48 protein-coding genes, 1 tRNA gene and 2 pseudogenes (2 of these 51 cut by a window edge) are annotated in these 57,671 nt (G+C 30.9%); 26 read left to right on the top strand and 25 right to left on the bottom strand.

Annotated features, from left to right (window positions below):
* Positions 1 to 567, bottom strand: partial view of a tyrosine--tRNA ligase gene (gene tyrS, locus CF66_RS01445; protein WP_034411306.1) — the 5' end (the start) only. Its footprint begins 621 nt before the window's first position; the window shows 567 of its 1,188 coding nt (coding positions 1-567); it begins with the start codon at positions 565 to 567; its stop codon lies beyond the left edge, outside the window.
* A gap of 113 nt (positions 568 to 680) precedes the next feature.
* Here tyrS and shyC point away from each other — a divergent pair, with 113 nt between their 5' ends.
* The 4 genes from shyC to CF66_RS01425 all read left to right on the top strand — a co-directional run bounded on the left by shyC (position 681) and on the right by CF66_RS01425 (position 6,942).
* Complete coding sequence (shyC, locus tag CF66_RS01440) at positions 681 to 1,991, top strand: peptidoglycan DD-endopeptidase ShyC (RefSeq protein ID WP_034411304.1); 1,311 nt, start codon at positions 681 to 683, stop codon at positions 1,989 to 1,991.
* A gap of 194 nt (positions 1,992 to 2,185) precedes the next feature.
* Positions 2,186 to 4,120 carry a PrkA family serine protein kinase gene (locus CF66_RS01435; RefSeq protein WP_016503590.1) on the top strand — a complete coding sequence of 645 codons (1,935 nt, stop codon included), beginning with the start codon at positions 2,186 to 2,188 and terminating at the stop codon, positions 4,118 to 4,120.
* A 35-nt stretch (positions 4,121 to 4,155) separates the two neighbouring features.
* Positions 4,156 to 5,418, top strand: coding sequence for a YeaH/YhbH family protein (locus CF66_RS01430; protein WP_016503591.1), 1,263 nt, complete (start codon positions 4,156 to 4,158; stop codon positions 5,416 to 5,418).
* 21 nt (positions 5,419 to 5,439) lie between these two features.
* Entirely contained in the window at positions 5,440 to 6,942 is a 1,503-nt protein-coding gene (locus tag CF66_RS01425; protein WP_016503592.1) for a SpoVR family protein, read from the top strand.
* A 74-nt stretch (positions 6,943 to 7,016) separates the two neighbouring features.
* Here CF66_RS01425 and kdsB read toward each other — a convergent pair whose 3' ends face one another.
* From kdsB to cpdA, 5 genes are all read right to left on the bottom strand, one after another.
* Positions 7,017 to 7,766 carry a 3-deoxy-manno-octulosonate cytidylyltransferase gene (kdsB, locus tag CF66_RS01420; protein WP_016503593.1) on the bottom strand — a complete coding sequence of 250 codons (750 nt, stop codon included), beginning with the start codon at positions 7,764 to 7,766 and terminating at the stop codon, positions 7,017 to 7,019.
* On the bottom strand, positions 7,766 to 7,945 hold the full coding sequence (locus CF66_RS01415; protein WP_034411301.1) for a Trm112 family protein: 180 nt from the start codon (positions 7,943 to 7,945) through the stop codon (positions 7,766 to 7,768). The genes kdsB and CF66_RS01415 overlap by 1 nt, the downstream gene beginning before the upstream one ends.
* Positions 7,926 to 8,936 carry a tetraacyldisaccharide 4'-kinase gene (gene lpxK, locus CF66_RS01410; RefSeq protein ID WP_016503594.1) on the bottom strand — a complete coding sequence of 337 codons (1,011 nt, stop codon included), beginning with the start codon at positions 8,934 to 8,936 and terminating at the stop codon, positions 7,926 to 7,928. Before lpxK ends, CF66_RS01415 begins: the two co-directional genes overlap by 20 nt.
* A gap of 3 nt (positions 8,937 to 8,939) precedes the next feature.
* Positions 8,940 to 10,718: a lipid A ABC transporter ATP-binding protein/permease MsbA gene (gene msbA / locus CF66_RS01405; protein ID WP_187649142.1), complete on the bottom strand. Its 1,779-nt coding sequence runs from the start codon at positions 10,716 to 10,718 to the stop codon at positions 8,940 to 8,942.
* A 174-nt stretch (positions 10,719 to 10,892) separates the two neighbouring features.
* The gene (gene cpdA / locus CF66_RS01400) at positions 10,893 to 11,714 is read right to left on the bottom strand and encodes a 3',5'-cyclic-AMP phosphodiesterase (protein WP_034411477.1); all 822 of its coding nucleotides are present in this window, start codon (positions 11,712 to 11,714) and stop codon (positions 10,893 to 10,895) included.
* Between the two features lie 434 nt (positions 11,715 to 12,148).
* Here cpdA and CF66_RS01395 point away from each other — a divergent pair, with 434 nt between their 5' ends.
* The gene (locus CF66_RS01395) at positions 12,149 to 13,444 is read left to right on the top strand and encodes a TolC family outer membrane protein (protein ID WP_034411299.1); all 1,296 of its coding nucleotides are present in this window, start codon (positions 12,149 to 12,151) and stop codon (positions 13,442 to 13,444) included.
* Between the two features lie 14 nt (positions 13,445 to 13,458).
* On the opposite strand, the gene hldE is transcribed toward CF66_RS01395, so the two are convergent.
* From hldE to aroK, 7 genes are all read right to left on the bottom strand, one after another.
* Complete coding sequence (gene hldE, locus CF66_RS01390; protein ID WP_016503598.1) at positions 13,459 to 14,889, bottom strand: bifunctional D-glycero-beta-D-manno-heptose-7-phosphate kinase/D-glycero-beta-D-manno-heptose 1-phosphate adenylyltransferase HldE; 1,431 nt, start codon at positions 14,887 to 14,889, stop codon at positions 13,459 to 13,461.
* Positions 14,890 to 15,174: 285 nt separating this feature from the next.
* Positions 15,175 to 15,867 (bottom strand): ribulose-phosphate 3-epimerase, encoded by a 693-nt coding sequence (gene rpe / locus CF66_RS01385; RefSeq protein ID WP_016503599.1) that lies wholly within the window; start codon positions 15,865 to 15,867, stop codon positions 15,175 to 15,177.
* 83 nt (positions 15,868 to 15,950) lie between these two features.
* Positions 15,951 to 16,796: a Dam family site-specific DNA-(adenine-N6)-methyltransferase gene (locus CF66_RS01380; protein WP_016503600.1), complete on the bottom strand. Its 846-nt coding sequence runs from the start codon at positions 16,794 to 16,796 to the stop codon at positions 15,951 to 15,953.
* A gap of 79 nt (positions 16,797 to 16,875) precedes the next feature.
* The gene (locus tag CF66_RS01375; protein ID WP_242633027.1) at positions 16,876 to 17,709 is read right to left on the bottom strand and encodes an SPOR domain-containing protein; all 834 of its coding nucleotides are present in this window, start codon (positions 17,707 to 17,709) and stop codon (positions 16,876 to 16,878) included.
* Positions 17,710 to 17,720: 11 nt separating this feature from the next.
* Complete coding sequence (locus CF66_RS01370; RefSeq protein WP_052541655.1) at positions 17,721 to 18,143, bottom strand: ATP-binding protein; 423 nt, start codon at positions 18,141 to 18,143, stop codon at positions 17,721 to 17,723.
* A gap of 71 nt (positions 18,144 to 18,214) precedes the next feature.
* A complete protein-coding gene (gene aroB / locus CF66_RS01365) occupies positions 18,215 to 19,303 on the bottom strand; it encodes a 3-dehydroquinate synthase (RefSeq protein ID WP_016503602.1) in 1,089 nt (362 codons plus the stop codon).
* Between the two features lie 30 nt (positions 19,304 to 19,333).
* Positions 19,334 to 19,852 carry a shikimate kinase AroK gene (aroK, locus tag CF66_RS01360; RefSeq protein WP_016503603.1) on the bottom strand — a complete coding sequence of 173 codons (519 nt, stop codon included), beginning with the start codon at positions 19,850 to 19,852 and terminating at the stop codon, positions 19,334 to 19,336.
* A 901-nt stretch (positions 19,853 to 20,753) separates the two neighbouring features.
* Between aroK and CF66_RS01355 the strand changes: the two are divergent.
* Positions 20,754 to 21,249 (top strand): annotated as a pseudogene (locus tag CF66_RS01355) (DUF2062 domain-containing protein).
* Between the two features lie 45 nt (positions 21,250 to 21,294).
* Here the strand turns inward: CF66_RS01355 and lolE are convergent.
* From lolE to CF66_RS01340, 3 genes are read right to left on the bottom strand one after another with little or no spacing between them, the layout of a single operon-like run.
* A complete protein-coding gene (gene lolE, locus CF66_RS01350; protein WP_277812811.1) occupies positions 21,295 to 22,545 on the bottom strand; it encodes a lipoprotein-releasing ABC transporter permease subunit LolE in 1,251 nt (416 codons plus the stop codon).
* Between the two features lie 17 nt (positions 22,546 to 22,562).
* Positions 22,563 to 23,237 (bottom strand): lipoprotein-releasing ABC transporter ATP-binding protein LolD, encoded by a 675-nt coding sequence (gene lolD, locus CF66_RS01345; RefSeq protein ID WP_016503606.1) that lies wholly within the window; start codon positions 23,235 to 23,237, stop codon positions 22,563 to 22,565.
* Positions 23,230 to 24,432 carry an FtsX-like permease family protein gene (locus tag CF66_RS01340; protein ID WP_034411296.1) on the bottom strand — a complete coding sequence of 401 codons (1,203 nt, stop codon included), beginning with the start codon at positions 24,430 to 24,432 and terminating at the stop codon, positions 23,230 to 23,232. Before CF66_RS01340 ends, lolD begins: the two co-directional genes overlap by 8 nt.
* A 205-nt stretch (positions 24,433 to 24,637) precedes the next feature.
* Here CF66_RS01340 and CF66_RS01335 point away from each other — a divergent pair, with 205 nt between their 5' ends.
* The 3 genes from CF66_RS01335 (at position 24,638) to CF66_RS01325 (ending at position 29,446) form a co-directional block, all read left to right on the top strand.
* A complete protein-coding gene (locus CF66_RS01335; protein WP_016503608.1) occupies positions 24,638 to 25,207 on the top strand; it encodes a hypothetical protein in 570 nt (189 codons plus the stop codon).
* A 15-nt stretch (positions 25,208 to 25,222) separates the two neighbouring features.
* On the top strand, positions 25,223 to 28,684 hold the full coding sequence (gene mfd, locus CF66_RS01330; protein WP_016503609.1) for a transcription-repair coupling factor: 3,462 nt from the start codon (positions 25,223 to 25,225) through the stop codon (positions 28,682 to 28,684).
* A gap of 78 nt (positions 28,685 to 28,762) precedes the next feature.
* Positions 28,763 to 29,446 (top strand): peptidoglycan binding protein CsiV, encoded by a 684-nt coding sequence (locus CF66_RS01325; RefSeq protein WP_034411295.1) that lies wholly within the window; start codon positions 28,763 to 28,765, stop codon positions 29,444 to 29,446.
* Between the two features lie 69 nt (positions 29,447 to 29,515).
* Here CF66_RS01325 and recR read toward each other — a convergent pair whose 3' ends face one another.
* The 5 genes from recR to CF66_RS01300 form a co-directional block, all read right to left on the bottom strand.
* On the bottom strand, positions 29,516 to 30,115 hold the full coding sequence (recR, locus tag CF66_RS01320; protein ID WP_016503611.1) for a recombination mediator RecR: 600 nt from the start codon (positions 30,113 to 30,115) through the stop codon (positions 29,516 to 29,518).
* Between the two features lie 103 nt (positions 30,116 to 30,218).
* Complete coding sequence (locus CF66_RS01315) at positions 30,219 to 30,647, bottom strand: DNA polymerase III subunit gamma/tau C-terminal domain-containing protein (RefSeq protein ID WP_278184545.1); 429 nt, start codon at positions 30,645 to 30,647, stop codon at positions 30,219 to 30,221.
* Between the two features lie 68 nt (positions 30,648 to 30,715).
* Positions 30,716 to 32,047, bottom strand: coding sequence for a DNA polymerase III subunit gamma/tau (dnaX, locus tag CF66_RS01310; RefSeq protein WP_016503612.1), 1,332 nt, complete (start codon positions 32,045 to 32,047; stop codon positions 30,716 to 30,718).
* A 33-nt stretch (positions 32,048 to 32,080) separates the two neighbouring features.
* Entirely contained in the window at positions 32,081 to 32,617 is a 537-nt protein-coding gene (gene apt, locus CF66_RS01305) for an adenine phosphoribosyltransferase (protein ID WP_016503613.1), read from the bottom strand.
* Positions 32,618 to 32,814: 197 nt separating this feature from the next.
* Complete coding sequence (locus CF66_RS01300) at positions 32,815 to 34,161, bottom strand: magnesium transporter (RefSeq protein WP_016503614.1); 1,347 nt, start codon at positions 34,159 to 34,161, stop codon at positions 32,815 to 32,817.
* A 343-nt stretch (positions 34,162 to 34,504) separates the two neighbouring features.
* Here CF66_RS01300 and CF66_RS01295 point away from each other — a divergent pair, with 343 nt between their 5' ends.
* Positions 34,505 to 34,948: a dCMP deaminase family protein gene (locus CF66_RS01295; protein ID WP_016503615.1), complete on the top strand. Its 444-nt coding sequence runs from the start codon at positions 34,505 to 34,507 to the stop codon at positions 34,946 to 34,948.
* Between the two features lie 41 nt (positions 34,949 to 34,989).
* On the opposite strand, the gene CF66_RS01290 is transcribed toward CF66_RS01295, so the two are convergent.
* Complete coding sequence (locus tag CF66_RS01290) at positions 34,990 to 35,520, bottom strand: nicotinate-nicotinamide nucleotide adenylyltransferase (RefSeq protein WP_034411290.1); 531 nt, start codon at positions 35,518 to 35,520, stop codon at positions 34,990 to 34,992.
* A 129-nt stretch (positions 35,521 to 35,649) separates the two neighbouring features.
* Between CF66_RS01290 and nadE the strand changes: the two genes are divergently transcribed.
* Positions 35,650 to 36,480: an NAD(+) synthase gene (nadE, locus tag CF66_RS01285; protein WP_034411471.1), complete on the top strand. Its 831-nt coding sequence runs from the start codon at positions 35,650 to 35,652 to the stop codon at positions 36,478 to 36,480.
* A gap of 38 nt (positions 36,481 to 36,518) precedes the next feature.
* Here the strand turns inward: nadE and pykF are convergent, their stop codons facing one another.
* Positions 36,519 to 37,931, bottom strand: a complete 1,413-nt coding sequence (gene pykF / locus CF66_RS01280; RefSeq protein WP_016503618.1) for a pyruvate kinase PykF — start codon at positions 37,929 to 37,931, stop codon at positions 36,519 to 36,521.
* A 572-nt stretch (positions 37,932 to 38,503) separates the two neighbouring features.
* Here pykF and glmS point away from each other — a divergent pair.
* Positions 38,504 to 40,342 carry a glutamine--fructose-6-phosphate transaminase (isomerizing) gene (gene glmS / locus CF66_RS01275; protein WP_034411288.1) on the top strand — a complete coding sequence of 613 codons (1,839 nt, stop codon included), beginning with the start codon at positions 38,504 to 38,506 and terminating at the stop codon, positions 40,340 to 40,342.
* Positions 40,343 to 40,540: 198 nt separating this feature from the next.
* Here glmS and birA read toward each other — a convergent pair whose 3' ends face one another.
* Positions 40,541 to 41,485, bottom strand: a complete 945-nt coding sequence (gene birA / locus CF66_RS01270; protein WP_034411286.1) for a bifunctional biotin--[acetyl-CoA-carboxylase] ligase/biotin operon repressor BirA — start codon at positions 41,483 to 41,485, stop codon at positions 40,541 to 40,543.
* A pseudogene (murB, locus tag CF66_RS01265) lies at positions 41,472 to 42,520 on the bottom strand (UDP-N-acetylmuramate dehydrogenase). The gene birA and the pseudogene murB overlap by 14 nt, the downstream one beginning before the upstream one ends.
* Positions 42,521 to 42,840: 320 nt before the next feature.
* On the opposite strand from murB, the gene pssA reads away from it, so the two are divergent.
* The 14 genes from pssA to CF66_RS01195 form a co-directional block, all read left to right on the top strand.
* Positions 42,841 to 44,181 carry a CDP-diacylglycerol--serine O-phosphatidyltransferase gene (pssA, locus tag CF66_RS01260; protein ID WP_016503622.1) on the top strand — a complete coding sequence of 447 codons (1,341 nt, stop codon included), beginning with the start codon at positions 42,841 to 42,843 and terminating at the stop codon, positions 44,179 to 44,181.
* Positions 44,182 to 44,718: 537 nt separating this feature from the next.
* Complete coding sequence (gene greA, locus CF66_RS01255) at positions 44,719 to 45,192, top strand: transcription elongation factor GreA (RefSeq protein ID WP_016503623.1); 474 nt, start codon at positions 44,719 to 44,721, stop codon at positions 45,190 to 45,192.
* A 326-nt stretch (positions 45,193 to 45,518) separates the two neighbouring features.
* Positions 45,519 to 46,163, top strand: coding sequence for a 23S rRNA (uridine(2552)-2'-O)-methyltransferase RlmE (gene rlmE, locus CF66_RS01250; protein ID WP_034411469.1), 645 nt, complete (start codon positions 45,519 to 45,521; stop codon positions 46,161 to 46,163).
* A 93-nt stretch (positions 46,164 to 46,256) separates the two neighbouring features.
* Complete coding sequence (gene ftsH, locus CF66_RS01245) at positions 46,257 to 48,146, top strand: ATP-dependent zinc metalloprotease FtsH (protein WP_016503625.1); 1,890 nt, start codon at positions 46,257 to 46,259, stop codon at positions 48,144 to 48,146.
* Between the two features lie 78 nt (positions 48,147 to 48,224).
* Positions 48,225 to 49,058 (top strand): dihydropteroate synthase, encoded by an 834-nt coding sequence (gene folP / locus CF66_RS01240; RefSeq protein ID WP_034411284.1) that lies wholly within the window; start codon positions 48,225 to 48,227, stop codon positions 49,056 to 49,058.
* Between the two features lie 16 nt (positions 49,059 to 49,074).
* Positions 49,075 to 50,424, top strand: a complete 1,350-nt coding sequence (gene glmM, locus CF66_RS01235; protein ID WP_034411282.1) for a phosphoglucosamine mutase — start codon at positions 49,075 to 49,077, stop codon at positions 50,422 to 50,424.
* A gap of 188 nt (positions 50,425 to 50,612) precedes the next feature.
* The gene (secG, locus tag CF66_RS01230; RefSeq protein ID WP_016503628.1) at positions 50,613 to 50,951 is read left to right on the top strand and encodes a preprotein translocase subunit SecG; all 339 of its coding nucleotides are present in this window, start codon (positions 50,613 to 50,615) and stop codon (positions 50,949 to 50,951) included.
* A gap of 22 nt (positions 50,952 to 50,973) precedes the next feature.
* Positions 50,974 to 51,057, top strand: a tRNA-Leu gene (locus tag CF66_RS01225).
* 229 nt (positions 51,058 to 51,286) lie between these two features.
* Positions 51,287 to 51,748, top strand: a complete 462-nt coding sequence (rimP, locus tag CF66_RS01220; RefSeq protein ID WP_016503629.1) for a ribosome maturation factor RimP — start codon at positions 51,287 to 51,289, stop codon at positions 51,746 to 51,748.
* A gap of 30 nt (positions 51,749 to 51,778) precedes the next feature.
* Positions 51,779 to 53,266 (top strand): transcription termination factor NusA, encoded by a 1,488-nt coding sequence (nusA, locus tag CF66_RS01215; RefSeq protein WP_016503630.1) that lies wholly within the window; start codon positions 51,779 to 51,781, stop codon positions 53,264 to 53,266.
* Between the two features lie 24 nt (positions 53,267 to 53,290).
* The gene (gene infB, locus CF66_RS01210; RefSeq protein ID WP_016503631.1) at positions 53,291 to 55,882 is read left to right on the top strand and encodes a translation initiation factor IF-2; all 2,592 of its coding nucleotides are present in this window, start codon (positions 53,291 to 53,293) and stop codon (positions 55,880 to 55,882) included.
* A gap of 18 nt (positions 55,883 to 55,900) precedes the next feature.
* Entirely contained in the window at positions 55,901 to 56,302 is a 402-nt protein-coding gene (gene rbfA, locus CF66_RS01205) for a 30S ribosome-binding factor RbfA (RefSeq protein ID WP_016503632.1), read from the top strand.
* Positions 56,299 to 57,240 (top strand): tRNA pseudouridine(55) synthase TruB, encoded by a 942-nt coding sequence (truB, locus tag CF66_RS01200; protein ID WP_034411279.1) that lies wholly within the window; start codon positions 56,299 to 56,301, stop codon positions 57,238 to 57,240. Before rbfA ends, truB begins: the two co-directional genes overlap by 4 nt.
* A gap of 197 nt (positions 57,241 to 57,437) precedes the next feature.
* Positions 57,438 to 57,671, top strand: partial view of an aminodeoxychorismate/anthranilate synthase component II gene (locus CF66_RS01195; RefSeq protein WP_034411465.1) — the start only. It continues 342 nt past the right edge of the window; only the first 234 of its 576 coding nucleotides appear in the window; the start codon lies at positions 57,438 to 57,440; its stop codon lies beyond the right edge, outside the window.

Here is a 57,671-nt window from a genome sequence, read left to right as displayed (position 1 = left end):
TATGCCTCCTAACTCAATATCACTATGTAAAATTACTGAATCATAACCTTGTAATAATGGATATATAAATTCATGAATAAAAATCGGTTTGGCGCTCATATAGCGACTTTTAAAATCATCCCGCTCAAGCATACGTGCAACTGTATGTTTGGATGCTAAAAGAATGATTCCTTCAGAATCTAACTTTGATAACCAGCTAGAATTAAAAAAAACATCTGTTTTTTTAGGGTCCAAAATCTTAAAAATTTGTTCCTTATAAGTGGTAGAATTTTTTAATATATCTGTCTTATTCAATCTAGGACGCATGCAATTCTTTCCTGAAGGATCACCAATCATTGCAGTAAAGTCACCAACTAAAAATTTTACTTTATGACCTAAATTTTGAAAAATACGTAATTTGTTTAAAATAACAACATGACCTAAATGAATATCTGGTGCCGTAGGATCAAAGCCTAATTTAATATAGAGAGGGCGTCTCTCTCTTAACTTAATCAGTAATTCTTCTTCAGAAATTAATTCTTCTACACCACGATTAATTTCAGCTAACACTAACTCAATATCCACAATTTACATTCACTCTCATAACTAATAATTAATCATTCTACTTTAATAGCGCTATTTTTCAAAACAGGTTAGACTCATAGACATCGATATTTCAAATTTACGGAATCCAATTCAGCATGTTAACTATTCTAACTCAAATTTCATCAACTTATCGAAGCTTTATTGTATTTGCTACTGGATTAATAATCATCAGTATTTTTCTTCCTAATTATAAAAAACTGCAACAAGAGAAAAAACACTATCAAATTGGACATCATTACCCTTTATATATCAGCAATAAAGAACTTCATTCTAGTTATAATAACTCAGATCTATCCCAGTCAATTAAGCGTTGGAATAAACATACTGTAGGTTATGGTGAAAACAGTGCAATTTTATTTCAACGGCTTGGTTTATCTTCTCGACTACTATATCAACTAGCAAATACGAATGATGATATTAAATCTCAATTAACCAAATTAAAACCAGGCGATATATTAGAGTTTGGTTTTGATGAAAATCAAACTTTAGCTGAATTAAGGCGATCAGTGAGTCCTATTAAAACATTTATTATTTATAAAACTGATTCTGGTTTTGACTCTAAATTTGAAGAAAAAGAGCTAAATTTTGAATATAACTATGTAGAAGCTAAAATCACTTCTAATTTTTGGAATGCTGCTATTAATGCTGGTTTAACAGCAAATCAGATTATGGAAATTGCAGAAATCTTTGGTTGGGATATTGATTTTTCCCTTGATATTCGAATTGGTGATCAATTTAAAGTACTTTATCAAGAACAAGTAGTTGAAGGTGAAATTATTGGACGAGGTAAAATCGTAACAGCTATATTTACTAACCAAGGACGTACATTTACTGCAATTTTAGATGATAAAACTAATAATTATTACGATCAAAATGGTCATGCGATGAAAAAAGCTTTTTTACGTTCTCCTGTAGATTTTCGTCGTGTTTCATCAAACTTTAATCCTCGCCGGTTACACCCAATAACAGGAAAAATACAACCGCATCGAGGTACAGACTACGCTGCACCAATTGGTACTCCTGTTTGGGCTGCAGGAGATGGTATAGTCCAAAAATCAAGCTACAATAAGTTTAACGGGAATTATGTCTTTATTCGCCATAATCAACATTACGTAACTAAATATTTACACCTAGAAAAACGGATGGTAAAAGTTGGTCAGCGTGTTAAACAAGGTCAAACAATCGGAACTGTAGGTGCAACAGGCCGTGTAACAGGGCCGCATTTACACTATGAGTTTTTGTTTAATGGGGTACATAAAAATGCTCGCACTGTTGAACTACCAAAATCTAACCCTTTAACTGGAGAAGAAAAAACAAACTTTATTACTAACGCAAAAATCTATTTAATACAACTGAATCACTACAGGAATGCACTTTATGAAAACAATGTTAGTAGGAATTCTTAGATAAATTAAATCAGTAATACGCATACTGTGCTTACTTTAAGTATATCAATGTAGCAAATAGTTAAGATTTCTACTATTACTTTAAATAAGATTTAAGCAGATTCATCTTGTTAGAATCATCTCTAGCTTCAAACAAGTTTAGTATTTTGTATTCTAAATGAATTTAATGCATCAGTTTTAATAGGAAATTTTACATGAGTATTTTAAATCATTTTCAAAAACGTTATGAAATTGCTAAACATGAGGAATTATCGTTACAAGATTTTTTAGAACTATGTAAAAATGACAAAAGCGCTTATGCTAATGCTGCTGAACGTTTGCTTATGGCTATCGGCAAACCTAATCTGGTAGATACTACGAAAAATCCTCAGTTAAGTCGAATTTTTTCAAATCGAATTATATCAAAATACGAAACATTTGAAGACTTCCACGGTATGGAAGACGCTATTGAACAAATTGTTTCCTATTTAAAGCATTCTGCTCAAGGATTAGAAGAACGCAAACAAATTCTTTATCTATTAGGTCCTGTTGGTGGAGGCAAATCTTCACTAGCTGAAAAACTAAAAATATTAATGCAAAAAATCCCTATTTATGTTCTTTCCGCTAATGGTAAACAAAGCCCTGTTAATGAAACGCCTTTATGTTTATTTGATATTAATCAAGATGGGCAATTACTTAAAAAAGAGTATGGTATTGAAAATCGTTATCTATCCTCGATTATGTCACCATGGGCTGTAAAACGTTTGCATGAGTTTTCTGGTGATATTTCTAAATTTAAAGTAGTTAAAACTTATCCTTCAATTCTTAACCAAATTGCTATAGCTAAAACTGAACCTGGAGATGAAAATAATCAAGATATCTCATCTTTAGTTGGAAAGGTAGATATACGTCAACTTGAATATTTCTCTCAAAATGATCCTGACTCTTATAGTTACTCTGGTGCACTTTGCAAAGCTAACCAAGGATTGATGGAATTTGTAGAAATGTTTAAAGCACCAATTAAAGTTCTACATCCATTATTAACAGCAACTCAAGAAGGTAATTTTAATAGCACTGAAGGACTATCTGCTTTGCCATTTGACGGAATAATCCTTGCTCATTCAAATGAATCTGAATGGAAAAATTTTCGAAATAATAAAAAAAATGAGGCATTTTTAGATCGCATCTACATAGTTAAGGTGCCTTACTGCTTACGTATTTCTGAAGAAGCAAAAATCTATCAAAAACTTCTTAACCATTCAGCTTTATCTAAAGCACCATGTTCACCAAATACGCTTGATCTGCTCGCTCAATTTAGTATTTTATCAAGACTTAAGCAGCCGAAGAACTCTTCGTTATTTTCAAAGATGCGTGTTTACAATGGCGAGACCTTAAAAGATACAGATCCCAAAGCTAAAAGTTATCAAGAATACCGCTATTATGCTGGTATTGATGAAGGAATGTCAGGTTTATCAACTCGTTTTGCATTTAAAATTTTATCTCGTGTATTTAATTTTGATCAAAGTGAAGTTGCAGCAAATCCTGTACACTTATTCTATGTTATTGAACAACAAGTTGAACGTGAACAATTTCCTCAAGAACAAACAGAAAAATACCTAGAATATTTAAAAGGATATTTAGTCCCACGTTACATTGAATTTATTGGTAAAGAAATTCAAACTGCCTATTTAGAATCTTATTCTGAATATGGACAAAATATTTTTGATCGCTATGTTATTTATGCTGATTTCTGGATTCAAGATCAAGAGTATCGTGATCCTGAAACTGGCCAATTATTTGATCGATCATCATTAAATAGTGAATTAGAAAAAATTGAAAAACCTGCAGGAATCAGTAATCCAAAAGATTTCCGTAATGAAATTGTGAATTTTGTCTTGCGTGCTAAAGCCCATAATAATGGACTTAATCCAATCTGGACTAGCTATGAAAAACTTCGTACTGTGATTGAAAAAAAAATGTTCTCTAATACAGAAGAATTACTCCCAGTAATTTCATTTAACACAAAAACTTCTTCTGAAGATCAAAAGAAACATGATGATTTTGTTGCTCGTATGATGAAAAAAGGCTATACGGAAAAGCAAGTAAGATTATTATCTGAGTGGTATTTACGTGTACGTAAATCTTCTTAGATATAGATAATAAATATACTGCTTAGAGGAAATTCATGGTACAAATTATTGATAGACGACTTAATACAAAAAACAAAAGCGCAATCAATCGTCAACGTTTTTTACGTCGTCATAAAAAACAAATTAAAGAGTCACTAAACGAAGCAGTTAATCGTAGGTCCATAACTAATATTGATTCTTGTGAAAATATTTCAATTCCTCACAGAGATATTACAGAACCTATCTTTCAACAAGGACAAGGGGGTATACAAGAAAAAGTTAATCCTGGTAATGATAAATTTGTTTTTGGTGATAAAATTCAACGACCTAAAAACCAATCCAATCAAGAGAACAATAATAATTTATCTAATAAGAAAAAAGATCAATTCGTTTTTCAGATATCCAAAGATGAATATCTTGACCTACTATTTAACAATTTAGAACTACCTAATCTAGAAGAGAAACCAAACAATAAAATCAATAAATGGGAAATACGTAGATCTGGATTTCAAACTTCAGGAATTCCTTTTAATATAGCTATTACTCATTCTCTAAAACAATCATTTGCTCGCAGAATTGCTATGACTGCAAGCAAAAAAAATAAAATTAAAAAACTAAAAAATGAACTTGATAGGATAAAAAAATCAGGTAGTAAACGCCAAACTCTAAAGGAGAAGAGTCTAAAAAAAGAAATTAGTTTATTACAAAATAAAATTAAAAAAATTCCATTTATCGATACGCTTGATCTTCGTTTCAAACATTATGAAAAACAACCTGTTTTATCCAGTCAAGCCGTAATTTTCTGCTTGATGGATGTCTCTGGATCTATGAATCAAATTACAAAAGATATTGCTAAACGCTTCTATTTATTATTATACTTGTTCTTGACTCGTACCTATGAAAGTGTCGAATTGGTATTTATTCGACATCATACGCAAGCAAAAGAAGTAGATGAATATGATTTTTTCTACTCACAAGAAACTGGTGGTACTATTGTATCTAGTGCTTTAAAACTTATGATGACAATCCTACAAGATCAAGACCGTTACCCAGAAAAAGAGTGGAATATATATGCTGCGCAAGTATCTGATGGAGATAATTGGGCTGAAGATTCTCCTAGATGTAAAGAACTGTTAATAAAAAAAATCCTACCAAGATGCCAATATTACTCCTATATTGAAATTACCAAACGTTCCTATCAAACTTTATGGAATGAATATAAAAAGCTTGAACGAATAACTAGTAATTTTTCGATGAAAAACATCAAAAATATAGATGATGTTTTTCCTACATTTAGAGAATTATTCCAAAAAAAATAATCTAGAAGAAAGAAAGATAGAATGAACATAAAAAACAAAACGTTACCAGATTTTCCAGACTGGACGTTTGATTCACTTAGACGTTATCATAAAGAAATAAAAAGAGTAGCTAAACACTATCACCTTGATACTTATCCTAATCAAATTGAAATTATTACCTCTGAACAGATGATGGATACTTATTCAAGTATTGGAATGCCAATTAACTATCATCATTGGTCTTTTGGAAAAAGATTTATTCAAATAGAACAAGAATACGTACATGGAAAAATGGGATTAGCTTATGAAATTGTTATCAATTCAAATCCTTGTATAGCATATTTATTAGAAGAAAATACTGCAGCTATGCAAGCATTAATTATAGCGCATGCATGTTATGGACATAATTCTTTCTTTAAGGGAAATTACCTTTTCCAAACTTGGACTGATGCAAGTTCTATTATTGATTATTTTTTATTTGCGAAAAACTACATTACTAAATGCGAAGAGAAATATGGAGTACAACAAGTTGAAAGCTTATTAGATTCATGTCATGCACTAATGAATTATGGTGTTGATCGTTATAAACGACCAGAAAAAATTTCTATTTCAGAAGAAAAAATTCGCCAAGAAGAACGTACAGCATATCTACAATCACAAATAAACGAGCTTTGGCGAACATTGCCAAAAGTTAAAAATCAGAATAAGGAAATTAAGATTAAATTCCCTAGTGAACCTCAAGAAAATATTCTCTATTTCATTGAAAAACATGCTCCACTTCTTGAGCCATGGCAACGAGAAATAGTACGTATTGTTAGAAAGATCAGCCAATATTTCTATCCACAAAAACAAACTCAAGTAATGAATGAAGGTTGGGCTACTTTCTGGCATTATATAATAATAAATCACCTTTATGATGAAGGCTTACTATCAGACAAATTTCTTTTAGAGTTTTTATATAACCATACTAGTGTGATAGCACAACCTCCCTATAATAGTCATAAATTTACTGGTATTAATCCTTACTCCCTTGGGTTTGCTATGTTTTCTGATATCAAGCGAATTTGCGAAAAACCAACCAATGAGGATAGAGAATGGTTTCCTGATCTAGCTGAATCTAATTGGCTGGATGCAGTTCACTTTGCAATGCATCACTTTAAGGATGAAAGCTTTATTAACCAGTATCTATCACCAAAACTAATTCGTGATTTCAAACTATTTTCAATATTAGATAATGATAGAAATGATTTTATCATAGTAAGTGCAATTCACGATGAACTTGGATATACTACGATTCGTGAAAAGTTAGCCGCACAATATAATTTAAGCTATTTAGAACCTAATATTCAAGTGTTTAATGCTGATATAAAGGGTAATCGATCATTAACATTACAACATATTCCACACAATAAAAACCAACTAGATAAAAATTATACTGAAGTGCTTAAACATATTTACAGGTTATGGGGATTTAAGATTATTTTAGAGGAAGTTGATGAGAATGGAAATAACCGATTGTTTGCCAGTTGTCCTAACAGCTTGTAATTTTACAAAAAAAAACTTCTATTAACATATCACTCAACTAAAAATTATAATTGTTCACTATTACATTCTATTTATTACTTAAGCATTTCTCGTATAGTTTTAAGATCTTCAAAAGTATCAATCCCACCAAAAATTGGAATATCTTTAGCAATATTTACATAAATTTTCTCTCCATACCAAAGCACACGCAATTGCTCTAAAGATTCAATATGTTCTAAAATTGTTGATTTCCAGTTCATGTAAGTATTAATAAAACTAGCTTTATAAGCATAGATACCAATATGACGCATTAAAGGATAAGTTATCTTTTTGTCCTTTTTAGAAAAATTTACCTTGTCCCAAGGGATAGGAGCTCGACTAAAATAAATTGCATAACCATCTTTGTTCATTAACACTTTAACTACATTTGAATTGAAAACTTCATTCTTATTTACAATTTCAACTGCAAGTGTAGCCATTGACGCATCAGTTGAAGAAAGACTATTAGCAACCTGAGTAATAATTGAAGGAGGGATCAAAGGTTCATCACATTGGACATTTATAACCGTATGATTATCAGAAAGTCTAAGCATGTTAACTACCTCAGCTAAACGTTCCGTCCCTGACTGATGTTTAGATGAAGTCATACATACTTTACCACCAAATAAGTTCACAACGCGAGCTATGCGTTGATCATCAGTCGCAATAATAACCTTGCTAGCACCTGACTGCATAGCACTATCATATACCCAACGCACCATCGGTTTACCTAAAATATCAATAATTGGTTTCCCAGGTAACCGAGTTGAGTAATAACGGGCAGGAATAATTACAGTAAAAGTCATTAGAACTCTTCTTCCATAAATATAATTCGTGCTTCAGATTCTAATAATACAGGGATACTATCCTTAATTGGATATGCTAAACGATCTAATTTACATATTAATTCCTGATTTTTTTTCTTAAAAATAAGTTTTCCTTTACAAACTGGACAGGCTATTATTTCAAGTAGTCGATGATCCATAAAACTCTACTACCTCGCTTATCTTATTTATAATACGCTGTTCATCTTTTATATCAAAATTGGCTGATACTGGTAAGTACCACCAATGCTCCTTAGCAAAACATCTACACTTTATAGCATCTTTTTCTGTCATTATTAAATTAGTTCCTTGAGAAGAAATTAAATCTAATTCTTTTACTTGAAAAGTTTTATGATCAGAAAAACTCTTCGTAGCAACTAAATGAGCACCAAGTTCCTTTAAAGTATGAAAAAATCTAGCTGGATAGCCAATACCAGCAAAAGCAACCAGCTTCCCTAACTCAGCAACCGAAACTTTTTTACCTGTTTTCAGGTTAATAGCTAAACTTGGTTTAAGTTTCATAGAGATCTCATTTTCTAAAACTCGACCGCCATTACTTATAATAAAATCAACCTTAGATAATCGAGTAACAGGTTCTCTTAATGGACCTAAGGGTATTAGCCTATTATTACCAAATCGTCGTATACTATCTACGATAGAAATTTCAATATCTCTTTCTAAAGCGTAATGTTGAAGGCCATCATCAGAAATAATTACATCAATATCTAACGATAGCAATACCTTTACAGCATCATTTCGAATTGGCGAAACAACTACTATAGCACCTGTACGTTCCTGAATTAATTTTGGCTCATCACCACAAAACTGCACTAAAGTTGTTTTTTCTACAATCAATGGATATTTTAAGGCGTTACCTCCATACCCACGAGAAACAACACCAGGTTTAAAACCTCGCTTTTTAAGAATATTGACTAGCCATATAACAAAAGGTGTTTTCCCTGTTCCCCCTACAATAATATTTCCTACTACAATAACTGCTACAGGTGGACGATAACTCTTTTTTATACTACTTCTGTATAAAAAAATTCGAATAATAATAACCAAGTAAAAAAAAACACTAAAAAACCATAAAATAGGCCAAAGTAAATACTTTAACGGATGATTTTGTTTAAACCAAATATGTTCAATCATATGCTATTCACCAAATTGAATTTTATATAACTGTGCATATAAACCATCTGTTTTCATTAATTCTAAATGAAATCCACTTTGAATGATCTTACCCTCGTCAATAACTAAAATTTCATCAGCATTTTCAATGGTTGATAGGCGATGTGCAATTATTAAAACTGTTTTTTCTTTTTGTAATTTATCTAATGTAACTTGAATTATTCGCTCTGATTCTGTATCAAGTGCTGAAGTAGCTTCATCAAAAATAAGTACAGGAGTATCACGTAATAAAGCTCGAGCAATCGCAATACGTTGACGTTGACCGCCAGATAGACTAACGCCATTTTCACCAATAATCGTATCTAAACCCTGATCCATACTATCAATAAAGTCCATAGAATTAGCTAACTTTGCTGCATATTTAATTTCTTCACGAGTGAATTTTTTATTTGATGCATAGGCAATATTATTAGCGATAGTATCATTAAATAAATAAATATTTTGTGATACTAAAGCAAAATGACTTCGTAAGTTAGCTAATTTATAATCACGAATATCATGTCCATCTAAATAAATAGAACCAGAATCAACATCATAGAAGCGAGTTAGGAGATTTATAATAGTACTTTTACCAGAACCAGAACGTCCAACAAGAGCTACTTTTTTCCCTTTAGGAATAGAAAAGTTAATATTAAATAATGCTGGCTTACTTTTTCCTTGATAAGTAAAAGTTACATTTTTTACCTCAATATTTCCTAAAACTGTATTTGATACATGCGTACCATTGTCTTGCTCAGTTTTTAGATCTATTAACTCAAATAAAGTCTGGCTGGCAGCCATGCCACGTTGGAATTCTGAAGTTACATTAGTTAATGCTTTTATTGGCCTCATCAAACAAAACATAGCTGAAAAAACCACTGTAAATGTACCAGATGTCAATTCTGAACGAATAGAATCAATGCTTGCTAAAAATAATATGGATACCAAAGCAATAGAAGCAATTACTTGAATGATAGGATTCGCAATAGCCTGAGCCGCTACCAATTTCATTGTCTGTTGACGCATTTGATTATTAACATTATTGAAACGTTTACGTTCAACTGTTTGACCACCATAAGACAAAACAACCTTGTGCCCTTTTAACATTTGTTCTACAGAAGACGTTACATGCCCCATAGCAGTTTGCATATTTTTAGAAATTTTACGAAAACGTTCAGAAACAAAACTAATACTCCAAGCAACTGGAGGAACAACAATAAACAATACTAGGGATAACTCCCAACTATTCCAAAACATCAATACTAATAAAGCAATAATACTAGCACCTTCTCTAATAAGACTAACTAATGCATGGCTAGTGGCACTAGCTACTTGCTCTGAATCATAAGTAATTCTAGAAAGCAAATCACCAGTTGATTCTTTATCGAAAAAAACTACTGGCATATGCATGAACTGATGAAAAATTTTTCTACGAATTTCCATAACAACATTTCCTGATACCCAACTTAAACAGTAAGTTGAAACAAAACTGCTGAATCCACGAATAAGCATCATTGCAAAAATTATTATAGGTAACTTTTTTAAGAAATCAGACTTAGCATAGCCAAAACCTTCATCTAATAAAGGTTTAAGTAAAGAGAGCATATATGTATCTGAAATAGCATTAACTAATAATGCTACTATAGCAACTACTAAACCTAGCTTATAGAAGCGAATATATTTCCAAAGACGTTCAAAAATTTGCCAAGTTGTTTTCTTTTGATCAGATGATATAGATGTATTTGATTTTTTAAGTATAAACATTCCCATGATTCTACTACCTTTCATCTCCTACAACATTTTCTTACACATCAAAGTAATTGTCATCTTACTTTTCTAATTTGTTTTAAAATACTTCTATTCGAATAATTTAAATAGAAGTAATTACTGCTTTTAAAGCAACTTAACTATCTGAAAATAAAAAATGATTGTTATTAATTAGTAACCATTAGTATTTAAATCAGGTAAAAAATAAGTGCTCATTAAACGATGGACCTGAGTTGAAATAGAACCATCATCATACAGTTCTATTTCTCTCCAACCTGGAGACAACCGATCTAATGCAAAATGCTTTGAATTTGGTTTAAATTGTATGCATGTTGAAGGAGCTGATAGTACACGTATATTTTGAATATCTCGGTCTATATTCTGATGAACATGCCCACACAAAATAGCTTTAACATTACTGTACTTACGGAGTATTTGCCAAAATTCTATACTATCTTTGAGAGCATGACGATCAAGCCAATCACTGCCAACTAATATAGGATGATGATGAAGAAGAATTAAAGTATGATGATGATGATATTCTCTTAATATGCTATCTAATAACAACATTTGCTGTTTACTTAAATGGCCATAAGAAACACCAAACACTTGAGAATCTAAGATAATAATCTGCCAATTTTCACTTAAGAAAGCGTGCTCTAGATTAAAAATCTTTTTTGGCCGAAAAAAACCTGCCATACTAGGTTTATAATCATGATTACCAGCTAACCAAAAACATGGCTGTTTTAAAACAGAAATGCTATCAACAAAATGTTGATAAGACTCCTCACTATGATCTTGAGAAATATCACCAGTTGCTACAATAACATCAAACTGAAACTTTTTTTCTATAATAGCACCTAAAACAGCCTGAAAACTATCTAATGTAATCACATTTAGAAGACTTCCATCTTCGGGTGCAAACAAATGAGTATCTGTAATTTGCAACAGCTTTATGCTAGAACTATTTGTTAAATTTAATGATAATCTCAAAACCAAAGATTCAATTACTCAAGTGAACATAAAATTAATAAATAATTTACTGATAAGGTAACAGGATAAAATATCAAAAATAAAAGAACTCCATGAAATTATTATAGTTATAATTACTAAAAAAATATTCTAAATACTAATCTAACTAACATTGAATCTTGATACAATACAAACAACTTTATTTCATTAGAAAATCAAGTCTGATCTTGATAATTTGTCTACATTAAAGCATTCTATTAAAAATTAGCTAATTTTTAATAGAATGCCTCATATTAGAGAGAATATAATCTATACTTCTATAATATATAGCTTTATATTTTATACATAAATTTTATATTTTTTAGCATAAAAATATATTTTCTCTATTGCCATCCAGTTAAATTAAAATTTAAGATAGAAAGGCTCAACCCCCTTCAGAAGAAGCCGGAGAAAAAATGAGCAAATCAACTCTACTACTTATCAGTGTAATCTTAACAAGCTTAAGCAATTTAGTACATTCTAAAGATCTCTTGGAAATTTATAACGAAGCAAAAGAGAATGATCCTAAATTATTTAGTGCATTAGCACAACGCGATTCTGCCTTGGAAGCCATAACCTCTAGTAGAAGTGTTTTTTTACCGGAAATTTTTTTATCTAGTAATTACTCTAGGAACTCCTATAGTAAGCACATCCGTAGCAATAATATTAAGCTTTCTCAATCACTTTTCAAATATTCAAATTTTACTGCTCTAGATATAGCAAAAAAAATAGCTATCAAAAAAAAATATGCTTATAAAGCTGCTCAACAAGCTTTAATGATTCGCACTGCAGAAGCATATTTTTCAGTGCTTCGCGCTCAAGAAAACCTGAAGTTAATTCATTCAAAAAAAACAATATTTAACCATCAATTAAAACAAGCAAGAGACCAATTTAAAGCAGGAAATGCTTCAATTACTGAAATTCAAAACGTGCAAGCTAAATATGATATTATACTTGCAGATGAAATAATCTCTAAAAATAATCTAGCAAATCAATATGAAATGCTAAGCGAAATTACAAATCAAAAGAATAATAACAATATAAAAGTTTTAGATAATAAAAATTTCTCAGCAAACAAAATTATGACTTCAATAGATGAACTAATTAATCAAGCAAAACAGAACAACCTGAATCTATTAATGGCACAAATTGATAAAGATATAGCACGAGATAAGATTGCACTGATAAAATATGAAAATCTTCCATCAGCACAATTAGATTTTGACTATCTTCTTGATGGATCAGAAATACCCTCACCTGTTGGTAAGCAATTGGATTTCAATCTTACTTTACACTTAAAAGTGCCTTTATTCTCTGGTGGATATATCGCATCAAAAACAAAACAAGCAGAATATGACTATATCATAGCAAGCAAAAACTTAGAACTAAAAAACCGAAAATTAGTAACACATATTCGTAAACTTTACAATGATATTACTGCTTCAATTTATTCATTGAATGCTTATGAGCAAATGATAATTTCAACCACTTCTGCTCTTGAAGCAACAAAAACTGGATTTAACATAGGAACACACAACATAATTGATGTATTAGACTCTATTCATCTTTTATATGATGCAAATAAGAACTTATCCAACGCTCGTTATGACTATATCTTAAACGTCCTCCGAATGCGCGAAATAACTGGTTCTTTAAATGAAAAAAATATTTTACATATCAATAAAAAGCTTACAGTAAAAAAACAGATATAAATTCTGCTTATCTATCAAGAGATAGAACTTTGAATCGCATTGATAATTTGAGAACTTGAATGACCATTTTCAAAATCAAGGACTTTCACTGATCCCCCAGCTGCAATAACCTCTTTAGCACCTGCTATCTCTTCTAATTTATAGTCTCCACCTTTTACTAATAAACTTGGCAAAACTTCAGAAATAAGAAGTTTAGGAGTATCTTCATCAAATGAAACCACCCAATCTACAGCGCCTAAACCAGCCAGTACGGCCATACGATGCTCAACCGAATTAATAGGACGACCTAATCCTTTTAAACCTCTTACTGATTCATCACTATTTACAGCAACAACCAAACGATCACCTAATTCAGATGCACGATTTAGATAAGATACATGGCCTGCATGCAAAATATCAAAACAACCATTCGTCATTACAACTTTTTCACCTTTCATTCTTGACTGATTTACAAATTGAATAAGCATAGACTTTGTAATTATACCAGATTTAAATTTCTGGTTACCATTAATCACTTCTGCTAGCCTAACAGCTGATAAAGTTGATGTTCCCAATTTACCGACAACAACACCAGCTGCTGCATTAGCAAGAATGCAAGATTTTTCTATAGATTGACCAGAAGCCACTGAACTTGCTAATACTGCAATCACTGTGTCACCAGCACCAGTTACATCATATACCTCTTTTGCTAATGTAGGTAGATGTAATGCTTTATTTCCAGGACGAATCAATGTCATTCCATATTCACTGCGTGTTACCAATAAAGCTTTAAAACTATATTGCTTCATCAAAGATAAACCTTTTTTTACCAGATCTTCTTCCGATTTTATTTTACCAACAACTGAGCTAAACTCTGCCATATTCGGTGTTAATAAAGTTGCACCACGATAACGTTCAAAATCAACACCTTTTGGATCTACAAATATCGGAATATTCTTATCCTGTGCTTTCTTAATAAATTGTTGAACGTGATCTAAAGTACCTTTATCATAGTCAGATAAAACCATCGAATTTACTTTAGATAATGCTTGTTTCATACGAGATAGAATCAATTGTGCATTAATATCGTTAAACCTATTTTCAAAGTCCAAACGAATTAATTGTTGACTACGACTCAACACGCGTAATTTAGTAATAGTGGGATAATTAGGCAAGGTTACAAAATCGCAAGTAATTTTTAAAGACATTAATATTTTAGTTAACACCCTTGCTGGTTCATCCATTCCTGTTAAACCAATAATATGAGCATTTCCACCAAGTGAAGCAATATTCATCGCAACATTTGCTGCACCACCTGGGCGTTCCTCATTATGCTCTACTTTAATTACAGGCACAGGTGCTTCTGGTGAAATACGATTTGTTGGACCATACCAATACCTATCCAACATCACATCACCAATTACTAAAACATTAGATTGAGCATAATTTGGAATAACTAATTTCATTGTATATATCTCCAATTATTCTATAACTTTTTTGTATATAACGTATGCTATAAAATTATTCTAATTATCTATACTGTATATAAAAAATTTTAAGTAATAATATATTAAAATCATTTGGCATGAAAATTAACAAGATTATTATAAATTACTATTTTACATACCCTGATAATTCTACTTTAATTAAAGTAGAACATATCAAAAAACTACATATGTAGTGACTAAATATTGCGTCCTATGTATAGCATGTTAAACATAAAAATCTTTAAAAATATTTTAGCAAAGAGACTAGATGTTTTTTAACAGTGAAGTGTTAGCTTTTAAGATCTCTGTACGCATTTCATCAATGACTTGTTTGTAATTATGATGGCTAAAAATAGAAGAACCGGCAACAAACATATTCGCTCCTGCTTCGGCAATACTACGAATATTCTCCAGATTTACTCCACCATCAACTGCTAACCGAATGTCATAACCAAATTCATTAATCAATTGATGAATTGCTTTTACTTTATCTAAAGTACTTGGAATAAATGATTGGCCTCCAAATCCAGGATTAACTGACATTAAAAGAATAAGATCAATTTTATCCATAATATAATTTAAACAAGATATTGGTGTTGCTGGATTTAATACTACACCAGCTTGACAATTATGTACTTTGATAAGATCTAGTGTACGATTAACATGCTCAGAAGCTTCAATGTGAAAAGCGATCATGGATGCTCCAGCTTGAGCAAAATCTGGAATAATACGATCAACTGGTTTCACCATAAGATGTATATCAATTGGCGCAGTAATACCATAATTACGTAATGAATCACAAATAGGCACCCCAAAAGTTAAATTAGGTACATAGTGATTATCCATTACATCAAAGTGAATAATATCAGCTCCAGCTGATATTACTTTTTCTACATCTTCACCAAGACGAGCAAAATCAGCAGATAAAATTGATGGAGCAATAAAAAATTTCTTCACATTTGACCCCCAGTTAAAGTTATAACTTATAAAAATAATTGCTACATCAAACTTATAGTATTCTTTTAGAATACTCCTAAATTTTAAATCCTATTCTGGATAGAAAAATTTGCTTTTGGGTGAAATAATGCTAATAATTCATTAACTTTATTACGCTTAGAACCATTACGGCTAATAGTACGTCTTACTTCTACAACACTTAAATTTGCTCCATCGTACAAACGACGTGTAAACCTAGTATCATGATTAGAAATGAGCACAGGAATACCACGCTCAAATGCTGCTTTTTCTGCTACATAGGCTAATAAAGTCTGATCAATTAAAGAAAAGCCATTTTTCATATAAGAAGTAAAATTAGAAGTTTTAGAAAGAGGCACATACGGTGGATCACAATAAACTACACAACCTTTACGAGTACGCTTAAATGTTTCTTTATAATTTTCACAGACAAATGTTGCTTTTAAAGCTTTTTCAGCAAAAAATTCTAATTCAGCTTCTGGAAAGTAAGTTTTTTTATAGGATCCAAAAGGAACATTAAACGCTCCTTTTTTATTGTAACGACATAACCCATTAAAACCAAAACGATTCATATATAAAAATGCTAACGAACGATACATAACATCATTGGTATTGTTAAATTGAAAACGAATATCTAAATATGCTTTCTTGCAATTATTCTTTTCTTTAAACCAACGCTTAGCTTCTAAAATATAATTTTCTGGCTGTTCTTTAAGAAGATTATAAAGATTAATTAAGTCTGGATTAATATCAGCTAAAAGATATCGATCATAATCTGTATTAAGAAAAATTGAACCAGCACCAACAAAAGGTTCTACAAACTTCTTAGCAGGAGGAAGATAACGTTGAATATCTTCTACTAAACTATACTTACCGCCAGCCCATTTTAAAAAAGCACGATGCTTCTTCATTTATTTGCTCTATTCTATCTACTATAAAACTAAAAAACAAAATCACGAGGGATAACATATTTTTACTAAAATCACTATATTATTTAGGAAAATCAATTTCCTTATGTACCTGAGTCATTGATTTTGCCCAAGGTCTAAGTATCTTTAGCGTGTTTGGTAATATTTCTGCAGCATCACGTGCCATTTGAATAGTAGGGTAATTTTCGTAAGTTATAATATACCACCTGATTCCATTTCGAACTGTGGAGTAAACTCTAACCTTTCCTTGTAAATTATATTGTTTAATAAATTTTTGTACTTTAAATACTGAATTGAGTGCAGCTAATTGTAATGTATAACTGCTTGGTAAAAATGCTTTTAATTCTGAAGAAAAAATAGGAAGAATAATATTTTTCTCATAATAAATAGTTTGCTTATTCTCAACTTCCTGAATTATTTCCACTTGTCGAGCAGAATCAATATGATTTACATCAGATGCATTTTTAATATTTATTCTATCTTTTAAAAAGATATCAAAAAAATAAGAAAAAATCATTCCATTTTGTTTTTCTAGTGATACTAAAACATTCTCATATTTAAATTCATTTAATGACCAATATATAACACTAAAAATTAATAAAAATAAAACAATAACTTTGGATGATAAAATAACGAGATGAGGAACGACCTTCTGGTTTACCATTTTAAAATGTTTTAAATCTATAATATAACCTGGAAATAACTTGATATTTTTATAGGCCTCCAATACTTCTTTTTTCATATCCTTTTTAATAAAGGGAACAACAAATAATTTAAAAAAACAATCGGCTTCATCCTGAAAAAAAGCATCTACTTCTAATTCAATTGGTTTATTCTCTTGATCACAATTTAAATAAGGTAACAAACATTCAATACTATTTACTTTAGCAAACAAAACAACATTGATTATCCAATGCTTTTTTTTTTTGCTATTAGTACTAAATTCCAAAGTTCAGAAATAAAATGAACACTCAACAAATGTGCATCATCAACAACAATGATCAAATCGCAAGAACTTTCATTCAAAATATGATTTAAACTAGTAGATAAAGAATCTTTCGGATCAAAAACAGGAGCTGACATAACTTGATTAAGGATAGTAGAGCGACGTTGTTCATCATCTTGACTAGAATGACAAATTAAAAATGATTGGTTTTTGTCATTTACCCAAGCCTCTAAGTAGCGAATAGCTAACCAAGATTTACCTGAACCTAATTCACCAGACACTGTTACTAAATTAGAACTAAGACTTACTAATAATTGCAACCGTTCAAGTAACTTAGTCTGAGAATCTAATTCTAGTACATGTGAATAATGTTCCATACTCATAGATGGATCCTTACAGACAGATATCAAATATCAATAACCTATAAACTTTACTATCTATGATAAATAAAAAATCACAACATTCGACAATACTCAACAGCTTGTCTTATCACTGGCTTTGAAATTCCTTTAACTATCTTAACTGTACCAATACTGGTAGGTAATACTAGTCTTAACTGACCACTGAGCACCTTTTTATCTCGAAGAATATACTTCATCAAATCAAGAAAAGATATGCTTGAAGGAATATATACTGGTAATCTAGCTTTTCTTAGCAAAGAAATAATTCTTTCAACTTCTTTTTCAGAAATTAATCCTTGTAATTGAGCTATTTTCGATGCCACAACTATACCAGAAGATACAGCTTCACCATGTAACCAAATTCCGTATCCTAATGCAGATTCAATAGCATGACCAAATGTATGACCTAAATTTAAAAAGGCACGAATATCAGATTCTTTTTCATCTTGAGAAACTAATTGAGCCTTAATTCTACAACAACATGAAATAGTATATTTAAGCGCAATTTTATCAAAATAGTATAATCTATCAAGATGAGATTCTAACCAACTAAAGAAATGCTGATCACAAATTATGCTATATTTAATTACCTCCGCAATGCCAGAAGTAAATTCTCGTAAAGATAATGTTAATAAACATTCAGTATCAATTATAACTGCTTTAGGTTGATAAAAAACACCAATCATATTTTTACCTAATGAATGATTTACTGCTGTTTTACCACCTATTGAAGAGTCTACTTGAGCAAGCAAAGTAGTTGGCATTTGTATAAAATCTACCCCACGACAGTAACAAGCAGCAGAAAAACCAACTAAATCACCTATTACACCCCCACCTAAAGCAATTATGATCATATCACGATCATAATTACCTTCTAACAAATACTTGATAATCTTATTAAACGTATACAAGTTTTTATATTGTTCACCACTTTTCAACTTTAATAATGAAACATCACAACCAAATAATGCTAATAGAGTTAATAATTTATCTGAATATAAAAGAGCGACTTTATAATCACTAATAATCACAACTCTTTTTTTCTTTTTTAAAAAAGAAAGTTCCTCTGAATTACTAAATAATCCAGAACCAATTAAAATCGGATAACTGTTTTTATTTAAACAAACCCAAATTTTCTCCAAAATATTGACCTTTTTATTGGGAACAAAATATCAACGCTCCTCTAATATTTTTATAATCTGATTAGCTACTACCTTTGCACTCTGATTATCAGTACTGACTGTATAATCTGCTACTTCCTCATACAATGTATTGCATTGTATAGCTAGAAACTCAAGCACTTCTCGTGGATCTTTTGTTTGCAATAAAGGACGCTTCTTATCACGATTTGTACGTGCAAGCTGTTTTTCAATTGCTGTTTCTAAATATACGACAATTCCGCGAGCGGATAATCGATTTCGATTTTCTTTACTTTTAACAGAACCACCACCTGTTGCCAGTACAATCCCTTGTAGTTTAGTAAGATCATTGATAATTGATTCTTCACGCTTTCGAAAGCCCTTTTCTCCTTCAACATCAAAAACCCATGCGACATCAGCACCAGTACGCTCCTCAATAACTACATCTGAATCTAAAAATTCCATATGTAACTGTTGGGAAAGGTGTCGACCAATTGTACTTTTGCCAGCCCCCATAGGACCAACAAGAAAAATATTGCGTTTTTCAGCCATGTTTTAGCAGTATTACAAAATGTATTAATTGACAAAACCACTGCAAGCTCACATATATAACGTATGGCCTTACAGCACCAAATCTACACAGATACTTATTTATCTATAAAAAAATATAAAACCATTCAATTATTTTAGAGTTAATAAAAATGCATCTTTATATACTTTATATCATTAGTTCAGTTATGTGAATCCTATGTAAACATGCATTATATCATTTTTTTCTAAAAAAATTAGTTCATTTATGTGGAAGAAAAATGAAAACAAATTAAACTATCTTTGAATACGATGAATAAAAAGTAGATATATTTAGTGTCACATATGATGTTCCTTTCTTTAAGAAAAAACATAGATAAGCAATTTTTTCTTTCAAAATGAATATATATGCTAAGCTGAATACCAAAAATTTTGGCATTCTACCTATTCATATATTTTTACTTTGAACATCTAATCTAATCCAACCTTATCTTTTTGAAATGAGATCTTGTTTAAAAAAATCAAAACCAATTCTGTCTAAAATAACATAATTACTGACATACTCAATGATATACTACATAAATTAAAAGATTAATATTCCTTATTAATCTTGCTTTAAATCTATACGTTAAAGTTTTAATAAAATATTCAACTACTTACTCCTATCTGTAAAAATCACGCAAATTATAAATATAAAAAACAGGGAAAAGTAATAAAGTAATGATGAACCGTTATATTATAAAATAAGTAACTATTGTACTTATCTTATATAATTAAGCTAATATTGACATTACTCAATACATTTTATTTATAAATAATAAACATATCTTTTTTAAAGAACATAATAACTGTTTTCAATTAACCTAAAAATACGAAGTGCTTTCTAAACTGATTTAAAAGAAATTTAAAATATGAAAAAAAAAACATTAAGCATTTTATTGAAAAACATAATATTTCTCAAACAGAAAAGTTTATTAAAGATCTTTGGTAAAATTATTCTAAAACCTAATTTATGGTATTTTAATCGTCATTCAACAGCTGGAGCGTTTGCTATTGGGTTACTCGTTGCTTTTATACCTTTTCCAAGCCAGATGATTGTGTCTGCAGGATTAGCAATTTTATGTAGCGTTAATTTACCTCTTGCAGTAGCTTTGGTTTGGATTACTAATCCAATTACAATGCCATTTTTATTTTACTTTGCTTATAAAGTGGGGGCTTTTATTATGAATATTCCCTCTAAAACATTCTACTTTGAATTTTCTTGGGAGTTTATTTTAAACCAGATAAATATTATCGTTCCTCCACTATTGTTAGGATGCATGATATGTGGAATTTTTTCGGCCTTCACTAGCTATTTAATCATTACAGCATGCTGGCGTTATTCAGTAATACGTAACTGGAACAAAAGGAAATTGCGCTAAAGGTATTTAATTATATTTATTAAGAAACCATATAATGATATGAACTCATTTAGAATTAAGTATAGAGGCTGGTTTTAATTTACTTGCTTTAATTGCAGGCAACCAAGTTGCTAATAAACTTAAAACAATAGTGATAAAAAAGATTAAAGCTACATCAAAAAAATTAACCTTAGATGGAAGAAAATTAATAAAATAAATATTTCTAGATAAGAAATTATGATGAACTAATAATTCAATCTTTTTAATGATAGAAGTTAAGTTCATTGAAATTATGACTCCTATAATTCCACCTATGGAACTGCCAGAAAGACTCAAAATAATTCCTTTATAAACAAAAATTTTCTTTATAAATACATCATCAGCACCAATACTTCTTAAAATTGCGATATCCTTTGAGCATCCTTTTACTGTCATCATTAATGCAGAAACAATATTAAAACTAGCTAAACACATAACTAAAACCATAATCAAATAAACAATTGTTCTAATTAATTGAATATCACGATATAAAAAACCAAATTTTTTTTGCCAACTACTTGAATACAAGTAATTGCTTAAATTAATATTTACTTCAGAAATAATCTTCTCAGCATTTAATACATCATTTACTTTAACAGCAATACCAGTAACACTATCTCCTAACTGAGTGTATTTCTGAGCATCTTTTAGCGGAATTAATGCTAAATTATGATCTAACTGACCATGCAACTCTAATAATCCAGCTATTTTAAGACGAATTTTTTTAGGTGCTGGTAATTTATTAAGTTCATTGCTACCAGTAGTAGTAACCATTAAAGTTACATAATCTCCTTTTTTTGCATGAATAGAATCAGCTACTCCTTTACCTAAAATAATTTGTTGAGAATCAGAATGAAATGTTTGCCATACTTGAGAATCAATAAAATCAGAAAAGCTAGAAAAATTTTCTTCAAGAGAAGGAATAATGCCACGAACTTCAATGGCCTTTGTATATAACCCTTTGTTAACTAAAGCCATCAACCTGATGTAAGGAGCAACTGAATCAATACTTGTATTACATTGTTTTATTTGCTTCATTAATAGCTGCCAGTTTGAAACAGGTTTTTGAATACCCTCAAATTCACCATGAGGAATTATAGATAAAACTCGATTTTTCAATTCATATTGAAACCCATTCATTACAGAAAGAACCATAATCATAGATGAAACACTAATTGCAATACCGATAATAGAAGCCAAAGCTATAAACGAAACCATTGTATTACGATTTCTAATCGTGCTAAAAAACATAGCAACTAAAAATCTAGAAGAAATAATGAACACTTAAAAAAACCTTAATATAGCAATATGCCATCTTGCATTTTCATTTGTCTCTCCATATTCATCGCTAACTCAATGTCATGTGTTACTACTAAAAATGCTATACCAGATTCTTTATTCAGTTCAAGTATTAAATTATATACTCCCAAAGCTGTTTTTTGATCTAAATTTCCTGTTGGTTCATCAGCTAATACTAAATCCGGTTTATTAACTAATGCTCTAGCTATTGCTACTCTTTGACGCTCTCCACCAGAAAGTTCAGATGGTCGATGTTCAAGACGATGACCCAAAGCGATTTGATCTAAAAGTGCTTTAGCTTCCTTTATTGCTATTGATACTTTCTTTCCAGCAATTAAGAGAGGCATCGCAACATTCTCTAATACAGAAAAGTCCATTAAAAGATGATGGAATTGATAAATAAAACCTAGATGCTTATTACGAATTTTTGCTTGTTGATTAGGATGTAATGCCATCATATCATAATCTAGAAAAAGCACTTTTCCAGTTGTTGCTTCATCTAAAGCTCCTAATATATGAAGAAGTGTACTCTTTCCAGAACCTGATGCACCAATAATTGATACTAGTTCTCCAGAATCCATCTCAAAATTTATACCCTTAAGCACTTCAGTATCAAGAGTTCCTTCATGGTATGTTTTACATATATTTTCACATTTAAGAAAATTACACATGTCTTAAAACCTCAATTGGTTTAATAAATGATGCTCGATAGGAAGGGAATATAGCTACAAACATACTAAGAGCTATTGTTAGCAAAATGATTATCACAATTTGTTTAAGATCAATAATAATCGGTAATTGCCTAAGAATAAGAAAAAATTCAATATCTATATTTCTTAAAATGAATTTTAAATTACTTAGGAAAAATATTCCTAATAAACTACCAATAATAGATCCTATAAAACCAATACTCATACCTCGAATTATAAAAATAGTAAAGATTTGACTGCCAATCATACCTTGAGTCTTTAAAATAGCTACTTCTGTTTGTTTTTCCATAAGAACTATAATAAGCACAGAAATAACATTAAATGAAGCGACTAGAATAATTAAACTTAACATCAAGCTCATTATGTTCCTTTCCATACGAACAGCTTGAAATAATTCACCACGTTGATCACGCCAGTCATTCCATTTCCAACCTTTTGGTAAAGGTTTTGATGATAAATCAGCTACTACAAAAGGATCAGTAAAAAATAATCTCCATCCTGAAATATTCTCTGCTTCATATTGCAATAACCGTCCAGCATCTGCAATATTAGTTACTATTAATTGTTCATCAACATCAGAACCTGTACTAAAAATACCAGCAACTGTAAAATTACGATGAGCTGGAATTAAACCAAATGGAGTATATTTTCCTACACTTGTAACGGTTAAACGCACTTTATCACCTAAAAATACATTTAAAGAACGAGCTAAAATATCACCCAGGAATAAACGATAACTACCTGATTGAAGAGACGCGAGATCATCCCCAATAATCAAATGTTCTTCAATTGGATCATAACTATTAGGGTCTACTCCAATAATATAGCCAGAAGATAACTGAGAAATACTTTGAATTATTACTTCACTATGAATTAATGGTTCTACTCTGTTGGATATTGCTGTAATAAATTTTGGAGCAATATCAAGCATAGATGTTTGATCCTCTTTATAAGAAATAACAGCTTGTGGAAGTACACCTAAAACTCTATTCTTAAGATTAGTTTCAAAACCACTCATGATTGATAAAACCATAACAAGCGCCATGACACCTACTGTGATACCTATAACAGACATGTAAGTAGTAAACTGACTGAACTTACCTCCAGCTTCTTTAAGATGACGAAAACTTATAAAAATTGAAATTGGATAAAACATATTTTATAACAATATAATTATCTACTACTTTGAAAAATATACAGCCATCTCATACTCTTATTTGTCCATTTAAAAAAATAAAGAAAACATGATGATAGCAGTAATATTATGCTAATTAGCGTATCTATATTAACGATATATTATATGTATAGTTATTTTACCAAAAAATACAAATACTATTTAACCTAATAAAAAAGGGAACCATATGTTAGAACAAGACTTTTTTACCGTTAATCATAAAATGACTGCTAATGTTGAACCGATGGATAATCAGTTTTCTCTTCCTTCTCAGGAACAATTTGAACTTGAAATACCTGCTCCATTTATTATTGCTAATAAATTTAGTAAACTCGATAGATTCAATGATAATGCTCTGCTAGAACTTAAAAATAATAAATTAAACCATGTCATTCAATTACTTGACAATCAAAATTCTAAATTGAACTTATTGCTATCTTTTGCACTATCACAGCATAATAATATGAAGTATAGTCAGTCCACTTTATCGTTTGGAGCTAGTAAATTTTCGTATGGCAGTTCAAATAAATTATCAATAAATACTATAGTACGAGTAAAATTATTTCTAGAATATCCACCTTCAGCAGTCTATTGCTATGGGAAAGTCATATGCTGTAAAAAAGCAGAGAAAATCTGGATAATCACAGTAAAATACAATTTATTAAAAGAGTGTGACCAAGACCTATTGATTAAAGCCGCCCTTTATCAGCAAAAAAAAATATTGCGTCAACGTTCACGTTCTATGAATAGAGAATAAGTAGCAAATATAATTATGGATGAATTAACTTTTCTTTTCCTTACCAACTCAGAAAAAGTTGGAGATAAAAAATACATTGGAAATTTACATGGTGCAACTTTAGCCATTGCTTTAGCTGAACTTGATAGACGACATAACAATCACACTCTTCTAGCTGTACCAGATTCAAAAACTGGACTTCAACTTCTTCAAGAAATAAAATCATTCACTTCTGAAAAAATCACTTTCTTTCCAAACTGGGAAACACTTCCTTATGATAATTTTTCACCAAACCGAGATGTTATATCATGTAGAATTAAACGTTTATATCAACTTCTAAATCAAACTAAAGGCATTACTATCGCATCAATTAGTACTTTGCTACAAAAAATAGTACCTAGAGAACACCTATTAAAAAACATTTTAACAATAAAAATTGGAGATATATTACCTTTTCAAAAATTCATTCTCCAATTAGAAAGATCTGGATACTTTCATACCAATCAAATTGTTGAACCTGGAGAATATTCCACTCGTGGTTCAACTACAGATTTATTCCCTATAGGAAGCTCACAAACTTATCGTATTAATTTTTTTAAAAATACAATAAGAAGTATCTACATCTTAAATCCTAACAATCAGTATTTAATTAAAAGCATTAGTGAACTTTTACTACTTCCTTCACATGAGTTTTCAAATACAAAATCAGCTATTACAAATTTTCTTTCCAGTTGGCAAAAGCGTTTTAAAAGTAGCAGTAATCCAGAATCTATTTATTTCCAAGTTTCTAAAGGTATTTGGCCTGCAGGTATTGAATATTGGCAACCTTTATTTTTTAAACAAACAGAAACATTGTTTGATTATATCTCTAAACACAGTCAATTAATTACTATAGATAATATTGAACCTGCGATTGATACTTTTATAAATAATGCAAATTATCGCTATGAACAAGGAAAAAATCACTCACTACGTCCACTACTAGTACCAAATGAACTATGGTTAAAAAAAGATGAAATATTTGGTAAATTTAAACAATTTCCTCACACAATATTATCAACAAAACTAATTCAAAAAAAGCCAGGACGAACTAATGCATTGATTAAAAAACTTCCAATATTAACCATAAAACCTAAAGATAATGATTTATTAATTGCATTACAGCAATTTAGTGAATATTTTTCTGGAAAAATTATTTTTTCTGTAGAATCAGAAGGCCGTAAAGAAGCATTGCTTGAATTACTTCAGCAAATTAAAATTTTTCCCATTAAAACCAAAAATCTTTATACTGCCATTAAAAACAACAATAAACATAGCTTAATTTTAGGATATTCCGAACATGGTTTTATCCATACCAAGCAAAAATTAGCTTTTATTTGTGAAGCTGATCTTCTTGGAATGAAAACAATTCACAGAAGAAAAAAAATTCCTAACAGTAAAATTGCTAACTATAACTCTAATATTTATCATTCTGAAGAACTAAAAGTAGGCCAATATGTTGTTCATATAGATCATGGAATTGGTCGATATATTGGGCTAAAAACCCTAGAAACATTTGGTATTCCTAGTGAATTTGTAACTTTAGAATATCAAAATAATGCCAGACTTTATCTTCCAATTTCATCATTAAATCTCATTAGCTATTATTCAACTAGCATTCAAGGGAAAGCTCAATTACATAAGCTTGGAGGAGAAACCTGGATTAAAGAACGAAAAAAAAATTTTAAGAAAATCAGAGAGATAGCGTATGAATTGCTGAATATATACGCTAAACGAAAGTTAAAATTAGGTTATAAATTTTCTTTAAATCAAGAGCCATACTTAAGATTTAAATCTGCCTTTCCTTTTGAGGAAACACATGATCAGAATGAAGCTATCAATGCTGTATTATCTGATATGTGTCAATCTAAAGCCATGGATAGATTAGTATGCGGAGATGTAGGATTTGGAAAAACTGAAGTAGCTATGCGTGCAGCATTCATCAGTACAAATAATAATAAACAAGTGGCTGTTCTAGTTCCAACTACTCTATTAGCACAGCAACATTTTGAAAATTTCCGAAACCGCTTTTCTAATGTACCAATCCGTATTGAAGTACTATCTCGTTTTAAATCAATTAAAGAACAAAAACTAATTATAAAAGATATAGCTAGTGGAAAAATTAACATCGTTATTGGAACACATAAATTACTATCAAATAATATTAAATTTAAAGATCCAGGTTTACTAATTGTCGATGAAGAACATCGCTTTGGTGTACTACAAAAAGAAAAAGTCAAAACCATACAAAATAATATTGATATACTAACTCTTACAGCCACACCAATCCCAAGAACATTAAACATGGCCATTAATGGTCTTAGAGACCTTTCTATTATTGCAACACCACCGGCTTGTCGAAGAATGGTTAAAACTTTTGTTATTCAAAAAAAAGACGATTTGATCCGTGATGCCATATTGCGAGAAATTATGCGTGGAGGACAAGTATATTTTTTACATAACCAAGTTGAAACTATTAATAAAATTGCCAGTAATTTAGTAAAATTAATTCCAGAAGCTTCTATGACAATAGCTCATGGTCAGATGAATGAACGTGAATTAGAAAAAGTAATGACTAATTTTTATCACCAACGATTTAATGTGCTAGTATGCACTACTATTATTGAAACTGGAATTGACATACCAACAGCTAATACTATCATCATAGATAGAGCTGATAATTTAGGTTTAGCACAATTGCATCAATTGCGAGGACGTGTTGGGCGTTCACACCATCAGGCTTATGCTTATTTTTTAATACCAGAAAAAAAAGAAATGACAAAGGATGCTACTAAACGTCTTTCTGCTATAGAATCATTAGAAGATTTGGGAGCTGGTTTTGCTCTAGCTAACCATGACTTAGAAATTCGCGGTATGGGAGAATTACTTGGTAATGAACAAAGTGGTCAAATTCAATCCGTTGGTTTTGTTTTATATATGAGAATGCTTAAAAAAGCGATTGAAGACTTAAAAACTGGTACAGAACTATCACTTGAATCTTTATTTAATACACAAGCTGAAATTGATATAAAACTACCAGTACTTTTACCAGAAGAATATATCCCTGATGCAAATACACGTCTATCTATATATAAACAGGTAACTAGTGCTTATAATCAAAATGAATTAAGAGAATTAAAAATCATGCTAACTGATCGTTTTGGTGTATTGCCAGACCCAGTGAAAAATTTATTATCAATCTCTGCACTTAAAATTGAGGCAACCTTATTAAAAATTAAACTGATTCATGCAAATGAAAAAGAAGGACATATTGATTTTAAATCTGATACTAACATCAATCCAAAATCTTTAGCTTCACTATTACAATCACAACCACAACAATTTATAATGGTAAGCCCTACTAAACTTAAATTTAAAATACCATCACCAGATAAACGAATTCAATTTATCGCTAACATACTAAAAAATCTTCAGAAAGATTTATTGCATACCATGTAATTTTTTTATATTTTCAAATGAAAGAAAATAAGAATGCCATAGTAAATAATGTAATTAATTATTAATTGAGTACTACCATTGAAAAAAATTTTAATCTTATTACTTTTATCATTTTCTTTACCTACAATAGCAAAAAGACAGTTTGATATAGAAATAGTTATTTTTAAACGAATAATCGATGTTAAAAATACTGGTGAATCTTGGCCAAATACACTACCAAAAATTAATCTAAATCATGCAAGAAGCTTTGAAGATAAAGAATATCAAATTAAAAAAGGGATTAAAATATTACCATCTGCTGAATATAAATTAACTGATAAGTCCTTACAATCATTAAAAGAACATCAAGATTTTGAAATACTCTTACATAAAGCTTGGCGACAAAACGATGATAACAGGGAATATTCACCTATATTTCATATTCAAGCTGGAAAAAACTACTCAAAGGAACTAAATCAAGATATTATTACAAATAAAGAAAATATATCTCAACCAATTTATGAACTAAACGGAAAATTACAAATTTATGTCCAGCATTACTTATATTTAGAAATAGAGCTTAACCTTAATAAACTTCATACTGTTAATCAGAAGATAGATCTCAGCTTTTTTAATCCTAATTTTAAAGATAAAAACAAACAATTTATTAAAAGCTATCGGATGAATCAAAAGCGACAAATACGTAGCTCTGAAACACATTACCTAGATCATCCTCTCATGGGTATTATAATCCAAATAAATCGTGTAAATGAAGAAGAATAGCACTATAAAACTTCAAAATAAAAGATTAATCGTAATTCAATTAAATGAGTTTTCTACAATTGAAATGCTTTACATTTTTTTTCGACCAAGTAATGAATGTGATAGTGTCATACCATCTACTAATTCGAGCTCTCCTCCAATAGGAACACCATGAGCGATACGACTTGCTAAAACTTTATGAGCATAACATAATTCAGCAATATAATAAGCAGTAGCTTCTCCTTCAACTGTTGGATTTGTTGCTAAAATAACCTCAGTAATATTCCCTTTATATAAATGAGATTCAAATAGATCTAAACCAATATCATTTGGCCCAATACCGTCTAAAGGAGATAAATGACCCATCAAAACAAAATAACGACCAGAAAACTGGCCAGTAGCTTCTATAGCTGTAATATCAGAAAAGCTTTCGACAACACAAAGTTGACCATTTTCTTGACGCTTAATATTAAGACAAATATGACAAACCTCTTTTTCAGTTAAAGTGCGGCACTCCTTACAATTGCCTATTTTAGTCATTGCTTGCTTTAAAACTTCTGCTAACTTTAGACCTCCCTTTCTATTTCGTTGTAATAAATGAAAAGCCATACGTTGTGCTGATTTTTGACCTACTCCAGGTAAACAACATAAAGATTCTACTAAAGATTCTAATACACGACTAGTAAACATAAATCGATGTTATCCAATCCAGATATTAATATTCAAATTAAGAATATTTTTAAAATTAATTCATATATTAATTGCTTTATAAGGTTATATATTATCTTTATTATTAGATAGGTTGCACACTATCTCTAATTATCTTTGCTGAAAAATGTTTCTTAAAAACTTTAAGTTTAAAATCATTTTCCAAACTGATAAAAGCCTGTTGTAATTTATTTTGATAAAGCCTTTCTCTCAATTCTAACGGTGTTTCTCCATATTCGCCAATTTCTACTGATAAATCGCATTTCTTTCTAAACGCCAAATTTAACGCTTGGTTTAATTCTTGACAAACTTCATTAGTTTTTAAGAAAGATTGTTTAGAACGTAAAATTAACAAAATAGAATTAGATTTTTTTTTATACGATGAATTTAAAGAAAATTCTTTTGCAGACTTAGATATTTTTAATGTCTGAATCAGAGCAGACCACGGATCCATTTTAGAAGACTCTATTATTAATTTTTCCAGCATTTCTGAAGTTTTAACGTGAGTAGATATTTTTGAAGAAAATTCATTTTTTTTATACGATGAATGTATTTGAGTTTCATATTTATTATGAATTAATCTTAAATTGTTTTTTTTTTACTTATATCTAAATTTTGATAGCTAGTTTTTAAATCTTTTCGATTGGAACGTAACTGATCACGTAAAGTACGTGATTTTTTAGTTCTATAGTCTACTTCATTAATATTAGTTATAGAGGAAAGTTTATTTTTTTCAGATTTAGATAATGAATCTTTTTTTCTTCCTGATAAAGAAGAAGATTGATTTGCAAGTTTTGTACTAGTACTAATAGGTTTTATAATATCATGAGATATTGGCTTAAATGACATCATCCGTAAAAGCACCATTTCTAAACCGATACGCTCAGTTGGTGAATAAGGTAAATCCTCACGGCCTTTAATAACAATTTGATAATAAAGTTGCACCGTTTGAGGGGATAAAGATTTTCCAAGTAAAATAATTCTCTTTGAATCTTTCTGAGTTCTATTTAACGTAGAAGGTAAAGCTTGATACATCGCAATACGATGTAATTGTGACGCTAATTGCTTCAATAAAGCATCCCATTGGATACCTGTCTTATCTAAAGAACAAATATTTTTAATTAAAATTTTAGATTCATTAGCACTGAGTGCTTCTAGCAAAGAAATAGCTTTTGATGCATCTAAAATACCTAGCATATTGGTAACTGTTTCAGAATTAATCTGTCCATTACTCAATACAATGGCTTGATCAGTTAAACTTAAAGCATCACGCATACTCCCATCAGCAGCATGAGCAATCATATCCAAAGCCTGATTTTCGTATGTAATATGTTCTCTTGATAAAATATAATTTAGCTGACTATAAAGATTATCAACACTAATTGGTTTCAAATGAAAATGCAAGCAACGTGATAAAACCGTTATAGGAAGTTTAGAGGAATCTGTAGTTGCTAACAAAAATTTAACGTACCCTGGGGGCTCTTCTAATGTTTTCAAAAAAGCATTAAAACTATGTCTAGATAGCATATGAACTTCATCAATTATATAAACCTTAAAACGACTGCGTGCTGGCTTATATTGTACGTTATCTAATAAATCACGAATATCTTCAACCTTAGTTCGTGAAGCCGCATCTATTTCTAATAAATCGACAAAACGACCTTCATCTATCTCTTTACAGGTAGAACAAACACCACAAGGTAAAGCGGTTAAACCAACCTCGCAGTTAAGTCCCTTAGCGAATAAACGAGCGATAGTCGTTTTACCAATTCCACGAGTACCACTAAATAGATATGAATGATGTAACCGATCTTTAGATAAAGAATTCTCTAAAGCAATCATCACATGTTTTTGACCTACTACTTGTTTAAATTTTCTTGGACGCCACTTTCTCGCTAAAGCAAGATAACTCATATAAAATTCCAGTTAAATAAAAATCAATATCAATTAGAATACACAAATGCTATAAACATTCAAACCTAAGTTTTCTAAACGTTTGAATCCACCAATTTTAGGCAAATTAATAACAAATGCAGCATATTCTACGATACCACCCAATCTTCGAATTAATTTAGTAGCAGCTTCAATGGTTCCACCAGTTGCTAATAAATCATCAACTATCAAAACATTATCACCTGAAATAATTGCATCAGTATGGATTTCAATCATATTCATACCGTATTCAAATTTATAAGATTGCTGAACAGTTTGACGAGGTAATTTACCTGATTTACGAACAAGAACTAAGCTTAAACCTAACTCCAAAGCTAAAGGAGCACCAAACAGGAAACCACGTGCTTCAGTAGCAACAATTTTATTAAAATTCATGTTCTTATGCTGTTCTACTAATAATTGAACTGTAGCTTTATAAGCCTTAGGATCTTCGATTAAGGTGGTTATATCCCGGAATAAAATACCTGATTTTGGATAATCTGGAATATTCTTAATACGAGATTTAATTAAAGATATAGATTCAGCTGTCATAATCCTAAAACATTTAATAAAACTACAAAATAACTAACAGCGATGATTCTATCATAAACAACAATATTTAAGATAGTAGCATAGGAGCTACACGCAGATGATGCTAAGCAATGATTCAAATTAAGTTAACCTATAAAAAATGTAGAATCGTAAATTTAATTTACGAAGCGCAAAAAGATTTTAGATCAATGTCAATTTCACAATAAAATTAAAGATGCAGTACCGAGAAATGCAAAAAAACCAACAATATCACAAGTAGTTGTTAATACCATTGAACCAGCCAATGCGGGGTCTAAATTAAATTTACGAAGCACAATAGGAATAAGGACACCGCAAAGTACAGATGAAGACATATTCACTACGATAGCAAACAAAGTAATACCTCCCAACAATATAGATTGAGAATATAACGCAGAAATTCCTCCTGCGATAGAAGCCCAAAACAAACCATTAATAACACCAATACTTAATTCATTTTTTAATAATACTAATCGATTGCCTGGAACAATTTGATTAAGAGCCATAGCCCTTACTACCATGGTTAATGTTTGGCTACCCGAAACACCTCCCATCGAAGCTACAACAGGCATCATTACAGCAAGTACTACCACTTGTTCGATAACATCATCAAATAAACTAATAGTGCTAGCCACTAACATTGCTGCAAGTAAATTTACACCTAACCAAACACTACGTTTTTTTACACTTTTCAGTACAGGAGCAAACAAATCTGCTCCTTTATTTACACCAGTACCAGCTACTAAACGGGTTTCATAAATTTGACGCTGGGTATTCAAAGCAAATTGCCAATTAACTTCACCAATCAAAATTTGATTATCATCTATCATAGGTAAAGCAGGCAATGAATTATACTCTAAAGCTTCAATAGCTTCCTGTAAGCTTAATTTGCCATGAAGAGTAGTGATATTACTAATAGCTAAGTCCATTAAACTTACATCGTCTTCATTAAGAAAAATCTCACAGCAATTTATAACTCCTTTAAATTGTTTACGATGATTAATTAAATATACCTGACGTCGAATATCATAATTGTAACGATGCATTAATAGTCTTGCTTTCTCTACATTAATATTAAATGGTAGAGTAGCAACTTTTCGTTCGGCCCAACGACCTAATTCATCTTCTTCAAACTGACTAGCTTGATCATATAACTCTAATTCAGTTTGTTCAATTAATCGAATTGCCTCGTTAATAATTTCTTCAGGTAATGAATCCGCCCATTCAATAAGAGAAAGATTATCAAGTTTAGCAAGAGTTAATTTCAGTTCAATTTTTGAAAGTGAATCAATAATTGAAAACCGAACATCACTGCGCATTTCTGTTAGAACTTCAATATGTAATTCCAATGGAAGAGCACGCCATAAACGAATACGAACTTCGATTGGAAAAGCTTCTAAGATTAAAGCAATAGAACCAGACTCTAATCCCTCTTCTATAAAAGTATTTAAAATACTACTTTGTTCCTGTTCATTAGTTACAGAAAGCAATTTAATTTGATAGGATAAATCTTGAGACTCACTCACTGAATAACTCCGTTTAGAAACGGTTAAAAGAAAGCATTTATTATTTCATAAATATTCGGAACATAGTACCATATGGAAAGAATAATAACTTAAAGAAATATAATAAAGTAGATATTTTTTTATTCATTTCAAGAATAAAAATATCAGAAATTCTACTTTATCTCAAATAAAGTAAATTATAGTTTTACTCAGAGTCTTAGGTAAATTAGATTGGGAATATTATACTCATGTTACATCTATAAAATATTTCTGTTAACAATTTCTAAGCAAAAAATATAAATTAATTACTAATAAATCTCTCCCTAAAACATTAGGCTTTTTTAGTTAAATTGAAGAAAGATTAATGATTTCGAAATGGGCACAACGATTTCATCAAATGGCTGAACTAGTTGCTTCTTGGAGCAAAGATCCTTCGACAAAAGTTGGTTCTGTTATCACCAAGAACAACCGTATAATTTCCGTTGGTTTTAATGGATATCCTCATGGTATTTCAGATACAGTAAATATTGATCCTCGTGATATAAAATATCTAAAAACACTTCATGCAGAAGAAAATGCAATTCTATTTGCTAAAAGTAACTTAGATGAATGCGAAATATGGGTAACTCATTTCCCTTGTCCTAATTGTGCAGCGAAAATTATCCAAACTGGAATAATAGCAGTACATTGTCCAAAACAAACCGAAGAGTTTCTTTTTCGATGGAAAGATAAATTAAAGGTTAGTCAAGACATGTTTTTAGAAGCCAAGATAAAAGTAAACTGTATTTCACTGAAAGATTTTCTTTAAAAATATTCCAAATAAATACAAGTGATTATTAATTAATAATCCTAAAAACCAACTCTACCTGAATATGCTGACGTTTCTTTTAGTAAAGATAAAACACTAGGTGTAGTCAGATCATCGATATTTAAACCATTAGCTAATTTTTGTCGAATATCACTGCTACGAATTGATATTCTTTCAGGACATATTAATATATTCCAATATTTTAATATCTCTTCTGACTTATAAAAATTTGGAAAATTCAATAAATTATCAGGCCCTAAAACAAATGTTATATCTGATTCAGGGAATTCATTTGATAATTCTAATAATAAAGTATAAGTTTTAACTGGTTTTTCTATCTTTAAGAGTTTTTCTTCAATCTTGGAACGTTCAACATTAAGTAAGTTAATGTCTGTAATGAATGCATCCACTAACTGACAACGAACCTGATAATTTATCATCTTTTTTCCAAAAGGATGATAAATACTTGGAATAAGTAAAATTTTATCAAAATGATTAAGGGAAGTAATAATACTTTTATGTCCTAAACTTGGTGGGTTAAAAGCGCTGCCAAATGCTGCAATTTTTCTCATTCTCAAGGTGCCAATATGCTAAATTATCCGAAATAATACTCTTAATTTAAAAAATTTAAAACTAAAATATGATAAAATTAGCATAAGTATTATTATTCAATAAGTTGAAAGGGATAATAGATGGAAACAATTATTCGTACCATTCGCAATGAAATGAAAGTACTACCTTCAATTAATCCATATTTTGAAATTAGTCGTCGAGTAAACTTTATTAAAAACAAACTGCAGGAGGCTAATTGTAAATCGCTTATTTTAGGTATTAGTGGAGGAATTGATTCAACAACATGTGGGTTATTAGCACAACTTGCAATTGAAGAATTAAATAAAGAATCATCCTCTAAAGATTATCAATTCATTGCTGTTTGTCTTCCATATGGTAAACAAGTAGATGAAGAATCAGCAAAATTAGCACTGTCAGTTGTTCGACCTACCTATTCTTGTTCTATCAATATTAAACCAGGAGTTGATGAATTATATAAAGCTACTAATAAGGCATTATCTGATATAAATTTACTTCCTAAGGAATTACAAAAAAAAGATTTTATCAAAGGTAACCTTAAAGCTCGAGTTCGCATGATAACTCAATATAAAATAGCAGGTTACTTAGAAGGGATAGTTTTAGGTACAGATCATTCAGCTGAAAATATTACTGGATTCTATACTAAATTCGGAGATTCTGCATGTGATTTAGCACCTTTATTTGGTTTAAACAAACGACAAGTGCGTACTATTGCCAGTACTCTTCATACACCAGAGCAACTAGTAAAAAAAGCTCCTATAGCAGACCTTGAAGAATTATCTCCGCAAAGAGAAGATGAAGATGTGTTAAACTTAACCTATGATCAAATTGATGATTTCTTAGAGGGGAAAGATGTTGATAAAAAAGTCATTAATCGGTTAATCAATCTTTATAAAACAACTAAACACAAGCGCCAACCAATACCTACTATTTATGATTAAACGAATTAATCCCTTTCCATGTTGCATTACCCAAGTTGTTATAAAATATGGACCGAAGCTGTATTAGTCGTACCGGAGGCAACTAAAGCACCAGAAACCATCACTACTATATCACCTTTACTTCCTAGACCAGATTGTAAGGCATTTTTTTTTCCATTTATATAAAAATCATCAGTGCTCTTAATAGAACCTATAATAACTGGCTTAACCCCTTTAGTTAAAACTAATTGAGCTGCTGTTTTTTTATTAGTAGTAAGGGCAAGAATATTTGCAGTAGGAAAATATTTTCGTACTGATCGAGCAGATTTTCCACTTTCAGTTGCTACAATAATAAGTGGAGAATTTAGTTTTTCAGCTGTCTCTACGGCACCTTTGCAAACTGCTTCAGTAATGCGTAACCGAGAACTATCTAATCGAGAACCGAGCTCAGCTTTAAGTGCACTATCAGCACGATTAGCAATTTTAGCCATAATTCTAACAGCTTCTACTGGATATTTTCCTTTAGCCGTTTCACCTGAAAGCATAACGGCATCAGTACCATCCATAATAGCATTTGCAACATCACCAGCTTCAGCTCGAGTAGGACGTGGGTTATTAATCATTGAATCAAGCATCTGTGTTGCAGTAATAACCATTTTTCTTGCACGATTACACTTCTCAATCATCATTTTTTGTGCAAAAATAACCTCTTCTGCTGGTATTTCAACTCCAAGGTCTCCTCGAGCTACCATAATTCCATCAGAAACTTCTAAAATTGAATCAAAATTATCAACGCCTTCCTGATTTTCAATTTTAGAAATAATATGGATCTTTTCACCACCATTCATATTTAAAATATTACGAATTTCAGTAATATCCTCTTTTTTTCGAATAAAAGAAGCAGCTATAAAATCAACTTCATGCTTGCAAGCAAACTTTATATCAGCTTTATCTTTCTCAGAAAGTGCAGGTAATTGAATAGATACTCCAGGTAGATTAATCCCTTTATTTTCTCCTAAGATAGCATTATTAAGAACTTTACAGCTAACTTCTGTTTCAGTGGTTTTAAGTACTTTCATTTTAATTAAGCCATCATCAATAAGAATTATGTCACCTACTAAAAGATTCTTAGAAAAATTTGGATAACTTACAGCAACAAGATATTGATTACCTAGGATCATACTATTACTTGTAAAAATAAATTTTTGACCAGCTGTTAATTTAACTTCGTTGCAATTTTTAAGTTTTAAAGTACGAATTTCAGGCCCTTTAGTATCTAAAAGGATAGATAGTTGTTCACCTGTTTTTTTCATAACTTTACGAAAATTTTCGATACGTATACTATGTTCTTTAAAACTACCGTGAGAACAATTTAATCGCATCACATTCATACCAGCATTTACTAATTCCCTTAGTTTGATAATAGACTCAGTTTTTGGGCCAATTGTACATACGATTTTTGTCTTTCTCATAAATAATCCTCTCCGGTCATCCTGTATTGAAGGATACAATTTGCTTTTTAAAAACTGATACAGTTAATTAAAAAAAGCTATATCAATCAAAACTATACTTTCAATATTGTATCATTAAATTGATATAACATCACTGTATACTTATTATGTAAGGATAAAAAACACCTAATCACACTAAAATCAATTAACTTAGTTGAAAAGAGAATAAAGGGTTATTATTAAATAATATTTTTGAATTGCTATCTATTTATCATCTCAAAAAAAAACAACTTATTTTAGTAATGTATAAACCATAATGAAAATGCTAACTTCTCTAAGACTTCACTTAATTTAAATTCTTGACTATATTATGATCCATGTACCCTAATTTTTTTCTGGTTTAAAGAACTAGAATAATTTCTGTTGGATTTGATTTTTTTATAACTTACAAGTGTATATTATACATATAAAGAAAATTTATCTAATTGATACATAAAGTTAGTTAAAATAATTACCAAATGATTCAAGTAAAATTCTCAGTGTCATCACTATTTCTCTGCTATTATTGAGAAAATATAATGGAGCCTATAACTATGTGTGGAATCGTAGGAGCGGTAGCACAAAGAAATGTGACTAATATTTTAATACATGGACTACATCGATTAGAGTATCGTGGCTATGACTCTTCAGGCATTGCTGTTGTAGATTTTAAATCAAATTTAACTCGTATACGCTGTTTAGGAAAAGTAAAAAATCTTGAAAATGCACTTAAAAAAAAGAAAGAACAGGTTTTTGGAAATATCGGTATTGCTCATACTCGCTGGGCAACTCATGGCGAACCTTCAGAAATCAATGCTCATCCACATACATCTGGAGATATTGCTGTGGTACATAATGGGATTATTGAAAACCATGAAGAATTAAGAAAAATTTTGCAGAGTCGTGGTTACATATTTGCTTCTGAAGCAGATACAGAAGTGCTGGCCCATTTAATCGAATGGGAACTACGGTTTTCAAATTCATTACGCGAAGCTGTACAAAAAACAACAATACAATTGGAAGGTACTTATGGAATAGTTGTAATTGATCGAAAAAATCCTAAATGCCTAGTAGTTACTCGATCTGGTAGTCCAATTGTAATTGGTTTTGGAATAAATGAAAACTTTCTAGCGTCTGATCAACTAGCACTATTAAATATTACCCGTCATTTTATGTACTTAGAAGAAGGTGATCTCGCTGAAATTACCTACCAAAAAGTAAATGTATTTGATATCAAAGGTCAAAAAGTCGAACGTAAAATCATTGAATCTAATTCGAAGGATCATATAGCAGCTAAAGGGCAATATCATCATTTCATGCAAAAAGAAATCTTTGAACAGGCTTCTTCTTTAAAAAATGCAATAGAAGGTCGTATTAATAAAGATTTAATTTTAACAAACGGTATTGGAGTTCATATTACTAAAATTCTACAAAAAATTGAGCATGTACAAATTATTGCCTGCGGAACTTCTTATAATGCTGGTATGACAGCACGTTATTGGTTTGAAAATTTAGCTGGTGTAGCTTGTGATGTTGAAATTGCATCTGAATTTCGTTATCGAAAATTCATAACTCGCTCTAATAGTTTACTTATTACAATATCTCAATCTGGTGAAACAGCAGATACGCTGGCAGCACTACGTTTAGCTAAGAAAAAAAATTACATCTCATTTATGGCAATTTGTAACACAGAAAATTCATCTTTAGTACGTGAATCAGATTTAATATTGATGATACGAGCAGGCGCAGAAATTGGCGTAGCTTCTACTAAGACATTTACTAATCAACTTGCTATTCTACTAATTCTCGTTACAGCTTTAGGTAAACAAAAGCATTTTATTAGCATTGAAAAAGAAAAAGAAATCGTTAATGCTTTGAATTTATTGCCAAAACAAATTGATAATTTACTTAATTTAAACCAAGAAATTCAATACTTATCAAAAGGATTTATTGATAAAAAAAATACTTTATTTTTAGGAAGAGGAGAGTTCTATCCAATAGCTATGGAAGCATCTCTCAAATTAAAAGAAATTTCATACATTCATTCAGAAGCTTATGCTGCTGGTGAATTAAAACATGGTCCACTTGCTTTAATTGATGTAAATATGCCAGTAATAGTGCTTGCTCCTAATAATGAATTATTAGAAAAATTAAAATCGAATATTGAAGAGGTAAAAGCTCGTGGTGGCATATTGTATGTATTTACTTCTATAGATACAGACATCAAAACAGATAAAGGGATGACAGTTATCTCACTGCCTAGTATAAGTGAAATAACAGCACCAATTTATTATACTATTCCAATGCAGTTACTTTCTTACTATGTAGGTTTAATTAAAGGAACAAACGTTGATCAACCTAGAAATCTAGCTAAATCAGTAACGGTTGAATAAAAGATTGGATATCCTTATTTAAATTAAGTATGATGATATCAGTTATATTAGCGCTTAAATCTTATTGTTACTTGAAAACATTCAGAGTTACTACTATATAAAAACTATAAATAACACCACCAAGAAACTAGAGTTCTTCTTTTATATTTATAAAAATAATTGATATTTAAACAGCGAGCAAGACACTGTACTTAAAATTTAATATCCCCTTAATGAAATTTCTCCACTAATATAGTTTTCTAACCCTTTTGAAGTTTTAATCAATAGTGCTCCCTTTTCATTAATACCATGCTCTATCCCCTCAATTTTATTTTCCCCAATGAGTAAAATTACTTTTTTACCAAAATAATTATCTAATTGATTCCAACGTTTGATAAATTTTCTAACACCATGTAATTCATAATATTTAAGTTCTGAATATAATGCATTAATTAATGCTATTGCTAATTCATTACGATCTAATGAAGAACGATCCGCCACCTCAATAAGGCTAGTCCAAGGAGAACTAATACCCTCTTTTGTTGAATTCATCAATAAATTCAAACCTATCCCAATAACAAGACTTTCCTTATTAACTGATTCAATCAAAATTCCAGCTAATTTTCGATCTTTGTAGCATAAATCATTTGGCCATTTAAGTTTAACTCCTTTTATACCAAACGTAGATAATACTTCAACAATTATAACAGCAATAACTATACTTAAACCTACTGCTGAATCTATGCCAGAATTTAATTTCCAATACATTGAGAAATATAAATTTTTACCAAATGGTGATACCCATTTACGTCCACGTCGACCACGACCCTTCGTTTGATGTTCAGAAATACAAACTGTACCTGATTTTATAGATGAGCTATCTAATAAATATTGATTAGTTGAATCAATAATAGGTATCAATTTAAGTGAATTTCCTATTTTAGATCTAATTAATCTAGCATTAAGAAAATCTATTGTTTCAGGCAGCTGATATCCTTTCTCTTTTAAATACGAGATATTAATGCCCCACTCTCGGATCCCTTCTATGTGTTTTTGAATTTCTGTAGGAGATATATCAAACCGAATAGATAATGCTCTCATAGAAAAAAAAGAACCTTTTGAAATAAGCTTAAGAATTGCAAGTTTTATCTCAATATTTTTTATAATTTATTGCTCCAAGATTAATTTCTGATGTACAAGACATAAGATGTACCTCATTTTCTAATTCCAAACCGTATTTATCAATTATCGTTCTTTGAATTAGAAGTGCTAAATTTACAATGTCTTGTGCACTTGCATTCTCTTTATTAATAATAACTAGTGCTTGAGAAGAACATACTTGCGCTCCTCCAATCATCGTACCCTTTAAACCACATTTATCGATTAATTCACCAGCAAAAATCTTCACCATACCTAATTTATAAGAATAATTTGGAATATCAGAAAACTTTTTCATTAAAGATTGATACTTGTAATAACAAACTAATGGATTTTTAAAAAAACTTCCTGCATTACCATTGATTATAGGATCTGGTATTTTTTTTTTCGAAGGTCACAAACTCGTTTAAATATTTTCTCAGAAGTTATAGTATTTCGATTAATCTTTTCTAAAGAATTATATTTAATATTTGCTACCCAGTTTTTCTTCAATTTGAGACCAATTGCAATTATAACAATTTTTTTGTAAAGCGCATGTTTAAAAATAGAGTCACGATATCCAAACAAACACTCTTGATTAGTTAAGCGTTGGATATTAAAAGTTTCTAAACAAAGTACATCAACATATTCACATATATCTTTTAATTCCATACCATAGGCACCAATATTTTGAATTGGCGCAGCCCCTGCGGAACCTGGAATTAAAGCCAAATTTTCAAGTCCAAAATAACCATTTTTAACTGCCCATTCTACTAGTGATGGCCAATCTTCTCCTGATTTAATATGTAAATGATAATTAGCTTTGGATTCTAAAACTGATTTTCCGAGTAGTTTATTTATTACCACTACACCTTCAAATCTTTCAGTAAATAAAATATTACTACCCTTTCCTAATACTACTTTAGGTAAATACTGCCAATAAACGCTTTGGTAAACTGAAATTAACTCATCTACTGAATTTACTTCAACAAGAATTTTGCAAAATTGTGAAACACCAAAAGTATGATAGTCCCTTAAATCTACATCTGTATATATGTTCATAAAATTTAAAATACAAGTAATAAATTATAACTCTATGCAATCCATAGTATATTATTATACGATAATCTAGAAGCATATATCATATATAATTTAAGTAATATCAAAGATAAACCAACAGAATAAATGTATTAAACAATAACATTATTTAATGAAATTTAATTGCATACATAAGATAAAGATCATTAGAGAAATTTTTTAGCATTATGATATAAACCAAACTACATGATATCTTCTACTTAAAAGTCTTTTGATTTTTGTTAGTATTCCTAATTAAAATATTTCATGCTTTTACTTAACTATAGAGGTAAAGAATATCTGGTATGATAGCCAAAAGGAATTCATTTAACCAACTTCCTACCCTTGCAATGAATCCAGAGAAATTTAAAATTCTCTATTCAGCAAAAAAATTTAGGAATCATATTATTAACGCAATCAAAACAGCCTGTACAAGGATTTATCTTGTTGCTTTGTACCTAGAAGATGATGAAGCAGGTCGAGAGATCTTATCTGAACTTTACAAAGCAAAAAAGAAAAAACCAGAGCTTGATACTAGTATCTGTGTTGATTGGCATAGAGCACAACGAGGTTTAATTGGTGAAGCATCTTCTGAAGGTAATGCGGCTATGTATAAATCTTTTTCTGATAACAATGAATATAAAATTCCTATTTTTGGTGTTCCAATTCATAGAAAAGAAATATTTGGTGTATTACACCTAAAAGGCTTTATTGTTGATAATCAAGTTATATACAGTGGCGCTAGTTTAAATAATCTTTATTTAAACTATCATGATCGTTATCGTTTTGATCGATATCATATACTAAATTGCAAAGCATTAGCTGATAGCATGGTCCAATTTATTCGCCAAGAAATAATCGATCACCCAGCAGTTAATGATTTAACTTCTGATTATAAACCAAGCACAAAGGATATAAAAACTGATATTCGTCAACTTCGAGCTTCTTTAGCTCAATCAAGCTATCAATTTATTTCAGAAAAAGCAAACCCAGAACAAATAGCTATAACACCTATCGTAGGAATCGGTAAACATCAAAATAGACTAAACCAGATCATTAATCAACTTATAACTCAGGCAAAAAAAGAAATTTTTATCTGTACTCCCTACTTTAATCTTCCAAAAAGCATAATTAAAAAAATAAAAATAGCCTTAAATTTAGGCTTAAAAGTAACAATTATCGTAGGTGATAAAACAGCTAATGATTTCTATATCTCACCAAAAGAAAAATTTAAGGCTATTGGAGGACTTCCTTATCTTTACGAAGTAAACTTACGTCAATTCGCTAAAGCCAACCAAGCAGATATTTCTAGCTGTAAACTTTCTATTAATCTATGGAAACATAATGATAACAGCTTTCATTTAAAAGGAATTTGGGTTGATAAACATTATATGCTAATTACAGGAAACAACCTTAATCCACGCGGGTGGAAATTAGATCTTGAAAATGCTATCTTAATCCAGGATAATTTTTTTTATTTAACTCCTCAAGTTGAAAAAGAGATAGAAAATATTCTTCGTCACACTAAGCCTATTTTTACCTATCGTCAACTAGAGAAAGTGGATAATTATCCAAAGAATGTAAAAAAACTAATTCGTAAAATAATCAGGATAAAGGCTGACCATGTGCTGAAGCACATTTTATAAAACATAGATAATACCAAACCTTCCAGAATAGTGTCTATGAAAACTTATTAAGTAAATTAGCTAGTTGACTTTAAGTACAGAAGCATGCAACATTAATCATGAAAGCAATATATAATATTACCTATCGTATTAAATTTAAGAGATATAAAATTCAATTTCTCCAAATCAAATAACTTTATGAAAAATACAACCAAAATTTTAGGTTCCATATGTACTAGGATATTGAAAACAACAATAAAGAACATGCTAAATAAAGATAGAAAAGAAAAGATAAAAACTAAAGTTTTTCCTAACCTCAGTACAAAGTTAGATAAAGTTAACTCAATTTGCTACAGATTAACTGACTAGCATCAATATCTATTTTGCTTAGCATCTTAAGCCCTATATGTGGTATAGTATTGAAAAAAAAAGGGAAATAATATAACTTTAATCACGAAGCTTGTTCATTAATATTATAAGAATGATTTCAGATGGTTTATTTATTTAAAGTTGCCCTGTTTATAAGCAACGAGCATTTTAGCATTTAGAGGTAATAAAATGGAAAAAGTTCCAATGACTTCCCGTGGCGCTCAACTATTGCGTGATGAGCTACGTCGATTACTTAAACTTCGCCCTAAAATTTCCGAAGCAATTGCAGAGGCTCGAGATCTGGGAGATTTAAAAGAGAATGCTGAGTATCATGCTGCTCGTGAGGAGCAAGCTATTTGCGAAGCACAAATTCGTGACATTGAATACAAACTCTCAGTAGCTCAGATTATAGATGTTAGCAAAATGAAAAACACTGGAAAGGTTATATTTGGAACTACTGTAACACTTATTGATATTGATACAAATGAAGAAAAAACCTATCAAATTGTTGGTGATGATGAAGCTGATATTAAGTCAGGTCGTATCTCTGTTAGTTCACCAATTGCACGAGGATTAATTGGAAAAATGGAAGGTGGTGAAGTGGTTATATCTACTCCAGGTGGAGATAAAGATTTTGAAATTAATAAAGTTCTTTATTGCTAATAACATAACAAGATGAATTACGAAAAGCTACGGCAAAGCAGTGACTTTCCGTCATCCATCAACACACACACTAGGTTGGTTTTATATATTCTTTATTAATTTATCATTATGTTCAGAACGAATCGCTCTAATTGCTATAACACATTGCTTTCTTAGAGTTTTTTATCAAAAAGTATTCTTGCAATGAGTTAAAAATTGTATATTATATGAATAAATCTTTACTTACATGCATTATGCCGCTAACGTTAATTGAATGTTATTGCATCGGAAGCAAAATTTTATTTAATGATTGCATCGTTCGAACTTTTTTTGGTTTAAAAACTCACATGAGCAAAAAAAATTCAGGTAGCTCCGCACGCTGGTTAAAAGAGCATTTTGATGATAGATATGCTAATGAAGCCAAGAAAAAAGGGTATCGTTCACGTTCTGTATTCAAGATTCAAGAGATTCAGAATAAAGATAAATTACTAGAAAAAGGAATGACAGTTGTTGATTTAGGAGCAGCCCCTGGCGGATGGTCACAATACGTAATTGATATAGTTAGAAGTGATATAGGACAAGTAATTGCTTGCGATATTTTACCAATCAATTCAATTCCTGGAGTTACCTTCTTGCAAGGTGATATTCGTGAGAAGAAGGTTTTTAAAACATTACTCAACAAAATTCAACCTGATAAGGTTAACGTGATATTATCTGATATGGCACCTAACATGACTGGTCACTCATCAATCGATCAATCACGTACAATGCATTTAGTTGAGTTAGCTTTAAACATTTGTAGACAAATTTTAGTGTCTAATGGTAGCTTTGTAGTGAAACTTTTCCAAGGCGAAGGTTTTGAGCAATATCTTAAAAAAGTTCGTAACGCTTTTAAAATTGTTAAAATCAGGAAACCAAATGCTTCTCGATCTCGTTCCAAAGAAGTTTATATTGTAGCTTCTGGTTATACAGATTCACTACTTTGCCATTAAAAGCACACGTTATGATATAGCTACAGATTACAAACTGTAGTACCCTACCCTTTAATTACAATTAATTATCGCGAGGCTGACACCTTGAGTGATATGGTAAAAAATTTAATTTTGTGGCTAGTTATTGCTGTAATATTGATGTCACTTTTCCAAAATTTTAGACCTGGAGAAAAGAACATCAGAACAGTTGATTACACTACATTTCTCCAGGAAGTGGGTCAAGGCCAAATTCAAGAAGCAACATTTAAAGGTCAAGAAATTACCTTTACACGTCGTGGAAGTACATCTAAGTCTATAACTTATATGCCAGTTTATGATCAAAAGCTTCTTGATGATTTAATTAACCAAAGCGTAAAAGTACAAGGAACTCCACCAGAAGAGCAAAGTCTTCTAGGTACTATTTTTATTTCATGGTTCCCTATGATCTTACTTATTGGTGTATGGATCTTTTTTATGCGCCAAATGCAAGGCAGTGGTGGTAAAGGTGCAATGTCTTTTGGAAAAAGTAAAGCACGTATGATGAGTGAAGAACAAATTAAAACTACTTTTTCTGATGTTGCTGGTTGTGACGAAGCAAAAGATGACGTTAAAGAGCTAGTAGATTATTTGAAAGATCCAAATAGATTCCAAAAACTGGGTGGTAAAATACCAACTGGTATTCTAATGGTTGGTCCTCCAGGTACTGGTAAAACATTGCTTGCTAAAGCTATTGCTGGTGAAGCAAAAGTGCCATTCTTTACTATTTCTGGTTCAGACTTTGTAGAAATGTTTGTTGGTGTAGGTGCATCTCGTGTACGAGATATGTTTGAACAAGCAAAAAAAGCAGCCCCTTGTATCATTTTTATTGATGAAATTGACGCAGTAGGTAGACAACGAGGAGCAGGAGTTGGTGGTGGGCATGATGAACGTGAACAAACTTTAAATCAAATGCTAGTTGAAATGGATGGATTTGAAGGCAATGAAGGTATTATTGTCATTGCAGCAACCAATAGACCAGATGTTCTAGATCCCGCCTTACTTCGCCCTGGCCGTTTTGATCGCCAAGTTGTAGTAGGTTTACCTGACATACGAGGTCGTGAACAAATTCTTAAAGTTCATATGCGCAAAGTTCCTTTATCAAACGATGTTGAGCCTTCTCTTATAGCACGTGGTACTCCAGGTTTTTCCGGGGCTGATCTTGCCAATCTTATAAACGAAGCTGCCCTCTTCGCAGCCCGTAACAATAAACAACATGTTTCAATGGTTGAATTTGAGTTAGCAAAAGATAAAATTATGATGGGTGCAGAACGTCGTTCTATGGTTATGTCTGAAGAAACTAAAGAATCAACTGCTTACCATGAAGCAGGTCATGCAATTGTTGGACGATTAGTACCGGAGCATGATCCCGTATACAAAGTTTCAATAATTCCTAGAGGACGCGCTTTAGGTATCACTATGTACTTGCCAGAACAAGATCGTTTAAGTATGAATCGTCAACATCTTGAATCTATAATATCTAGTCTTTATGGCGGTCGATTAGCTGAAGAGTTAATTTATGGAAAAAATCAAGTATCAACTGGGGCATCTAACGATATTGAAAGAGCAACAGAAATTGCGCGAAAAATGGTAACTCAATGGGGATTTTCAGAAAAATTAGGCCCTTTACTGTATGCAGAAGATGAAGGAGAAATTTTCCTTGGTCGAAGTGTTACTCAGACAAAACATATGTCTGATAATACAGCCAAATTAATTGATGATGAGGTTCGTAAAATTATTGATCATAATTATGACAGGGCTAAATATATTCTTGAAAAAAACATGGATATCATGCATGCAATGAAAGATGCTCTCATGAAATATGAAACAATTGATTCAGGACAAATTGATGATTTGATGGCACGCAAAAAGGAGATAAGAGAACCTGCAGGTTGGAATGATAAGGTTAAAGGAAATGGAAATCAAACATCTTCAAATAGAAACTCTAATACAACAATAATAAATTAAAAAGACATTAAGACAAAGTATTATGAACGCATAAGCTGATAACTAATTTCAAATCTTTTTTTCTATTTTTAGAACTATATGATTATCAAAAATAATACAAAATCACTTGATTTATCTAAGATTCATATTATGGGAATCTTAAATGTTACGCCTGATTCTTTCTCTGATGGTGGTAAATATAACTCGCTAGATAAAGCTTTTCTACAAGCGCAAAATATGATTAATTCTGGAGTTAGCATTATTGATATTGGAGGAGAATCAACAAGACCAGGGGCAAGTAAGGTATCTTTGTCAGAAGAACTTAAGCGTGTTCTCCCTATCATTAAAATAATCCGGGAATATAACAGTGATATATGGATTTCTATTGATACTAGTAAGCCAGAAGTTATGAGGCAAGCTATAGAAATGGGAGCAGATATGATTAATGATGTTTGTGCTATGCAAGTACCAGGAGCTTTAGAAATTGCTAAAACGTTTCAAGTTCCAGTTTGTTTAATCCACACAAAAGATAAATATATCCAACAAACCAACTCTCAAGATATTTCTCGAGAAATAATTAGTTTTTTTATCAAAAGGATTAAGGCTTGCGAAATTGCAGGGATAAAGAAAAATAAATTAATACTCGATCCTGGTTTTGGGTTTAATAAAACTTTAAAGAATAACTATCAAGTACTAGCACATTTAGAAAAATTTCATCAATTAGGTTTTCCAATTTTAGTTGGAATATCTAGAAAATCTATGCTGTTTAAATTATTAAATAAAAAACCTGAAAATTGTGTTCTTGCCAGTGTAATATGTGCAACTATTGCAGCTTTTAAAAGGACTAATATCATTAGAGTGCATGACTTTAGAGAAACATTAGAAGCAATGAAAATTATCAAGATGATTCGAGCTAATTCTAACTTCGAATAATAATTAAGGAACAAGTATGTCTAATAAAAAACGTTACTTTGGTACTGATGGAATTCGAGGAAAAGTAGGAAGACATCCAATTACTCCAGATTTCATTTTAAAATTAGGTTGGGCGGCAGGTCGTATACTAGCTAAAAAAGGCACCAATAAAGTAATCATTGGAAAAGACACTCGTATTTCTGGTTATATGCTTGAATCATCTTTAGAAGCTGGGCTTGCGGCTGCTGGTCTTAAATCTATTTTAACCGGTCCTATGCCAACTCCGGCTATTGCCTACTTAACTCAGACTTTCCGTGCAGAAGCAGGTATTGTGATTTCTGCATCACATAATCTTTACCAAGATAACGGAATTAAATTTTTTTCTTCAGAAGGAACTAAGTTACCTGATGATATTGAATTAACAATTGAAAAGGAACTTGATAAAAATATAGAATGCGTACAATCTGCTAAATTAGGTCAAGCAACACGTTTAAATGATGCTGCTGGTCGTTATATTGAGTTTTGCAAAAGCACCTTTCCGGTAGATAGTAATCTAGCAGGATTAAAAATTGTCATTGATTGTGCTAACGGCTCAACTTACCATATCGCACCAACAGTATTTACCGAGCTTGGTTCTAACGTAATTGCAATTGGTGTACATCCTAATGGTATAAATATTAACTATAAGCGAGGATCTACCAATGTTAAAGCTTTACAAAAAAGAGTTTTAGATGAAAAAGCAAACTTAGGTTTAGCATTTGATGGTGACGGTGACCGAATCATTATGGTAGATGAGTTAGGCAATAAAGTCAATGGTGATCAGATTGCCTATATTATTGCCTCTGATGCTCTGTACCAAAATAAATTAAAAGGCGGTGTTGTTGGAACATTAATGACAAACTTAGGTATGAAAAATGCTTTAAAAAATATAGGTATCCCTTTTATCCAAACACATATTGGTGATCGCTATGTAATGGAGGAATTGCTAAGACAAAACTGGAAAATTGGTGCTGAAAGCTCTGGACATATAATTTTACTTGATAAAGTGACTACAGGGGATGCAATTGTTGCAGCCCTGCAAGTACTAACTGCAATAGTAACTCAAGGAAAGTCATTAAATGAACTTTTACAAGGAGTAACATTATATCCTCAAGTACTTAAAAATATAAAAATAGCTAATAATTCAAATCCACTTCAGGAAAAAACTGTTAAAAATACTATCAGTGAGGTTAGGAGATTTTTAGGCAAAAAAGGACGAATCTTAGTAAGGAAATCTGGTACTGAACCATTACTGCGTATAATGGTTGAAGGAGAAGATATGGAATTAATCAATGCTTTAGCAGAAAAAGTTGCTAATGCAATTCTTAAAAACTGCTCATTGCTTTAATAAGCAATATATTATGAGCTTTATTTTAGTTAGGTATATAAATTACTATTTATAGTAAATTTTACTTGTTCTTATGGTTCATTTTACGTTAGGATTATTCTTTGTATATTTAAGAGCCTTATTAATTTTACTCTTCTAAAATTAATAATAACTCTAATAGTTAGATAAAGTACATATAGGAAACTGTCATGTTTTCAGTCTTACTAGCTGTTTATCTTTTAACAGCATTTTTCATTGTTTCCTTTATACTGATTCAACAAGGAAAAGGTGCAGATATAGGGGCTTCATTTGGTTCTAGTGCTTCAAACTCTATTTGGGGTACTAGCGGAAGAGGAAGTTTTTTAGCTAAAATAACTTCTATCTTTGTAGCTATATTTTTTATACTAAGCTTAATACTGGGCAATATGTCTGCTAATAAAACAAGCAAAAGGTCAGTTTTAAGCAATCATCAAGATGAAATTGTTGCATTAAATAAGGATAGTTCTACTGATAAAAATATAGATTCAAGAAATAATGATATACCCTAATAAAAACAAATCATTTTTTTGTGCCGAGATGGTGAAATTGGTAGACACGCTAGCATGAGGTGCTAGTGCTTTATGTGTGAGGGTTCAAATCCCTCTCTCGGCACCATTACTTACCATAATTTTATTTACAAATTGTTTTTTTAACCATATGATTTAATTAACTTTAGGTAGATGGATTTTTGGTGCTTTTATTTTTATATTGCATAAATCCAGAGCAATTTAAAGAACACATTCACTTGTTTTATTTTATACAATTGGTATAGAATCTTTTAAGTGATTATCTGGAATTTAAATTGGGCTCCATGCCCTTTTTTTATTTCTGGAGCATTTTTTATATGACTAATTTAGAAAAACAATTGACTGACATACTCAACGGGCCTATATCAGCATTAGGTTATGAATTTATTGGATTAGAATTTAACTATCCAATCAATTCAATATTACGAATTTATATTGATAATAAAATAGGAATTAATATAGATAATTGTACAGAAGTTAGTTATCAGGTGAGTGCTATACTAGACGTTGAAGATCCCATTTCAATACCCTATATTTTAGAAGTTTCTTCTCCAGGCTTAGACAGACCACTTTTTAAATTAGCGCATTATGAAAAGTTTATTGATCATGAAGTTAATCTCATTCTGAAAGTAACAATAAATAATTGCCGTAAATTTAAGGGAGTAATTCATTCTGTTAGAGATCAATGTATCGTACTGAATGTCCAAGGAGAAAAAAAACGATTTGTACTCAATAATATCTTGAAAGCTAACTTAATTCCAAAATTTAAATTTCTTTGAGAAATAGATGCTTAAGAGGCTAAATTTAAAATGAGTAAAGAAATTTTAGCAGTAGTAGAAGCAGTTTCAAATGAAAAAGCTGTACCTAGAGAACGAATTTTTGAAGCTTTAGAGATTGCTTTAGCTACATCAACTAAGAAAAAATATGAAATCGATATTGATGTGCATGTTATTATCGACCGGAAAACAGGTGAATTTCAAACTTTTCGTCAATGGGAAGTAGTTAAAACAGTTGAAAATCCGACAAAAGAAATTTCCATCGAAGCTGCTCAATATGAAAATGAAACTATTACTATTGGTTGTTTTATTAAAGATAACATCGATTCAGTAACCTTTGATCGCATCACTACCCAAACGGCAAAACAAGTTATTGTACAAAAAGTACGTGAAGCTGAACGAACACAAATTGTCTCACAATTTATAGATAAAGAAGGTGATCTAATTACTGGTGTTGTCAAAAAAGTAAATAGGGAAATAGTAATTTTAGACTTAGGTAACAATGCTGAAGCAGTAATTTTACGTGATGATCAACTACCGAGAGAAAATTTTCGACCAGGAGATCGTGTTCGTGGACTTTTATATAAAATTGTACCTGAATCTCGCGGTTTCCAACTGTTTATTACTCGTTCAAAACCTGAGATGCTAGAAGAATTATTTCGTATTGAAGTGCCAGAAATTGGTGAAGATCTTATTGAATTAAAAGGTGCTGCTCGTGATCCTGGCTCTCGTGCTAAAATAGCAGTCAAAACTAACGATCGTCGAATTGATCCGGTTGGTGCTTGTGTTGGTATGCGTGGTGCTCGTGTCCAAGCCGTTTCTAGTGAATTAGCTGGTGAACGTATTGATATCGTACTTTGGGATGATAATCCAGCTCAATTTGCTATCAATACAATAGCTCCAGCAGATGTAGTTTCAATTATAGTTGATGAAGATGAACATTCTATGGACATTGCAGTTGAAAAGAATAATTTAGCACAAGCTATTGGTAGAAATGGTCAAAATGTACGTTTAGCATCTCAATTAACTGGCTGGGAGCTTAGCATAATGACTATTACTGAACTAGAAGAAAAACATCAAAAAGAATCACAAGCATCTATTAAAATATTTATGAAGTATCTAAATATCGAGAAAAATTTTGCAGAAATCTTATCTGAAGAAGGATTTTCATCGTTAGAAGAAGTAGCTTATGTACCAGTTAATGAATTATTAAAAGTAGATGGATTAAATAAAAAACTTGTTGAAGAACTTCGTAGCCGTGCTAAAGATGCACTTACAACTATAGCATTAGCACAGGAAGAAACTTTTGAAGGTGTTAAGCTTTCTCAAAATCTACTTAATCTTAAAGGTCTAGAACGTGAAATGGCATTTAAGCTTGCAGCGAAAGGAATCAGTACACTAGAAAATCTAGCTGAACAAAGCATTGATGAGCTAGAAGGAATCAATGGATTAACAGAAGAACATGCCGGTAAGCTAATTATGGAGGCACGTAACATTTGTTGGTTCAATAATGGGAAATAATTTCAGCAACAAAGAGGATGCCTAATGACAGAATTAACTGTAAAAGCTCTAAGTCAAGAGATTGGCATACCAGTTGATCGCTTAATTGAGCAACTTGCTGATGCAGGAATTAAAAAAGCAAGTAATGAGAAAGTTTCAGATGTCGAAAAACAAAAGCTATTAAGTCATCTAAAAAAGGAACATGGTGATATGTCTGGAGAATCTGAACCGACTCGTTTAACTCTTCAGCGTAAAACTAGAAGTACATTAAGTGTCATAGCAGGAAGTGGAAAAAGCAAAGATATTCAAGTAGAAGTGCGCAAAAAACGTATCTATGTAAAACGCAGTAGTATTGAAGATAAAACTACAGAAATTTCAACAACACTCAAAGTAAATGAAAAAAATAAAACCATTAAAAAGAAAGCTAAACGGGTGCAAGCTGGAAAGGCTAAGAAACAAATGAATTCAAAAAATGCAGACGTTAATGCAAATGAACAAGTAGTAAAAAAACAAATTGATGAATTTAAGCTCCGTCAAGAAGAGGAAGCTCAGCGTAAAGCAGAAAGAGAATCAATAAAACTTGTAGAAAAAGCACGTAAACTTGCTGAAGAAAACCAAGTTCGTTGGACTGAAGAAGAAAGAAAAACAGAACTAGAAAATTCTGATTACCATTTAACTACTTCTACATATGCTCGTGAAGCTGAAGATGATGAAGATCGTAAAAAAGAAGAAGGAGGACGTCGAAAGAAAAAAAAACATTCTAACCATGAGCACATTCGTGATACTCGTAATAATCAACGCAATAGCAAAATTCGAAACAAAAACAAACATTCTATATTAAACTCAACCCAGCATACTTTTACTAAAACAGCTGTAGTAACTAAACAGGATATTATCATTGGTGAAACAATTATTGTTTCTGAACTAGCAAATAAAATGTCAATGAAATGCGCCGAGGTGATTAAAGTTATGATGAAAATGGGAGCCATAGCTACCATTAATCAAGTAATCGATCAAGAAACAGCTGCCCTAGTAGCTGAAGAAATAGGATATAAAGTTATCCTGCGTAAAGACAATGATCTTGAAGAAGCAGTACTTTCCGATCGTGATTCTGATACTCTTCCAAAGAGTCGTGCTCCAGTAGTAACTATCATGGGACATGTTGATCATGGTAAAACTTCCACACTTGATTATATTCGCAAAGCTCATGTGGTTTCTAAAGAATCTGGTGGTATCACACAACACATAGGTGCATATCACGTAAAAACTAAAAATGGAATGATTACATTTCTGGATACTCCTGGACACGCAGCTTTTACTGCTATGCGTGCTCGGGGGGCTCAAGTAACAGATATAGTTGTACTCGTTGTCGCAGCGGATGATGGTGTTATGCCACAAACAATTGAAGCAATACAACATGCTAAAGCAGCCAATGTTCCGTTAATTATTGCCGTCAATAAAATAGATAAAGAAAACGCAAACCCAGATAATATAAAAAACGAGCTCGCAAATTACAGTGTTATACCTGAAGAATGGGGAGGTGAGAATATGTTTGTTAATATCTCTGCAAAACAAGGTACTAATATTGATATTCTGTTAGAAACTATTCTCCTACAATCTGAAATGCTTGAACTTACCGCCATTAAAGACGGAATGGCTTCTGGTATTGTAATCGAATCTCGTCTGGATAAAGGTCGTGGTCCAGTAGCAACGATTTTAGTTCAGTCTGGTACGCTAAATAAAGGTGATATAATACTTTGTGGTCAAGAATATGGTCGTGTTCGTGCTATGCGGAATGAAAATGGTCAAGAAATTATAACTGCAGGTCCATCTATCCCTGTAGAAATTTTTGGTCTTTCTGCTGTTCCAGTATCTGGTGATGATGCTACAGTCGTACGTGACGAACGCAAAGCTCGTGAAGTAGCTAATTATCGTCAAGGCAAATTTCGTGATGTAAAACTTGCAAACCAACAAAAAATTAAACTTGAAAATATATTCTCAGATATGACTTCTGGTGATATTGCCGAACTAAATGTTGTACTTAAAGCTGATGTTCGAGGATCTGTTGAAGCTATTTCAGACTCTTTACTTGAGCTTTCTACTAATGAAGTAAAAGTAAATATAGTTGGTTCTGGTGTTGGAGGGATTACAGAAACTGATGCAGTTCTTGCAGCTGCTTCTAATGCAATAATTCTTGGTTTTAATGTACGAGCAGACGCATCTGCTCGTCGTACTATTGAAACAGAACATTTAGATCTTCGTTACTATTCAGTTATTTATCAATTAATTGATGAAGTAAAAAAAGCGATGAGTGGAATGCTTACACCAACATTAAAACAACAAATTATTGGTCTTGCGGAAGTTCGTAATATATTTAAATCACCTAAACTAGGTGCAATTGCAGGTTGTATGGTAACTGAAGGTCTAATTAAGCGTAGCAATCCAATCCGAATATTACGTGACAATGTTGTTATTTATGAAGGTGAATTAGAATCTTTACGTCGCTTTAAGGATGATGTTCAAGAAATTAAAAATGGTTATGAATGTGGTATTGGCGTTAAAAACTATAATGATATTCGTATTGGTGATCAAATAGAAGTATTTGAAATTTTCAAAATTACACGTACTTTAGATTAAATACAGCAGCCAAATAAAATGCCTAAGGATTTTAGCCGAACTAAACGCATTGCACAGCAGCTACGCAAAGAACTAGCTTATATTCTGCAACACAAAATTAGTGAACCTAGTTTAGGTATGATAACTATTTCTGATATACAAATATCACGTGATTTATCCTATGCTAAGGTTTTTGTAACTTTTTTTTCCAATAAAAAAATAGAAACACCAGAAAATCGTTTATCTTTGCTTAAAAAGTATGAGGTTTATATCCGTATGCTCTTGAGTAAACGTATACGTTTACGTTTAACACCTCATATTCATTTTTCTTATGATTACACCTTAACTAAAGGTAGACACATATCAAACCTAATAAACAAGGATAGTTATCGAATTCGTAGTAATAAAGCAAAATATCAAAAAAAGGATGAACTGTTATGATAGAAAACTATCTAAATAGTCGTTCAGTTAATGGAATTATTTTACTTGATAAACCGATGAACATTTCATCTAATCATGCATTACAACAAGTTAAACGGCTTTATTGTGCTAAAAAAGCAGGACACTCTGGTACTCTTGATCCTTTAGCAACTGGTATGTTGCCAATCTGTTTTGGAGAAGCAACAAAATTCTCTCAATTTTTATTGAACTCTGATAAATGTTACATTGCAAAAATAAAACTTGGTGAACGTACTGATACCTCAGATTCAAATGGAAAAATTATTGAAACTCGTGATATAAATGTAACACGAAAACAATTAGATCATTCTTTAAAAAAATTTACAGGTGAAATTCTTCAAATTCCTTCAATGTTTTCTGCACTAAAATATAAAGGTTATCCACTTTATAAATATGCTCGTAATGGAGTTGAAATTCCACGTAAAGCGCGTAAAATTACAGTATACTACATAAAACTTCTTTACTTTAAAAAAGATGAGCTCGAGATAGAAATTCACTCTTCAAAAGGAACTTATATACGTACTATTGTAAATGATCTAGGTGAAATTCTAGGATGTGGAGCTCATATTACTCAGTTACGACGTATTGGGTTCGCTAATTATCTATATCATCAAATGATAACATTAGATGAACTTAATGAACTAGTTAAACAGGCTCAGAAAAAAAAGCTTCCTAATGAAACATTCTTAGATTCTTTATTGATGCCAATGGATACTGCTATTAGACACTTACCTAAAATAAATATAGATGAAAAACTAGTAAAACTTATTTGTAATGGCATCAAAATTAAATTGCCAGAAGAAGAGATATCAGCTCAAGGTTTTGTTCGAATAATAACTAAAGAAACTAAAATTTTCATTGGTGTTGCCATGATTGATAAAAGTGGAACAGTAATCCCGAAACGCTTAATATCATCTTGAAAAAATAACTTTTCAAAAAGTAGTATATACAAACTTATTTTTAAGTTATATACTTCTATTTTAATAAACTTAAAGGATACAAGTAATCAAAATTGCAAAGCACTTTCTACTAAATAAAGTTAATGACTTGTTTTTTGTTTTTAATGATAGATAATGTAGCGGTATATATATAAGTTAACATATTTTATTTTATGGCTATGCTGCTTATTATCGATAATTACGATTCCTTTACATACAATTTATATCAATATTTCTGTCAACTAGGAAGAAAAGTCAAGGTAGTACGCAATGATAAAATTGATATTTCTGGGATTCAAAGACTTAATCCAACACACTTAGTTATTTCTCCTGGCCCATGTACACCTAATCAAGCTGGCATTTCTTTAGAAGTAATTAAATACTTTTCAGATAAACTGCCTATTTTAGGAATT

The sequence above is a fragment of the Candidatus Photodesmus anomalopis genome (assembly GCF_000731785.2).
GTDB classification, from domain to species: Bacteria; Pseudomonadota; Gammaproteobacteria; order Enterobacterales; family Vibrionaceae; genus Vibrio; species Vibrio anomalopis.
This window is presented reverse-complemented; position numbering and strand designations above follow the sequence as displayed.

Bases quoted from the DNA above. Each gene is read 5' to 3' on its own strand.
- ftsH (WP_016503625.1), top strand. From the start codon at position 46,257: ATGGTAAAAAATTTAATTTTGTGGCTAGTTATTGCTGTAATATTGATG.
- nusA (WP_016503630.1), top strand. From the start codon at position 51,779: ATGAGTAAAGAAATTTTAGCAGTAGTAGAAGCAGTTTCAAATGAAAAA.
- CF66_RS01380 (WP_016503600.1), bottom strand. From the start codon at position 16,796: ATGAAGAAGCATCGTGCTTTTTTAAAATGGGCTGGCGGTAAGTATAGT.
- pssA (WP_016503622.1), top strand. From the start codon at position 42,841: ATGATAGCCAAAAGGAATTCATTTAACCAACTTCCTACCCTTGCAATG.
- recR (WP_016503611.1), bottom strand. From the start codon at position 30,115: ATGTTTACTAGTCGTGTATTAGAATCTTTAGTAGAATCTTTATGTTGT.
- CF66_RS01295 (WP_016503615.1), top strand. From the start codon at position 34,505: ATGATTTCGAAATGGGCACAACGATTTCATCAAATGGCTGAACTAGTT.
- hldE (WP_016503598.1), bottom strand. From the start codon at position 14,889: ATGAAATTAGTTATTCCAAATTATGCTCAATCTAATGTTTTAGTAATT.
- CF66_RS01335 (WP_016503608.1), top strand. From the start codon at position 24,638: ATGTTAGAACAAGACTTTTTTACCGTTAATCATAAAATGACTGCTAAT.
- kdsB (WP_016503593.1), bottom strand. From the start codon at position 7,766: ATGACTTTTACTGTAATTATTCCTGCCCGTTATTACTCAACTCGGTTA.
- CF66_RS01430 (WP_016503591.1), top strand. From the start codon at position 4,156: ATGGTACAAATTATTGATAGACGACTTAATACAAAAAACAAAAGCGCA.
- CF66_RS01435 (WP_016503590.1), top strand. From the start codon at position 2,186: ATGAGTATTTTAAATCATTTTCAAAAACGTTATGAAATTGCTAAACAT.
- mfd (WP_016503609.1), top strand. From the start codon at position 25,223: ATGGATGAATTAACTTTTCTTTTCCTTACCAACTCAGAAAAAGTTGGA.
- rimP (WP_016503629.1), top strand. From the start codon at position 51,287: ATGACTAATTTAGAAAAACAATTGACTGACATACTCAACGGGCCTATA.
- dnaX (WP_016503612.1), bottom strand. From the start codon at position 32,047: ATGAGTTATCTTGCTTTAGCGAGAAAGTGGCGTCCAAGAAAATTTAAA.
- shyC (WP_034411304.1), top strand. From the start codon at position 681: ATGTTAACTATTCTAACTCAAATTTCATCAACTTATCGAAGCTTTATT.
- msbA (WP_187649142.1), bottom strand. From the start codon at position 10,718: ATGTTTATACTTAAAAAATCAAATACATCTATATCATCTGATCAAAAG.
- CF66_RS01370 (WP_052541655.1), bottom strand. From the start codon at position 18,143: ATGAGTATGGAACATTATTCACATGTACTAGAATTAGATTCTCAGACT.
- CF66_RS01395 (WP_034411299.1), top strand. From the start codon at position 12,149: ATGAGCAAATCAACTCTACTACTTATCAGTGTAATCTTAACAAGCTTA.
- glmM (WP_034411282.1), top strand. From the start codon at position 49,075: ATGTCTAATAAAAAACGTTACTTTGGTACTGATGGAATTCGAGGAAAA.
- lolD (WP_016503606.1), bottom strand. From the start codon at position 23,237: ATGTGTAATTTTCTTAAATGTGAAAATATATGTAAAACATACCATGAA.
- truB (WP_034411279.1), top strand. From the start codon at position 56,299: ATGATAGAAAACTATCTAAATAGTCGTTCAGTTAATGGAATTATTTTA.
- lpxK (WP_016503594.1), bottom strand. From the start codon at position 8,936: ATGATTGAACATATTTGGTTTAAACAAAATCATCCGTTAAAGTATTTA.
- CF66_RS01290 (WP_034411290.1), bottom strand. From the start codon at position 35,520: ATGAGAAAAATTGCAGCATTTGGCAGCGCTTTTAACCCACCAAGTTTA.
- infB (WP_016503631.1), top strand. From the start codon at position 53,291: ATGACAGAATTAACTGTAAAAGCTCTAAGTCAAGAGATTGGCATACCA.
- CF66_RS01425 (WP_016503592.1), top strand. From the start codon at position 5,440: ATGAACATAAAAAACAAAACGTTACCAGATTTTCCAGACTGGACGTTT.
- rlmE (WP_034411469.1), top strand. From the start codon at position 45,519: ATGAGCAAAAAAAATTCAGGTAGCTCCGCACGCTGGTTAAAAGAGCAT.
- rbfA (WP_016503632.1), top strand. From the start codon at position 55,901: ATGCCTAAGGATTTTAGCCGAACTAAACGCATTGCACAGCAGCTACGC.
- greA (WP_016503623.1), top strand. From the start codon at position 44,719: ATGGAAAAAGTTCCAATGACTTCCCGTGGCGCTCAACTATTGCGTGAT.
- aroK (WP_016503603.1), bottom strand. From the start codon at position 19,852: ATGGCTGAAAAACGCAATATTTTTCTTGTTGGTCCTATGGGGGCTGGC.
- secG (WP_016503628.1), top strand. From the start codon at position 50,613: ATGTTTTCAGTCTTACTAGCTGTTTATCTTTTAACAGCATTTTTCATT.
- folP (WP_034411284.1), top strand. From the start codon at position 48,225: ATGATTATCAAAAATAATACAAAATCACTTGATTTATCTAAGATTCAT.
- apt (WP_016503613.1), bottom strand. From the start codon at position 32,617: ATGACAGCTGAATCTATATCTTTAATTAAATCTCGTATTAAGAATATT.
- CF66_RS01340 (WP_034411296.1), bottom strand. From the start codon at position 24,432: ATGTTTTATCCAATTTCAATTTTTATAAGTTTTCGTCATCTTAAAGAA.
- glmS (WP_034411288.1), top strand. From the start codon at position 38,504: ATGTGTGGAATCGTAGGAGCGGTAGCACAAAGAAATGTGACTAATATT.
- CF66_RS01415 (WP_034411301.1), bottom strand. From the start codon at position 7,945: ATGGATCATCGACTACTTGAAATAATAGCCTGTCCAGTTTGTAAAGGA.
- pykF (WP_016503618.1), bottom strand. From the start codon at position 37,931: ATGAGAAAGACAAAAATCGTATGTACAATTGGCCCAAAAACTGAGTCT.